At 29.5% G+C, this 43,460-nt stretch carries 41 protein-coding genes and 1 riboswitch; of the genes, 32 read left to right on the top strand and 9 right to left on the bottom strand.

Annotated elements, in window-relative coordinates; genetic code table 11:
* Positions 1-384, top strand: a 384-nt coding sequence (locus tag RSF37_RS09085; protein ID WP_332564093.1) for a methionine adenosyltransferase domain-containing protein, incomplete at its 5' end; no start/stop codon positions are given.
* A 65-nt stretch (positions 385-449) separates the two neighbouring features.
* Here RSF37_RS09085 and RSF37_RS09080 read toward each other — a convergent pair.
* The gene (locus tag RSF37_RS09080) at positions 450-1,229 is read right to left on the bottom strand and encodes a TPM domain-containing protein (RefSeq protein ID WP_332564092.1); all 780 of its coding nucleotides are present in this window, start codon (positions 1,227-1,229) and stop codon (positions 450-452) included.
* Between the two features lie 2 nt (positions 1,230-1,231).
* Positions 1,232-1,801: a LemA family protein gene (locus RSF37_RS09075; RefSeq protein ID WP_332564091.1), complete on the bottom strand. Its 570-nt coding sequence runs from the start codon at positions 1,799-1,801 to the stop codon at positions 1,232-1,234.
* Positions 1,802-1,949: 148 nt separating this feature from the next.
* On the opposite strand from RSF37_RS09075, the gene RSF37_RS09070 reads away from it, so the two are divergent.
* From RSF37_RS09070 to RSF37_RS09060, 3 genes are read left to right on the top strand one after another with little or no spacing between them, the layout of a single operon-like run.
* Positions 1,950-2,702, top strand: coding sequence for a DeoR/GlpR family DNA-binding transcription regulator (locus RSF37_RS09070; RefSeq protein ID WP_332564090.1), 753 nt, complete (start codon positions 1,950-1,952; stop codon positions 2,700-2,702).
* On the top strand, positions 2,699-3,601 hold the full coding sequence (pfkB, locus tag RSF37_RS09065; RefSeq protein ID WP_332564089.1) for a 1-phosphofructokinase: 903 nt from the start codon (positions 2,699-2,701) through the stop codon (positions 3,599-3,601). Before RSF37_RS09070 ends, pfkB begins: the two co-directional genes overlap by 4 nt.
* 21 nt (positions 3,602-3,622) lie before the next feature.
* The gene (locus RSF37_RS09060; protein ID WP_332564088.1) at positions 3,623-5,500 is read left to right on the top strand and encodes a PTS fructose transporter subunit IIABC; all 1,878 of its coding nucleotides are present in this window, start codon (positions 3,623-3,625) and stop codon (positions 5,498-5,500) included.
* 62 nt (positions 5,501-5,562) lie between these two features.
* Here the strand turns inward: RSF37_RS09060 and RSF37_RS09055 are convergent, their stop codons facing one another.
* Positions 5,563-6,180: an NUDIX hydrolase gene (locus tag RSF37_RS09055; RefSeq protein WP_332564087.1), complete on the bottom strand. Its 618-nt coding sequence runs from the start codon at positions 6,178-6,180 to the stop codon at positions 5,563-5,565.
* A 35-nt stretch (positions 6,181-6,215) separates the two neighbouring features.
* Entirely contained in the window at positions 6,216-7,352 is a 1,137-nt protein-coding gene (nagA, locus tag RSF37_RS09050) for an N-acetylglucosamine-6-phosphate deacetylase (protein WP_332564086.1), read from the bottom strand.
* 134 nt (positions 7,353-7,486) lie between these two features.
* On the opposite strand from nagA, the gene recD2 reads away from it, so the two are divergent.
* The 11 genes from recD2 to RSF37_RS08995 all read left to right on the top strand — a co-directional run bounded on the left by recD2 (position 7,487) and on the right by RSF37_RS08995 (position 23,284).
* The gene (gene recD2 / locus RSF37_RS09045) at positions 7,487-9,724 is read left to right on the top strand and encodes an SF1B family DNA helicase RecD2 (RefSeq protein WP_332564085.1); all 2,238 of its coding nucleotides are present in this window, start codon (positions 7,487-7,489) and stop codon (positions 9,722-9,724) included.
* 20 nt (positions 9,725-9,744) lie between these two features.
* Positions 9,745-10,719, top strand: coding sequence for a hypothetical protein (locus tag RSF37_RS09040; RefSeq protein ID WP_332564084.1), 975 nt, complete (start codon positions 9,745-9,747; stop codon positions 10,717-10,719).
* Positions 10,701-11,336: a ComF family protein gene (locus tag RSF37_RS09035; RefSeq protein WP_332564083.1), complete on the top strand. Its 636-nt coding sequence runs from the start codon at positions 10,701-10,703 to the stop codon at positions 11,334-11,336. Before RSF37_RS09040 ends, RSF37_RS09035 begins: the two co-directional genes overlap by 19 nt.
* A 450-nt stretch (positions 11,337-11,786) precedes the next feature.
* On the top strand, positions 11,787-12,308 hold the full coding sequence (gene hpf / locus RSF37_RS09030; RefSeq protein WP_332564082.1) for a ribosome hibernation-promoting factor, HPF/YfiA family: 522 nt from the start codon (positions 11,787-11,789) through the stop codon (positions 12,306-12,308).
* Between the two features lie 245 nt (positions 12,309-12,553).
* Positions 12,554-15,070, top strand: coding sequence for a preprotein translocase subunit SecA (gene secA, locus RSF37_RS09025; RefSeq protein ID WP_332564081.1), 2,517 nt, complete (start codon positions 12,554-12,556; stop codon positions 15,068-15,070).
* 77 nt (positions 15,071-15,147) lie between these two features.
* Positions 15,148-16,255, top strand: a protein-coding gene (prfB, locus tag RSF37_RS09020) for a peptide chain release factor 2 (protein ID WP_332564080.1) whose coding sequence is annotated in 2 segments (ribosomal slippage) — positions 15,148-15,213 and positions 15,215-16,255 — 1,107 coding nt in all. Because the reading frame shifts where the segments join, the coding sequence is not laid out codon by codon here.
* A 198-nt stretch (positions 16,256-16,453) separates the two neighbouring features.
* Positions 16,454-17,380: an ABC transporter substrate-binding protein gene (locus RSF37_RS09015; protein ID WP_332564079.1), complete on the top strand. Its 927-nt coding sequence runs from the start codon at positions 16,454-16,456 to the stop codon at positions 17,378-17,380.
* Positions 17,380-18,393, top strand: coding sequence for a FecCD family ABC transporter permease (locus RSF37_RS09010; protein WP_332564078.1), 1,014 nt, complete (start codon positions 17,380-17,382; stop codon positions 18,391-18,393). The genes RSF37_RS09015 and RSF37_RS09010 overlap by 1 nt, the downstream gene beginning before the upstream one ends.
* Positions 18,394-19,413 (top strand): FecCD family ABC transporter permease, encoded by a 1,020-nt coding sequence (locus RSF37_RS09005; protein WP_332564077.1) that lies wholly within the window; start codon positions 18,394-18,396, stop codon positions 19,411-19,413.
* Between the two features lie 21 nt (positions 19,414-19,434).
* Complete coding sequence (locus RSF37_RS09000; RefSeq protein WP_332564076.1) at positions 19,435-20,217, top strand: ABC transporter ATP-binding protein; 783 nt, start codon at positions 19,435-19,437, stop codon at positions 20,215-20,217.
* 148 nt (positions 20,218-20,365) lie between these two features.
* Positions 20,366-23,284 carry a polysaccharide lyase family 8 super-sandwich domain-containing protein gene (locus RSF37_RS08995; protein WP_332564075.1) on the top strand — a complete coding sequence of 973 codons (2,919 nt, stop codon included), beginning with the start codon at positions 20,366-20,368 and terminating at the stop codon, positions 23,282-23,284.
* Positions 23,285-23,326: 42 nt separating this feature from the next.
* Here the strand turns inward: RSF37_RS08995 and RSF37_RS08990 are convergent, their stop codons facing one another.
* The 3 genes from RSF37_RS08990 to RSF37_RS08980 form a co-directional block, all read right to left on the bottom strand.
* The gene (locus RSF37_RS08990) at positions 23,327-23,893 is read right to left on the bottom strand and encodes a hypothetical protein (RefSeq protein ID WP_332564074.1); all 567 of its coding nucleotides are present in this window, start codon (positions 23,891-23,893) and stop codon (positions 23,327-23,329) included.
* 75 nt (positions 23,894-23,968) lie between these two features.
* On the bottom strand, positions 23,969-25,324 hold the full coding sequence (locus RSF37_RS08985; protein ID WP_332564073.1) for a M28 family metallopeptidase: 1,356 nt from the start codon (positions 25,322-25,324) through the stop codon (positions 23,969-23,971).
* 69 nt (positions 25,325-25,393) lie between these two features.
* On the bottom strand, positions 25,394-25,726 hold the full coding sequence (locus RSF37_RS08980) for a hypothetical protein (RefSeq protein WP_332564072.1): 333 nt from the start codon (positions 25,724-25,726) through the stop codon (positions 25,394-25,396).
* A 166-nt stretch (positions 25,727-25,892) separates the two neighbouring features.
* Here RSF37_RS08980 and RSF37_RS08975 point away from each other — a divergent pair, with 166 nt between their 5' ends.
* The 13 genes from RSF37_RS08975 to RSF37_RS08915 all read left to right on the top strand — a co-directional run bounded on the left by RSF37_RS08975 (position 25,893) and on the right by RSF37_RS08915 (position 38,218).
* Entirely contained in the window at positions 25,893-28,055 is a 2,163-nt protein-coding gene (locus RSF37_RS08975; protein WP_332564071.1) for a Tex family protein, read from the top strand.
* A 116-nt stretch (positions 28,056-28,171) separates the two neighbouring features.
* Positions 28,172-28,726 carry a hypothetical protein gene (locus RSF37_RS08970; protein ID WP_332564070.1) on the top strand — a complete coding sequence of 185 codons (555 nt, stop codon included), beginning with the start codon at positions 28,172-28,174 and terminating at the stop codon, positions 28,724-28,726.
* 197 nt (positions 28,727-28,923) lie between these two features.
* A complete protein-coding gene (agaV, locus tag RSF37_RS08965) occupies positions 28,924-29,400 on the top strand; it encodes a PTS N-acetylgalactosamine transporter subunit IIB (protein ID WP_332564069.1) in 477 nt (158 codons plus the stop codon).
* A 61-nt stretch (positions 29,401-29,461) separates the two neighbouring features.
* Positions 29,462-30,220, top strand: a complete 759-nt coding sequence (gene agaW / locus RSF37_RS08960) for a PTS N-acetylgalactosamine transporter subunit IIC (protein WP_332564068.1) — start codon at positions 29,462-29,464, stop codon at positions 30,218-30,220.
* Entirely contained in the window at positions 30,210-31,061 is an 852-nt protein-coding gene (locus RSF37_RS08955) for a PTS system mannose/fructose/sorbose family transporter subunit IID (protein ID WP_442878714.1), read from the top strand. Before agaW (RSF37_RS08960) ends, RSF37_RS08955 begins: the two co-directional genes overlap by 11 nt.
* A 285-nt stretch (positions 31,062-31,346) precedes the next feature.
* Positions 31,347-31,823, top strand: coding sequence for a PTS N-acetylgalactosamine transporter subunit IIB (agaV, locus tag RSF37_RS08950; protein ID WP_332564067.1), 477 nt, complete (start codon positions 31,347-31,349; stop codon positions 31,821-31,823).
* A gap of 27 nt (positions 31,824-31,850) precedes the next feature.
* Positions 31,851-32,621 carry a PTS N-acetylgalactosamine transporter subunit IIC gene (agaW, locus tag RSF37_RS08945; RefSeq protein ID WP_332564066.1) on the top strand — a complete coding sequence of 257 codons (771 nt, stop codon included), beginning with the start codon at positions 31,851-31,853 and terminating at the stop codon, positions 32,619-32,621.
* Complete coding sequence (locus tag RSF37_RS08940; protein WP_332564065.1) at positions 32,611-33,447, top strand: PTS system mannose/fructose/sorbose family transporter subunit IID; 837 nt, start codon at positions 32,611-32,613, stop codon at positions 33,445-33,447. Before agaW (RSF37_RS08945) ends, RSF37_RS08940 begins: the two co-directional genes overlap by 11 nt.
* A 125-nt stretch (positions 33,448-33,572) precedes the next feature.
* The gene (locus tag RSF37_RS08935) at positions 33,573-34,301 is read left to right on the top strand and encodes a GntR family transcriptional regulator (protein ID WP_332564064.1); all 729 of its coding nucleotides are present in this window, start codon (positions 33,573-33,575) and stop codon (positions 34,299-34,301) included.
* A gap of 69 nt (positions 34,302-34,370) precedes the next feature.
* Positions 34,371-35,534 (top strand): SIS domain-containing protein, encoded by a 1,164-nt coding sequence (locus RSF37_RS08930; protein ID WP_332564063.1) that lies wholly within the window; start codon positions 34,371-34,373, stop codon positions 35,532-35,534.
* 22 nt (positions 35,535-35,556) lie between these two features.
* Positions 35,557-35,994, top strand: a complete 438-nt coding sequence (gene agaF / locus RSF37_RS08925; protein WP_332564062.1) for a PTS galactosamine/N-acetylgalactosamine transporter subunit IIA — start codon at positions 35,557-35,559, stop codon at positions 35,992-35,994.
* A 33-nt stretch (positions 35,995-36,027) separates the two neighbouring features.
* Positions 36,028-36,885 carry a tagatose bisphosphate family class II aldolase gene (locus tag RSF37_RS08920; RefSeq protein ID WP_332564061.1) on the top strand — a complete coding sequence of 286 codons (858 nt, stop codon included), beginning with the start codon at positions 36,028-36,030 and terminating at the stop codon, positions 36,883-36,885.
* Positions 36,886-36,904: 19 nt separating this feature from the next.
* On the top strand, positions 36,905-38,218 hold the full coding sequence (locus tag RSF37_RS08915) for a class II D-tagatose-bisphosphate aldolase, non-catalytic subunit (RefSeq protein ID WP_332564060.1): 1,314 nt from the start codon (positions 36,905-36,907) through the stop codon (positions 38,216-38,218).
* Positions 38,219-38,275: 57 nt separating this feature from the next.
* Here the strand turns inward: RSF37_RS08915 and RSF37_RS08910 are convergent, their stop codons facing one another.
* Positions 38,276-38,647 carry a NifB/NifX family molybdenum-iron cluster-binding protein gene (locus RSF37_RS08910; RefSeq protein WP_332564059.1) on the bottom strand — a complete coding sequence of 124 codons (372 nt, stop codon included), beginning with the start codon at positions 38,645-38,647 and terminating at the stop codon, positions 38,276-38,278.
* 2 nt (positions 38,648-38,649) lie between these two features.
* Positions 38,650-39,021 (bottom strand): ArsR/SmtB family transcription factor, encoded by a 372-nt coding sequence (locus tag RSF37_RS08905; RefSeq protein WP_332564058.1) that lies wholly within the window; start codon positions 39,019-39,021, stop codon positions 38,650-38,652.
* A gap of 212 nt (positions 39,022-39,233) precedes the next feature.
* Between RSF37_RS08905 and RSF37_RS08900 the strand changes: the two genes are divergently transcribed.
* The 4 genes from RSF37_RS08900 to RSF37_RS08885 all read left to right on the top strand — a co-directional run bounded on the left by RSF37_RS08900 (position 39,234) and on the right by RSF37_RS08885 (position 43,413).
* On the top strand, positions 39,234-39,776 hold the full coding sequence (locus RSF37_RS08900) for a sigma-70 family RNA polymerase sigma factor (protein ID WP_332564057.1): 543 nt from the start codon (positions 39,234-39,236) through the stop codon (positions 39,774-39,776).
* On the top strand, positions 39,769-40,524 hold the full coding sequence (locus tag RSF37_RS08895; RefSeq protein ID WP_332564056.1) for a PH domain-containing protein: 756 nt from the start codon (positions 39,769-39,771) through the stop codon (positions 40,522-40,524). Before RSF37_RS08900 ends, RSF37_RS08895 begins: the two co-directional genes overlap by 8 nt.
* Positions 40,525-40,578: 54 nt before the next feature.
* A riboswitch (FMN riboswitch) is annotated at positions 40,579-40,696 on the top strand.
* Between the two features lie 134 nt (positions 40,697-40,830).
* Positions 40,831-41,415 (top strand): ECF transporter S component, encoded by a 585-nt coding sequence (locus RSF37_RS08890; protein WP_332564055.1) that lies wholly within the window; start codon positions 40,831-40,833, stop codon positions 41,413-41,415.
* A gap of 135 nt (positions 41,416-41,550) precedes the next feature.
* Complete coding sequence (locus RSF37_RS08885; protein ID WP_332564054.1) at positions 41,551-43,413, top strand: LTA synthase family protein; 1,863 nt, start codon at positions 41,551-41,553, stop codon at positions 43,411-43,413.
* Positions 43,414-43,460: the final 47 nt, after the last annotated feature.

Genomic DNA, 43,460 nt, shown 5'->3' with positions numbered 1-43,460 from the left:
AGACACGGTGGTGGAGCATTCTCAGGAAAAGATCCAACAAAGGTTGATAGATCAGCAGCATACGCAGCAAGATGGGTTGCTAAAAACTTAGTTGCAGCAGGAATAGCTGATAAATTAGAAATACAATTAGCTTATGCAATCGGTGTTGCTAAGCCAGTTTCAATTCAAGTTGATACTTTCGGAACAGGAAAGAGATCAGAAGAAGAAATAGTTAATATAATACAAAAGGTATTTGATTTAAGACCAGGTGCTATAATAAGAGATTTAGATCTTAGAAGACCAATCTACAAGCAAACAGCTGCTTATGGACATTTCGGTAGAACAGATGCTGATTTACCATGGGAAAAGTTAGATAAAGTAGAAGAAATCAAGAACTTAATGTAATTAGAGAAAGGAGCCCTTTAAAAGGGCTCCTTTTAGTTTAAATGAAAATATTATTATAATTTAAGTTACCATCCGCCAGAAGATCCGCCACCACTTGATGAACCTCCACCAAAACCTCCTCCGCCACTACTTCCTCCACCAAAACCGCCGCCTCCACGGCCATTTCTTCCGAAGATTAATACGAAGGTTAAAATATTTCTAAAAACTCTTCCTCTATTAAGAAGTAGATCAGCTAAAAATAAAACAAAGAAAACTATTAATACAAATATTCCAGATGAATTATTACTTTCCTTTGATGGAAGTGTCACATTTAAAGATTTTTCTAAAGTGACGCCATATTCCTTAGCAGCATAATCAGCTAAAGCACTATAGCTTTCAGATAATCCAGTCCCGTAATTACCTTCCTTAAAATTAGGCTTAGCTAGAGAGTCCATAACTCTATTACTCAGTGCATCAGGAATTGCACCTTCAAGGCCTTTGCCAACCTCAACGCGCCACCTTTTATCATTAATAGATAAAAGAACTAACAACCCATTATTTTTATCACTCTGACCTATACCCCATTCTCTAAAAAGGTTGATTGCATAATCTTCTATAGGAGCACCGTCAGTTGAATTAATTACAACTACAACTGCTTGAACTCCCGTTTTATCTTCAAGTTCCTTTCCAATAGATATAATTTTTTTAGTGTTAGCTTCATCAATAGTACCAGTATAATCATTTAAGTATTTATAAGGTGATGGCTCTGGATACTTAGTTGAAGCAGTAACTTCGTAAGAGAAAAATGAAACAATAATTAAAAGAGAAGATAAAAGTACTTTGAAAAAGTTAAGTTTTTTTTGCATTATTACTTACTGAAATCAACTGAAGGAACTTCTTTTGAACCTTCACTTGCTTTATAGAAAGGTTTTTCGGTAAATCCGAATATGGAAGATACTATTGAAGTTGGGAATTTTCTTCTCTTAGTATTATATTTAGTTACAGCAGCATTATAATCTTGTCTAGCTACTGAAATTCTATTTTCAGTTCCTTCTAATTGAATAGATAAATCTTTAAAATTCTCACTTGATTTTAATTCAGGATATCGTTCAACTACAACTAATAATCTTGATAAAGCACCAGATAATTCACTATCAGCATTAGCTCTATCAGTTACATTTGTAGCTCCTGCTAGTTTACTTCTTGCATTAGCAACATCTGTAAATATTTGCTGTTCTTGACTTGCGTACCCTTTTACAGTGTTAACTAAGTTTGGAATTAAGTCAGACCTTCTTTGAAGTTGAGCATCTATGTTAGCTTCAGCGGTATTTACATTTTGCTCTAGTGAAACGAGGCTATTATATCCACCTATTATGGGAATAGCTATAATAGCAACTATTGCGACTATTATTAAAGATATTTTTAAATTTTTACTCATAATATCAAATCCTTTCTTTTATTCATACTTAGAGTATATGCAAAAAATTAGTAAAATATAAATTATGATCTTTTATGAATTATTTTGACTGAAAATGATTGACTTTGAATGAAAAAAGATTTATTATATATTTAAAGAGGTGATGTAAATGATATCAGAAGAAAGATTTGAAAGAATTTTGAAGCTTTTAGAAGAGAAAAATACAGTTACGGTTACTGAACTTGTAGAAAAATTAAATACATCAGAATCAACAATAAGAAGAGATTTAAACTTTTTAGATAAAGAAAATAAATTGAAAAAAGTTCATGGTGGAGCAACATCACTAGATGTAGTTTATGATACAAAAGATGATGAAGTTTTCATAAGACAAGGACTAAATGTTGATGAGAAAATTAGAATTGCAAAATATGCAGCAAGCTTAATAGAAGAGAATGATTTTGTTTATATAGATGCAGGTACAACAACAGAGCTTATGATAGATTTTATAACTGAAACAAAAGCTATATACATAACAAATGGTATAGTACATGCTAAAAAGTTAATTCAAAAAAAATGTAATGTTTATATAATAGGTGGAGAACTTAAACTTTCAACTGAAGCTATAGTTGGTATAGAGGCTATAGATAGTTTGAAGAAATACAATTTTACTAAAGGCTTTTTTGGTACAAATGGTATAGATCCAAAAAGTGGATTTACAACACCAGATATTCAAGAAGCATTAGTTAAAAGAGAAGCTTTAAATAAAAGTAATAAAGGTTATATATTAGCTGATAGATCAAAATTTAATCATATTTCAGCAGTTACATTTGGAGAAATTAATAAAGGAATAATAATTACAACAGAATTAGAAGATAGTAGATTTAGAAAATATACAGAAATTTTGGAGGAAAACAAAAGATGATATATACAATGACATTCAATCCTTCACTCGATTATATAGTAAAGGTTAACGATTTTAATTTAGGAATGGTAAATAGAACTTATGATGAAAAGATATTCCCAGGGGGAAAGGGAATAAACGTTTCAACTGTACTTAGTAATTTGGGTATAGAAAATAAAGCCTTTGGATTCGTTGCAGGATTTACAGGAGAAGAGATTGAAAGAAGGGTTAAAGAATCAGGATGTAGTGCTGATTTTATAAAACTAAGAGATGGGATTTCAAGAATAAATGTAAAACTTAAAAGTGAAGAAGAGAGCGAAATTAACGCTCAAGGTCCAAAGATATTAAAAGAAGATATAGAAAAATTATATGATAACTTAAATGAACTTAAAGATGGAGATTTACTAGTACTTGCAGGAAGTATACCAAATACACTTCCAGAAGATATGTATGAGAAGATAATACTTAAGTTACAAAATAAGAATATAAACTTTATAGTTGATGCAACTTGTGATCTTCTACTTAACGTATTAAAGTATAAACCATTTTTAATAAAGCCTAATAAGGATGAATTAGAAGAAATATTTAAAGTTCAAATAAATAACGAAGAAGAAATAATTGAGTATGGAAGAAAACTTCAAGAAAAGGGTGCGAAAAATGTACTTATTTCAATGGCTGGAGATGGAGCTATACTAATTAATGAAAATGGAGAAATATTAAAAAACAAAGCACCAAAAGGAGAAGTTAAAAACTCAGTTGGTGCTGGAGACTCAATGGTAGCAGGCTTTATTGCAGGATATATAAGAAACAAAGATTATAAAGAAGCTTTAAAGTTTGGGATTGCAACTGGAAGCGCAAGTGCTTTTTCAGAAGACTTAGCAACAAAAGATAAAATAGAAGAAATTTTTTCAAAATTATAAACTCTTAGGGAGGGAAAAATTATGCGTATAGTAGACCTTTTAAAAGAAGAAGGCATTTTATTAAATGCACAAGTTAACTCAAAGAAGGAAGCAATAGAAACATTAGTAGACCTTATGGACAAAGAAGGTTACTTAAATGATAAAGAAGAATATAAAAGGGAAGTTTTAAAAAGAGAAGAATTAAGTACTACAGGTATTGGTGATGGAATTGCTATACCTCACGGTAAAACAAAGGCAGTTAAGTGCGCAGGGCTTAGTTCCATAGTTGTAAGAGATGGAGTTGACTTTGATTCATTAGATGGCAACAAGGCTAACTTATTCTTTATGATAGCAGCACCAGAAGCGGCTAACAACTTACATCTTGAAGTACTTGCAAGATTATCAACAATACTTATGGATGAAGAATTTAGAAAGAAACTTATAAGTGCTGATGATAAGAAAGAATTTTTAAAACTTATCGATGATAAAGAAAGCGAAAAATTCGATAAAGAAGAAAAGAATGATAAAAAAGGATATAGAGTATTAGCAGTTACAGCATGTCCAACAGGTATTGCACATACTTACATGGCAGCTGAAAGCTTAGAAGAAAAAGGTAAGGAAATGGGCATTACTATAAAAGTTGAAACTAACGGTTCTGGTGGAGCAAAAAATGTTTTAACTAAAGAAGAAATAGAAAATGCAGAATGTATTATAGTAGCAGCAGATAAAAATGTTGAAATGGCTAGATTTGATGGAAAAAGAGTTATAAAAACTAAAGTAGCTAATGGAATACACAAATCAGAAGAGCTTTTAAAAGAAGCTACAGGTGGAAAAGCAGCAATATATCATGCAGAAGAAAAAGCTAGAAGCATTGATGAAAATGTTGATAATGAAGGTGTAGGACATAAGATATACAAGCACTTAATGAATGGGGTATCTCATATGTTACCATTCGTTATTGGTGGAGGAATACTTATTGCTTTAGCATTCTTATTTGATGATTACAGCATAAATCCAGCTACTTTTGGTAGTAATACACCATTTGCAGCATTCTTAAAGAGTGTTGGTGATACAGCCTTTGGATTCATGTTACCTGTACTTGCAGGATATATTGCTATGAGTATTGGTGATAGACCAGCTCTTGCAGTAGGTTTTGTTGGTGGTATGCTTGCAAACAAAGGTGGTTCAGGATTCTTAGGAGCACTTCTTGCAGGTTTCATAGCAGGATACTTAGTATTATTACTAAAGAAATTATTTGATAAGTTACCAGATAGCTTAGAAGGATTAAAACCAGTTTTATTATATCCTCTATTTGGGATATTACTAATAGGTGCGATAATTATATTTGTAATTAATCCACCAGTTGCAGCAATTAATACAGGATTAACAAACTTCTTAAACACAATGGGTGAAAGTAGTAAAGTAATTCTTGGAATAGTACTTGGAGCAATGATGGCAATAGATATGGGTGGTCCAATTAATAAAGCAGCTTACGTATTTGGTACAGCAGGACTTGCAAGTGGTCAATTCGATATAATGGCAGCAGTTATGATTGGCGGAATGGTTCCACCACTTTCAATAGCATTATGTACAACATTCTTCAAGAATAGATTTACAAAGAGAGAAAGACAATCAGGTCTTACAAATTACATTATGGGATTCTCATTCATAACAGAAGGTGCAATACCATTTGCAGCAGCAGATCCACTTAGAGTAATACCTGCATGTGCTGTAGGTTCAGCAGTAGCTGGAGGACTTTCAATGGCACTTGGATGTCAATTAAGAGCACCACATGGTGGAATATTCGTAGTACCAGTTATAGAAAATCCATTAGGATATTTAATAGCATTAGCAGCTGGTGCAGTTGTGGGTATGATATTACTTGCAATATTAAAAAAACCATTAAAAGAAAATGCATAAAATAAAATTAAGTATATAATAAAAAGGTGATGAAAATTCAATTTTCATCACCTTTTTAACGTTTAATCAAATATAGTATTTAAGTTTTGGTTTTCATTAAAATCAAAACACATTTTTACTTGTTCGTAAGAATTTCTTTCAAGAGATAAATTAGGTAAATTATCAATAGAGAACAAACTACTATCATCTGTTTCTATATTTTCTTTAAATTCACCACTTATAAAATTACAAAGAACAAATACTTTATAAACACTATAAGGACTTAAAGTAGAAGAATGCTTATTCTTGTCTAAGACAGCAATAAGTTTTACTGGCGTAATATTAACACCAGCTTCTTCAAAGCTTTCTTTTATAGCATTTTCCTTAATGGATAGGTCTATTTCAGCCCATCCACCAGGTAAAGCCCATTTATTATCTAAACTTTCTTTTACTAAAAGTATTTTATTATTAATAAATATAGCAGCTCTTACATCAACCTTAGGAGTTTGATATCCTTTTTCATTACAGAAAAGATCTTTTACCTTTGCTGTAGGAATATCAGTATACTCTTTTAATATTTCGCAAGATAAATTACGTATTTCTTCAAAACGTTCAATATCATATTTATCTTTAGAATAGGTAATGCCAGACTGTGCTATTGATTGTAATCTTTTTGCCCAGTTCAACCACTTTTCTTCCATAAGAATCACCTCTTAAAATGGGATATCAGTAAGGATTAGTTGTTGTGGATTAACTTTCCGTTTACTATAACTTTCTTAACGTTAATTCCTTCATCGAAAAGAATTAAATCAGCATCATAGCCTTCTTTAATCATACCTTTTCTATCTTGAACGTTGCAATGTCTAGCTCCATTATAAGTAGCCATCTTAACTACTTCATAAAGTGCATAAGGACTATTTTCATAAACATTTTTAACAGCTCTATCAAGAGTTAAAACTGAACCTGCTAAAGAACCTTCTTTAAGTCTTGCAGCACCATTTTCAACAAATACATCTTGACCACCAAGAGAGTATTTACCATTTGGCATACCACAAGCCATCATAGCATCAGTTACTAGAAGAACTTTATCTAATCCCTTTTGCTTATATGCAACTCTAAGTGATGGGAACGCAATGTGAATTCCATCAGATATAGTTTCAGTAGTTATTTCTGAATCGAATATAGCTCCAACAACTCCAGGTGCTCTATGAGTAAATGCTGTCATTGCATTAAATAAGTGAGTTGAATGGCAACATCCGCATGCGATACCTTCCATAGCTTCATCATAAGTAGCTTTAGTGTGACCTATTGAACATACAATTCCTTTTTCACTTAAGTACTTAATAAGTTCTTTTGCGCCACAAACTTCAGGTGCAAGAGTTATTGAAATAACTGCATCAAAAGCATCTCCTACCATTTCGTTGTAAGTATCTATTGAAGGTACTTCAACATAGTTAGGATTTTGAGCTCCAATTGCATTAGGGCTTATAAAAGGTCCTTCAAGATGAGCTCCTAAAACGTTTGCTCCATCTGTACCATTTAATTTAGCTTCTTTAATAACTTTCATTGATTGCTTTATAGCATCAACAGAAACTGTCATAGTTGTTGGAGTAAATGATGTTGTACCAAACTTTGAGATTGTTTTTGAAATTTCATTTATAGCTTCAAAAGTTCCATCCATAGTATCGTGTCCACCGGCACCGTGAATGTGTACATCTATAAATCCAGGTGATAGATACATACCATTTGCATCAATCACTTCCTTTTCATCACAAACTAAAGGATTTATTTCTTTGATTTTACCATCTTTAACTAGAACTGAACCCTTTTCAATTCTATCTAGATATATTATGTTACAGTTTTTTATTAACATATAAAATACACCTCCCAAAATTCAACCTTATTTAAATAAAGTTTCACAAAAATTATATGTTTAATCTTGTATGATATAATTATATAATATATAGTCAAGAATAAAAATAACTAAGTAAGATTTGGAGAGATAATATGGAAAGCATTATTGGCTTTGTTGAAGCAATTGTTTTTAAAAGTGATGATACAGGGTATACAGTTACGAAAATAAATGTTAATCGCGAAACTGTTACAGCTGTTGGAGTTGTCCCATTTATAAAGGATGGTCAACAAGTTAAGCTAACTGGGGAATGGATAGTTCACAAACAATTTGGGAAACAATTCAAAATAGAAGAATTCGAAGAAATTTTACCTACAAAAGTAGAAGCAATAGAGAAATATTTAGGTGCAGGTATTATATACGGAATAGGACCTGTAACAGCCAAAAAGATAGTATCCCACTTTGGTGAAGAGACTTTAAATGTGATGGAAAATAATATTGAGAGACTTATGGAAGTTGATGGTATTGGTAAGAAGAAATTTACAATAATATATAAATCATATATAGAACAAAAAGACTTAAAAGATATTATGATGTTTTTCCAATCACATGGGGTTAGTAATAATCAATGCTTAAAAATATATAAGAAATTTGGAAGCAATGCTAAAGAGATAGTATCAGATAATCCGTACATATTATGTAAAGAAATATCAGGAATTGGTTTTAAAACTGCAGATAAAATTGCAATGAGTCTTGGAGTTAAAGCGGATTCACCATTTAGAATAAAAAGTGGTATTGAATATGTTATAAATGGATTTTGTTTAGCTGGAAATACATATATGCCAAAAGAAAAATTAATAGCTGAAGCTTGTGACACTTTAGTTGTAGATAGAAAAATAATTGAAGAAAATATTTATAATTCAGTAGTTGAAGGAAGAATAGTATCAGAGAAAGTTTCTGATGAAGAAGCTATATTTACATTACCTTACTATTACTGCGAACTTGGCATAACAAATAAAATAATAACTTTGGGAATAGAAAACTTCCAAACAATAAATACAGACATACCAAATGAGATAGAGATGTTTGAAAAGAGATATGGAATCACTCTTGCAGAATCTCAAAAAGATGCAATAATAAATGCATTTGTTGAAGGTATAGAAATAATAACTGGAGGACCTGGAACAGGTAAAACAACAATAATAAAATGTATAATAGACATTTACGAAAAAAATGGAATGAAAGTTTTACTTGGTGCTCCAACTGGAAGAGCTGCAAAGAGAATGAGTGAATCAACAGGAAGAGAAGCAAAGACAATACATAGGCTATTAGAAATGGGTGTATCTGATGATGAAGATGACACTAAGTCAATATTCAATAAAGGTGAATCAGAGCCCTTAGAAGCAGATGTAATAATAATAGATGAGGCTTCAATGATAGATGTAACATTAATGCACAACTTATTAAAAGCAATAAAGCTTGGAACTAGAATAATAATAGTTGGAGATGTGGATCAATTACCATCAGTTGGACCTGGAAATGTACTAAAGGATTTAATAAATAGTGGGCTTATTAAAGTTGTTAGATTAAAAGAGATATTTAGACAAGGGGCGGAAAGTTTAATAACTGTAAATGCCCATAGAATTAATAGTGGAGAAATGCCATATCTTAATAAGAAGGGTAATGACTTTTATTTTATAAGAGAAGATGATATTGATGCAATTCTTCAAACAATAATAGATTTAATAAATAGAAGACTTCCAAAGTTTAATCAAGGATTTGATAAACTTAGAGATATTCAAGTTCTAACACCTATGAGAAAAGGGACGTTAGGAGTAGTAAATCTAAATGAAAGTATTCAAAAAGTTTTAAATCCAGAAAGTAAGTACAAGAAAGAAAAAACAATAAAAGAGATGGTATTTAGAGAAGGGGATAAAGTTATGCAAACTAAAAATAACTACTCCCTTAAATGGCATAGAATATCAGGTGAAGGTGATGAAGACGGTGTTGGCGTATTTAACGGTGATATGGGCTTTATAGAAAAGATAGATGAAGAAGAAAAGATTGTAACTGTAGTCTTTGATGATGAGAAGAGAGTGCATTATGACTATGTATATGTTGATGAATTAGAACTTGCATATGCTATAACAATTCATAAGAGCCAAGGTAGTGAATTTAAAGTAATAATAATACCTGCATTTATGGGATCACCATTTTTAATGAATAGAAATCTTTTATATACAGGAATAACAAGAGCTAAAAAGTTAGTTGTAGTAGTTGGAATGCCAAAAGCTTTAAAATATATGGTATCTAATACTCAAATTATGGAGAGGTATTCAGCACTTCAATATAGAATTAAAGACATTATAGATAACAATATTATGGATAAATAAAATAGGAGCTGATAGTATTTATGAATTCAACTGATAAGGAACTAATTTATGTGAAGAAAAGAATAAATAACTACTTAGAAGATGAAGAGCATTTGTTAACTGTTATTGGAAAGCCTTTAGACAGCAATGAAATACTATACGATACAATTAAAGAAGTAATAAAAAGAAGAGGTACTGTACTTTATATATGGGGAAATTCTAGAGTTGATAAAAATTTAATAAATTATATAAATAGAGAAAGTAAATATTATGCTTATACAAGAGAAGATACTACAGATAAGAGGCTCGTATTTATGAATTATAAATATTTATATAATATAAATAGGAATTATGACCTAATTATAATAGATGATATTTCTGCATATTCAAAGTTATCAAAAGATAACTTTGAAAGTTTATATAAAAAAGTGAGAAGATATACTGATAAAGTAATTTTATTCTCATGGATTCAATATAATAAAGGTCTTAATGTAAGTACTTTAAATATTGATAAAAAAGTATTCGTAGAGCCTAGAGTTATAACAACTAGAATTGATTTAAAAAAGGATATTCCGTATGTTCTATATGAATATATATTATGGTTTAAAAATAATAAAAAAAATGTTATAACTTATGTCCCTTATAAAGAGGATATTGAAAGTGTATACAATTATTACAACCAAAAAGTTAAATTAAGTGATGTTAAAGAAGTAAAAATATACGGAGAAAAAATACGAGATAACGTATTAAAAGTAAAAGATAAGTCAATATTTCTAATAACAAATAATATGGAAGAGGTGTTAGAAACTCCGGGTATTGATGGGATAATAATACTTTTTGCAGATAATAGTATTATTGATTATAAAAAAATATTATTTATGTGTAGTAAAGTAACAAAGAGTAAAGGGAACTTTAGAGAAGTCCTTTTAGTTTGCCATAGTGAAACCGAAGATATTGATAAGGCAAGAGAAATATCTAGGAGTTTTAATAAATTATTATGGGAAGAGAAATATTAAAAGTATTAGATTACTTAAAAGATTGTTTTTTTGAAATTATTTTTCCAGCGCCATGTAAGTGCATAGTTTGTGATGAGAATGAAGAAGAAGGATTATGTTTTACATGTAGAAAAACTATAAAAGAATGTACTGAAGAAGATTGCTACGGATATTATAAAGGAGCATTAAAGGAACTTATATTTTTGTTTAAATTTAATAAAGATTTCCTTGCAGGTGAAATATTAATTGATTTAATAAAAGATAAGCTAAAAGGAACTGAAAGTGATTATATATTAACGTATATTCCTATTGGAAAAGCTTCTTTAAAGAAAAGAGGATTTAATCAATGTGAGTATATTGCAAAAGGACTTTCTAAAATTCACGGACTTAAGTGTATCCCTACACTTAAAAAAGTAAAAGAAACTAAAGTTCAGAAAGAACTTAGTAAAAAAGAAAGAAAAGTAAACGTTAAAAATTCTTTTGGACCAATAGATAAAAACTTAATTAAAAATAATAAATTTATACTCATAGATGATGTTGTGACAACAGGTGCAACAATAGAAGAAGGGGTAAAAATTTTAAAAGAAAATGGCGCAAAAGAAATAAAACTGTTGACTATTGCCAGAAGTCGTATATAATATTAATGTAAAGTTAGGTCTGTGATTGAAAGTCGATGCCAGTCGCAGGCGAAACGATCCACATAAGCTAGGCAAAGATTCTAGTGAGCATGGTGCGGTATAGAGGTAAGTCCTACCAAGCATTGGCTTGAGAGTGTTAGTAGTGAGAGGTTAATTCCGGGTAGCAAAAGCTCCAGTAGGCGAGTGTGGGGGCAAAAATCAGGTCAGCTAACTTTACAAAAAAGGATACTAAAATTTTTTAGTATCCTTTTTTGTTATCTAAAATAAGAAAAAAGTTAAAAATTATATGCTTTTAAGAATTAACCTTTAATGGAATATAAATTTTCAGTAAATTCAGAAAATTATATTGAAACATAGTGTGAAAAGGTGTACAATGAATTTATAAAATAAATATAAAAGTTTATTTCTTCTAAGTTTTTTTACTTAGAACATACGAGAGGAGCTGGACTTATGAAGGTAACAGTTGTAACAAAAAACATTGAATTGACTCCTGCTTTAAGAGAGATTGTTGAAAAGAAGATCTCAAAACTGGACAAGTATTTCGAAGGGGATGTTAGTGCTAAAGCAACATTAACAGTACAAAAGAATAGACACAGAATTGAAGTAGCAATTCCGTTTAATGGTATACTATTGAGAGCTGAAGAAATAACAGACGATATGTATAAATCAATTGATCGTGTGGAAGAAAAACTTATGAGACAAATAAGAAAGCAAAGAACTAAGCTAACTAAAAAGCATAAAGAAGCTATTAGATTCTTAGAAATTGCAACAGATGAAGAAGACTATGAAGGTGAAGTTGTTAAAACAAAGAGATTTGCTGTTAAGCCAATGACTGTGGATGAAGCAATACTTCAAATGGAACTTATAGGTCATAACTTCTTCGTTTATAAAGATGCTGATACAAATGACGTTAGTGTTTTATATAAGAGAAAAGATGGAGACTATGGTTTATTAGAACCAGAATATAAATAAGATTAATTGTGCCTCATAGAGTTTATGATAATTATCATAAGGTCTCTATGAGGCTTTTATATGCTACTGAATAAAATATAATAAATAGGATTATTATAATAAATAGTGGAATTAATCAAATAAATTTAATAAAATTGTTATTAAGTTGAAAAAGGTTAATTAAAAATGGTATAATTTATAAATGTATACTAAGATATAAGTAATATATGCTTAACAATTTTTTTAGTATTTGAAAGGATGAAAATATGGGAATGTTTAAGGCTTTATTTGGCACATATAGTGAAAGAGAGGTTAAGAGGATAAAACCATTAGTTGATAAGATAGAAGAGTTAGATTCAACGATGGGAGCACTTAGCGATGATGAACTTAAGGCTAAGACAGTAGAATTTAGAGAGAGATATAAAAATGGTGAAACGTTAGATGATTTATTACCAGAAGCGTTTGCTGTTGTAAGAGAAGCTTCATGGAGAGTACTTAAAATGAAGCATTATAGAGAACAATTAATAGGTGGAATCGTTCTTCATCAAGGAAGAATTGCGGAAATGAAAACTGGTGAAGGTAAAACTTTAGTTGCCACATTACCAGCATACTTAAATGCAATATCTGAAGATGGAGTTCACGTAATAACAGTTAATGATTATCTAGCTTCAAGAGATAGAGAGTGGATGGGAGAAATCTACGAATTCTTAGGACTTACAACAGGGGTAGTTGTTCATGACCTAAGTAATGATCAAAGAAGAGCAGCTTACAATGCAGACATAACATACGGAACAAACAATGAGTTTGGATTCGATTATTTAAGAGATAACATGGTTATATATAAAGAAGAGAGAGTTCAAAGAAAACTTAACTTCGTAATAGTGGATGAGGTTGACTCAATTCTTATTGATGAAGCTAGAACCCCACTTATAATTTCAGGAGCTGGTGAGAAATCAACAGAGTTCTATAAAGTAGCAGATTATTTTGTTAAAACGTTAATTAAAGAAGAAGATTATACAATTGATGAAAAAGCAAATGCAGTTATGCTAACAGAAAATGGTATAGAAAAAGCAGAAAAAGCATTTAAAGTTGAAAACTATGCTGATGCTGATAATATGCAATTACAACATTATGTAACACAAGCATTAAAAGCTAATTACTTCATGAGATTAGATAAAGACTACATGGTTAAAGACGGAGAAGTTATAATTGTTGATGAATTTACAGGAAGACTTATGGAAGGTAGAAGATATTCAGATGGTCTTCACCAAGCTATTGAAGCTAAAGAAGGAGTTAAAATTGCAAGGGAATCAAAAACTTTAGCAACAATAACATTCCAAAATTACTTCAGAATGTACAATAAGTTATCAGGTATGACAGGTACAGCTTTAACAGAAGAAAATGAATTTAGAGAAATTTATGGATTAGACGTTATAGTTATACCAACTCACAGAGAAATTCAAAGATTAGATAAGCAAGACATTGTATATAAAACTGCAAAAGGTAAGTACAATGCAATTGTAGATGAAATAAAAGAAGCTCATGAGAAAGGTCAACCAGTATTAGTTGGTACAGCAAGTATTGAAAAGTCAGAAATAATTTCAGCTCTTTTAAAGAAGAGAGGAATAAAACATAAAGTCTTAAATGCTAAGTTCCATGAACAAGAAGCTGAAATAATAGCAGATGCTGGTGAAGTTAATTCAGTAACAATTGCTACAAACATGGCAGGTAGAGGTACTGATATTAAACTTGGAGAAGGTGCTATAGAAGCTGGTGGACTTAAGATTATAGGTACTGAAAGACATGAATCAAGAAGAATAGATAATCAGCTTAGAGGACGTTCAGGTAGACAAGGAGATATTGGAGAATCAACATTCTTCATATCATTAGAAGATGACTTAATGAGAATCTTCATGTCAGAGAAAACTCACGCTATGGTTGATAAGCTTGGCTTAGAAGAAGATGATGCAATAGAAAGTAAGATAATAACAAGATCAATAGAAAGTGCTCAAAAGAAAGTTGAAGGACATAACTTTGACATAAGAAAGAACCTTTTAGGATATGATGATGTTATGAATATGCAAAGAGAAATCATCTATAAGCAAAGAACTCAAGTTCTTGAAGGTGAAAACTTAAAAGCAGAAGTTGAGGGAATGGTTAAAGAAGTTATAAGTGCTGCAGTTGACACACATATAACTGGAATGGAAGATGACTACAAAACAGAATTTAAGAATTTAATTCTTTATTTAGATGACATTTGTCTTCCTGCAAATAGAATTACTATTGAAGATTTAGTTAATCTTTCAAATGATGAAATAAAACAAAAATTAATAGATTTATCATTAGAAATATACAATGGTAAAGAAGCTGAGTTTGGAGAAGAAAAACTTAGAGAAATAGAAAGAGTTGTTCTTCTAAAGAACGTTGATATGAAGTGGATGGATCATATTGATAATATGGACCACTTAAAGCAAGGTATTGGTCTTAGAGCATTTAAGCAACAAGATCCAGTTCAAGCATACCAAATGGAAGGTAGTACAATGTTTGATGAAATGATAGAATCAATAAAAGTTGATACTATTAAGTACTTATTCCACGTTCAAATGGAAAAAGCTCCAGAAAGAGAAAGAGTTGCTAAAGAAACTGTAGCAGTTCATGAAGGATCAGGAGATGCTCCAAAGAAAAAAGAACCAGCTAAGAAATCAGTAACAGTTGGAAGAAATGAAACATGTCCTTGTGGAAGTGGTAAAAAGTATAAAAACTGTTGTGGTAGAGAAGTTTAAAGATTATTATAAAAGTTAAAAGAGGGGATGTATCTTTGATACAGCCCCTTTTTAAAATTAAATAGAGGTGATTTTATATGAGAATAGAGCTTGAAAAAGCATTAGCTAAAATGCCAAGTCTAAAGGAAAAAATAAATGAAATGAGGGCTTCACTTTGACAAAGTAGCTTTGGAAAAGGGAATAGAAGAACTTGATTTAAAGATGCAAGAAAATGGATTCTGGGATGATATAAAAAAAGCAGAAGAAATAACGAAAGAAAGTAAATTCCTAAAGAATAAACTTGCAAGATTTGAAGCTTTAGAAACAAAAATAGATGATATAGAAGTTTTGAATGAAATTATGGATGAAGATGATGACGAATCAATTGATGAAATAATTGAAGGAGTTGCATTTTTAGAAAAAGCAGCAGATGATTATAGAATAGAAATACTTCTATCAGGTGAATATGATAAAAATGATGCTATTTTCACTCTTCATGTAGGTGTTGGTGGAACTGATGCTAACGACTGGACAGAGATGCTTTTAAGAATGTACACAAGATGGGCAGAAAATCATCGCTTTTCTGTGGAAACTTTAGATTTAATTCAAGGTGACGAAGCAGGTATTAAAAGTGTAACTTTAAGAATAAAAGGTGATTTTGCTTACGGATATTTAAAAGCTGAAAAGGGAATCCATAGATTAGTTAGAATATCACCATATAATGCTAATGGTAAGAGACAGACATCATTTGCATCTGCTGAAGTATTACCAGAACTAACAAAGGATCAGGATATAGATATAAGACCAGATGATCTAAGAGTTGATACTTATAGAGCTGGAGGTGCTGGAGGACAGCACGTTAATAAAACTGAATCAGCAGTTAGAATAACACACATTCCAACGGGAGTAGTTGTGCAGTGTCAAAATGAAAGAAGTCAATTCTCAAATAGAGATACAGCTATGGCAATGTTAAAATCTAAGCTTATAGAACTTAAAGAGAGAGCTCATAAGGAAAAGATAGAAGACTTAACAGGGGAACTTAAAGATATGGGCTGGGGAAGTCAAATAAGATCATATGTGTTCCATCCTTATAACATGGTAAAGGATCATAGAACAGGAGAAGAAACATCAAATGTTCAAGCTGTCATGGATGGGGATATTGATAAATTTATAAACGCATATTTATCAAGTGAAGCAAATCAATAGAATAATTAAGATTATAAAAGCTAATTCATATTTAAAATAGGGATTAGCTTTTTTTTGTTTCCGTAAATTACCACATAAAAAACCCAAATATAGTCATTGACTAATAGACTAATATGTAATAAAATCTTTAAAGTAAACAAATGATAATTAATTTCAGTTAATAAATAAAATCAAAATCAAATGACAAGGAGAAGAGAGATGAAAAAATTAAAAGGTATTTTTTTAGTTGCAGTTATGTTAGTTACAATGGGAATATTTGTTGGGTGTTCTAATGATGAAAGTAAATCAAAAGAAGAAACTAAAGTAGTAAAAACATTAAAAGGTGATGCTATTATACCAAAAGATCCTAAAAATATAGTTGATATATCAGGAAGTAGTGAAGAATTAGTTCTACTTGGGCACACACCAGTTGGAACTGCAAATGTTGATTCTTATGAAACAACTAAAGTTCCCTCATATATGGAAGAAAAGCTTGGAGATGCAAAAATAGTAGGTCATTCAATGATGGATACTATGGATATAGAAGCAATTTTAAGCACAAAGCCAGATTTAATAATAATGAGCGAAAGACAATCAAAGATATATGATCAATTAAAAGATATTGCACCAGTTGTTATGATTAAAGATTTTGGTAATGACTGGAGAGGAAGATTTAAAGAAGTAGCAGCAATATTTGGAGAAGAAAATAAAGCTGATGAATGGTTAAATAATTATGATGAAAAGGCCAAGAAGATTGGTGCTGACATAGAAAAGAAAAATGGAAACAGTACATATTTACCTGTATTAAGTACAACAGGTCAGTTTATGGTATTTAGCGATGCTGGAATAGGTTCAATTATATATGATGATATGGGACTTAAAAAGCCAGAAAATATGCCAAAACAAGATAATATAACATTACCTACAGTTACTATGGAAGGTTTAACTAAAATAGATGCAGATAAAATAGTAGTTATTGCTAGTGAAGCGGACAAGAATGATTTAGCTAAAAGCAAAGTTTGGTCAAATATTAGAGCTGTAAAAGACGGTAATGTAATAATGCTTAGCACAAGCCCATACTTTACTCAAGCATATAATCCAATTGGAAGAGATTTATTATTAGATTCTCTAAAGAATGAGTTGTAATGACTATTTCAAATAGAAAGAAAGGTTCATATTTGCTATTTACAATAGGGGGCATAGTTTTAGTAGCTGGTGTTATATTATCTATAACAATTGGAGCAAAAACTATAGATTTAAATGTTATAGCAAAAAGTATATTTACAAGTTCAAGTGATGTTGATGTTCAAATAGTGAGAGATGTTAGAATTCCAAGAGCTCTAGCAGCTCTGCTAGTTGGAGGATTTCTAGGAGTATCAGGTGCCATAATGCAAGGCGTTACTAGAAATAAAATAGCAGAGCCTTCGATAATGGGAATAACTCAAGGTGCAACTTTTGCAATAGCAATAGCACTAGTATTACAAAAAATATTTCCAAAACTTATAATAGGAAGCTTTTTACTTATGATATTTGCTTTTTTAGGAGCGAGTATAAGTGGTATATTAGTTTACTTTATAAGTTCTAGAACAGTTAAAAAAGTAGAACCAGTAAAGTTAGTTCTTGCAGGAACAGCACTTGGAACATTATTAATTTCATTAGCTGTAGGAATATCAATGTATTTCAATCTTTCACAAAAACTAAGCTTTTGGATAGCAGGTGGCCTTAGTGGAGCAAATTGGAATGGAGTTATTATGTTATTAGTGTGTGGAGTAATAGGTATTACAACAGCAATTATATTAGCTCCAAAAATAACTGTTATAAGTCTTGGTGAAGAGGTAGCAATTGGGCTTGGTGAAAATACTAACTTAATTAGAGCTATTTCATTATTATCAGTAATAATATTAACAGGTGCTTCAGTTTCAGTTGCAGGTAATATTATATTTGTAGGATTAATAGTTCCACAAATAGTTAAAGGAATAGTTGGAGCTGACTTTAAGTACATAATTCCAAACTCTTTTATACTAGGAAGTATATTAGTTGTTTATGGGGATATTTTAGCAAGAACATTAAATGCACCATATGAAATGCCAATTGGATCACTTACAGCATTACTAGGTGTTCCTATATTTATTTACTTAGTTAGAAAGGAGAACATTTAAATGAATAGTTTATATAAGAATAAAAAAGTTCTCCTTATTTCAGTTGGATTAATAGCAGTTATATTTTTAACATTTCTAATAAGTTTAAATATTGGTACTTATAAAATAGAGCCTATGGATGTTATTAAAACATTAGTAGGAAGTGGAACAAGTAGTGATGAATTAGTAATATTCAAATTAAGACTTCCACGAATAATTATTGCAATATTAGTTGGAACGGCCCTTGCAGTATCAGGAACCATACTTCAATGTGTAACTAAAAATGATTTAGCTGATTCAGGTATACTTGGAATTAATTCAGGTGCAGCATTATTCGTTGTAATGTACATTTATTTTATGAATGGAAATGTCTATGATGGAATAAGTAATTTAACTATATTCACTATGCCTATTGTAGCATTAGCTGGAGCTATAGTTGGAGCAATGCTTATATACATATTATCAATGAGTAAAGGCACAATAAAGCCATCAAGACTACTTCTTGTTGGTATTGGTATAAATGTAGCATTCACTTCATTTTTAACTATATTTCAATTAAAATTTACAACTCAAGAATTTAATAGAGTAATGGCTTGGACATCAGGAAGTCTTTGGGGGACAAGTTGGAGCTATGTTCTAGCAATACTCCCATTTATATTGACAGTTCTTTGTATTATATTTTATAAATCTAGATATTTAGATATATTAAACTTAGGGGATGAAACAGCTACAGGGCTTGGAATAGATGTAGAGAAAGAGCGGAGAAAACTTCTTATTTATTCAGTAATATTAGCAGGGGTATCCACAGCTGTTGCGGGAAGTATATCATTTTTAGGGCTAATTGCACCTCATATAGGAAGAAAATTAGTAGGACCTAAACATAAAAATTTAATACCAGTATCAGCTTTAATTGGGACTGTTATTATATTAATTTCAGATACAATATCAAGAAATCTAATTGCACCTATGGAAATACCAGTTGGAATAATTATCTCTATTATAGGAGTTCCATACTTTATCTACTTAATGCTATCAAATTAAAATATGTAAGGAGAACTGAAAATGAGCTGTATAAGAACAAAAGACTTAAATATATACTATGGAGACAATCATATAGTTAAAGATTTAGATTTAAATATACCAAAAGGCAAAATTACAACGATAATAGGAGCTAATGGATGTGGTAAATCAACTATATTGAAAACTATAGCAAGGATTTTAAAAGCAAAAAGTGGTGATATATTTATAAATGATATTTCATTAAAAGATCAAAGTTCAAAAGACCTTGCTAAATCAATGGCTGTTCTTCCGCAATCACCAGTTGCACCTGAAGGTCTTACTGTTGAGGAACTTATAGCTTATGGTAGATTCCCACATCAAAAAGGATTTGGCAGTTCAAATAATGAAGATAAAGGTATAATAAAATGGGCATTAGAAGTTACAGGTATATTAGAATTTAAAGATAGAACTATGGAAGCTTTATCAGGTGGACAAAGGCAGAGAGCTTGGATAGCTATGGCACTTGCTCAGCAAACAGATATTTTGCTTTTAGATGAACCAACAACTTACTTGGATTTAGCTCATCAATTAGAGATACTGAAACTTTTAGAGAAATTAAATAAAGAAGAGGGAAGAACTATAGTGATGGTTATTCATGAACTTAATAATGCAGCTAGGTTCGCGGATCATATGATTGGAGTTAAAAGTGGGAAGATAGTTTGCACTGGAACTCCAAAAGAAGTTATGACAAAAGATAACCTTAAAGAAATATTTAATATAGATGCAGATATTTTAATAGAACCAAAAAGTAATAAACCAGTTTGTGTTACATATGATATTGTTTGATAGAAAAGATAAGGCTAATTAAATATTAGTTTTATCTTTTTTTAAAAATATATTAAAAATAATTAAAAAAATGTTGCAAATCGGTTTACCATATATTACTATTATAATGTAGAGGTTTACAAGAAAAAATATAAAGGTAGGTATTGTTATGAGAAAAAGTAAAGAAATTACTAAATTATTAGTTGCATCTGCGTTAGTTGGGTGCTTATCTATCACAAATACTGTTAATGTATTTGCAGCTTCTAAAAATACTGATGATAACGTTAAGAAGGGGAGTATTACTAAAGTAAGCGAAAAAGAAACAATAAAAAAGATGAGAGAACTATGGAAAGATGATTTAACTGGTGGTAAAAATATTGATATCAATAATGAAGTAATATCTAAAAAGATATCTGGTTATGTTAAGAAAACCGGTTTACTCACTGAGTCAATGAATAAGAATAAAGAAAACGATTGGTTATGGGATAATTTAAAAGATTATAAAACTGTTCCTGCAAGTATAACATCAATGTTAAATAACATTTATGATATGGCAATGGCGTATAGTTTGCCAAATGATAAATATTATAAAAATGATAAGCTAAAAGAGGATATCTTATATGCATTAGATTGGGTTAATGAAAAGGCATACAACGATAAAGTAGAGCAGTATGGTAATTGGTGGGATTGGATGATTGGAATACCAGCTAGATTAAATAATATTGTAATTTTAATGTATGATGATTTATCTAAAGAACAAATAAATAATAATATGAATGCGATTCAGAAGTTCTTACCAAGCATTGAACCTGGAAGTAGAAATCACACAGGAGCGAATTTAGCAGATGTATGTATAAATAAGTTATTACAAGGAGTAATACTTGAAGACACGGATAAAATTAAAGAAGGATCAGAAGATATATCTAGTGTATTTGAATATGTTACATCTGGTGATGGTTTCTATCCTGATGGTTCATATGTTCAACATGGTATAGTTGCATATACAGGAAGTTATGGTAACGTACTTATAGATAAAGTTTCGAATTTAATGTTTTTATTAGAAGATACTCCTTGGAAAATTAAATCAGAGAATAAAAATAATATTTATAAGTGGGTATTTGAAAGTTTTGATCCTATAATTTATAAAGGTTATGTTATGGATATGGTTAGAGGTAGATCAATATCAAGATATAATGGTAACGGATATATTCAAGCTTCTGGAATAATAGAAGGAATGATTAAATTATCAATGATTGCTGATGATAATACTTCTTTAAGAATACAAAAATTAGTTAAACAGTGGGGTACTGAAGCATCTAAAGTAATTGATTATGGAAGTAAGTTTAAATCAATTAATGTTATAAATAATTATTATAAAATTATGAATGATGATAGTATAGTGCCAAGTAAACAAGGTGCCGAGCATCATGCATTAAATATGATGGACAAGACTATTCATGAGAGAGAAGACTTTGCTCTTGCAATAGCAAGAAGTTCAAATAGAATTAGTAAATATGAGTTTATGAATAAAGAAAATTTACATCCTTGGTTCCAAGGAGATGGTATGATGTATCTTTACAATAATGACTTAACGCAATTCTCAGAAGATTTCTGGCCAACAGTAGATCCTTATAGAATGCCAGGAACAACTGTCGATACAAGAAAAAGAGAAGATAAAGATATATTACCAGATTTTGAACCTTCAGCACCAGAACAAGATGAAGTTTATTATGAACTTACAAATAGCAACTGGTCTGGTGGAACAAAGATGGGTAACTACGGTGTTTCAGGAATGCAAATTGATAATAAATATGATTCATTAAAAGCTAATAAATCATGGTTTATGTTTGATGATGAAATAGTATCACTTGGTTCTGGAATAACTAATCCAGATAATTTTGAAAATGAAACTATAGTTGAAAATAGAAAATTAACTAAAGACGGACAAAATAAATTAACTATAGATGGTAAAGATTCATTTGCAAAACTAGGTGATAGCGGAAAAGTTAAAAATGCTAAGTGGGCTCACCTGCAAGGTAATGTTCAAGGTTCTGATATCGGATATTACTTCCCGGATGGAACTGATTTAAATGTTATAAGAGATGAGAGAGAAGGAAGCTGGAAAGAGATAAATGGTGGAACTAATTCACCAACAACTACTATAAAAAATAATTATTTAACTATGTATATAGACCACGGTAAGAATATAAAAAATGAAAAATATAGTTATGTTTTACTTCCAAATAAGTCAAAAGAAGAAGTAGCAAAGTATGCAAGTAACTCTAATGTAGAAATAGTTAGAAATGATGATGTTGCACAAGGAGTTAAACATAAGACATTAAATATGGAAGGCGCTAACTTCTTTAAAAATGGTGAAAATAAATCAGGAACTATAACATCATCAGGAAAATCATCTGTTATGGTTAGAAAAAATAATGATGAAACGTTAGATATAGCAATTTCAGATCCTACATTCGAAGGGGACAAGCTAACTATATATGTTGATGGAAATGGAAAGAGTGTAGTTTCAAAAGATGATAATATAACTAATGTATCATTTAAAGATGGGAAAATTAAAATAGACGTAAATGTCAAAAATGCTGGAGGAAAAACATTTAATTTAAAAGTTAAAACTACAGATGAGCCAACAGTTGAACCACCAAAGGTTGAAGATTTAAATGCAGTGCCAAAAATAAATGGTGAAAATATTGTTATGAAAAAGGGAGATACATGGAATAAAGATCTTCATAAGTTAATTGCAACGGATAAAGAAGATGGGGATTTAAATAATAAGATTAAAGTTAAAGAACAAAATGTACCTCTTGATAAAGATAATAAGGTAACTAAAACTGGAGACTATTTTGTAGTATTTGAAGTAGAAGATAAAGATGGAGCTAAAGCTTCAAAAAAGTTTACTGTTAAAGTTGAAGATGTAAAGGGAGAAAATTCAAATGAAAATATAGAAGAAAAACCAGATGGAGGTAAGCTTCCAAGCACTTCAGTTACAGCAGGAGCATTTGGAGCTGCAATTGGTGGGTTAGCACTAGTAGCATCAGGACTTGCAGCATTAAAAAAGAAAAAGAAATAATATAAATAAATAAATAAAAAAGGGGTGTAATACCCCTTTTTTTTATAATGGAAGAATCCAATTAAGATATGCAAATGTTCTTGAGTCAGCACTAGATATAAGTTTTTTATCAATATTTAGATGTGTAGAAATATTAGAAATTATATCTTCTGAAGAAAAAGTGCTTTCTAATCTATAATAATAATTAAGATTCTTCTTAGTAACTGTTACTAAAGTCCATTTCCCTAAAAAAGATAGTTTATTTATATCAGGTGCTACCTCTTGATTTTTGATTGTTATTGTCCAAATAAAAGAATCATAAATATCTTTAAAATTATTATGTTCTTTTTTAATAGCAACTATTCTTTTAAAAATGCTACTAATATAAATGGCAGAACTAATGATAAACACTAATAATAAAATAGCAATAACAGTACTTATATGTGAATAGATAGGCATAGATAACTTGTTACCAACAATAGTAAACAAATAAAATAATAATAATCCTATAAGTATTATTATTGTTTGTAAAGTTAGTGCTTTACTTCTTAAATTTACTAACTGATTTAAGTTAGAGCAATTTGAAGCAGGATTTAAACTCTCTAAATTAAAAAACTTAAATTTCTTCATAATAAACACTCCTATCATATTATATTAACTATATTATGACATAATTAGAGTAAATTTTCAAAAATACTATATATTTTATATTTTTCTTTTAGAGTTATCTATTTTTTTTATTATTGGATAACTTATAAGTAATAAAAAAACTACAAATGATAACGCATGTAAAAATGGATTAAGAATAATTTTTGTAACTGTACCATAACAGTTTTTCATAATATATTTGTCAGTAAGAAGGAAGGCATTATCTATTGCATCTTCTGAAATGAATTCAACTATGTCATTAGGAGTGTGAATTTTACTAACATCACTATGAGAAACAGTTAAAGAATCAAATCCATTATTTATAAAACTTGCATGATCACTTGAATCTTCATATTTAACATCAAAATTTAAATTATTATCATTACATAACTTTTCTAAATCATTAATAAGTTTAGAATCCTTACCTTTAGAATTAGCACCACTCATAAATGTTATAGGATAGTCTTTAGCACCAATCATATCAAAATTAATAACTTTAGCACCTTTAAGTTCTTCTTTATACTTACTTGCAAAGTCATTTGATCCAAGAAGTCCAAATTCTTCAGCATTTAAAGCAACAAATATAATATCTCTATTTGGTTTTGGAAGAGATGACATATATTTAGAAAGCTCAATTAAGAAGGAAGCTCCAGATGCATTATCAAGGGCACCATTATAAATATTACCTAAAGTATCACATCCCATATGGTCAAAATGAGCAGTAAGAATAAGAGGCTCTAACTTATCATTTCTACCTTCAAGTTTAGAAACAACATTAAATATCTCAGTCTTTTTTGTTGAATATGGAAGTGAAATAGATATTTCAGAACCAGACTTTAGTGAAGAAGCCATAGTTTCATAAACGTCTTTTGTAATTGCAACAGCAAAAGAAATAGGTGAATCATTTATAAATGAACTACGGAATATAAAATTTTCTTCTTTACTTACATAAAATAAGAAAATATTGCCTCCCTTCTTAAAAGATATTGAAGAAGGAAATATGTTTATACTATCTTTTGAAGATAAAATTTCAGATGAAGAGTTAAAATTAAGCATATCTTCTTTAAAATCTTTTCCGTACTTATAAGATTTAATTTCTTTTCCATCTTTATTTATAGAAAGACTAGGTGTATTTTCGTTTCTAAAGGGAGCAGTTACTTGAAATCCTTCCTTATAGCTTTCTCCCATTTTATCAAGTTTTAGTTCTTCAAAAGTTTTTGTTATGTAGTTAGTTGCATTATAATTTTCTTCTGTTCCGCACAGTCTACCTTGAAATTCATTAGAAGATAAATGAGCTATTGTATCTTTTACATTATTAGAATTAAAGTAATGCATTGAACATCGTAAACCTAAGAAAAAAATAAATATAATAGCGGAGATAATAGTACAAATTTTGTATAACTTTGATTTCATTTAATACCTCAAAATATATTGTTTCATTAAAGTCTATTAAAACAATTGAGGCTTTATGATTAATTTAAGTTAAGCTTTTTTGTACATCATATCCATTACTGCATAAACTACAGTAAATATTAGACAAATATAAGTTACTATATTTGTTTTATAATTTATTATAAGAAGAATTCCACCAAGTAGAGCTGTTATAAGTATTATATAATTTATAAATTTATTAAGCCCTGATTTAGATGCATTAATAACGTTAACTGATGATATTAATATTAAAGCTAATGTTAAAAATGAGAAAACATCATTTAATGTATTTGAAAATACAATTATTTTATAATGATTAAAAGTTAATAATGTTATAAGAACTACTAACAATAAAGATATTGTTTTTTGCAAATACTTATTCATATAAAAAACCTCCTTATGGAAAATATTTACAATTTAAATTATACTAGAACTTAACATAATTACAATATGTATTATTTAAATTAAGGAAAATAATTGAAAAAAGTTTATGTAAAGTAGTAAGAGGGGTATAATAGAAAATGGATTATTTTTTTTGGAGGTTAAGTATATGAATATAAATGAAAGATTATCAAAAGAACTTAATATTAAGTTAAGTGTAATTAATAATGTTATTGAATTATTAGATGGAGGGAATACAGTTCCTTTTATTGCGAGATATAGAAAAGAAATGACAGATGGTCTTTCTGATGAGGCATTAAGAGATTTAGAAGAAAGATTAACATATTTAAGAAACTTAGATGAAAGAAAAGAAACAGTTTCAAAATCAATAGAAGAACAAGGTAAATTAACAGAAGAAATTAAACTTGCCTTAAGTAAAGCAGCAACATTAACAGAGGTAGAAGATATATATAGACCTTATAAGAAAAAGAAAAGAACTAGAGCAACAATAGCTTTAGAAAAAGGATTAAAACCTCTTGCAGAAATTATTTTAGAAGGTAATTTTAAAGGGGATATTAAAGAGGAAGCTAAGAATTTTATTAATGAAGAAAAAGAAGTTAAAGATGAGATGGAAGCTATAAGTGGAGCTATGGATATAATTGCTGAAATAATATCAGATGAAGCAGATTATAGAAAATGGATAAGAGCTTTTGTATTTAGAGAAGGTATTATAGAAACTAAAGGATCAAGTGAAGAAAGAACCCCTTATGAAATGTACTATGATTATAAAGAAGAAGTTCGCAAGATACCACCTCATAGAATTTTAGCTATAAATAGAGGAGAAAAGGAAAAGATACTATCAGTAAAAGTAGTATGTCTAGAAGATAAAATTATTTCTTATTTAGAAAAGAATATTTTAAAGGATAATGAAGAGACAGATAGTATATTAAAAGATAGTATAAAGGATTCATTAAAGAGACTTATCTATCCTTCAATTGAAAGAGAGATAAGGAATGAACTTACGGATAAAGGTGAAGAAGGTGCTATTAATATATTTAAAGAAAACCTTAAAGCTCTTTTATTACAAGCACCAATAAAGGGTAAAGTTGTTATGGGATATGACCCAGGTTTTAGAACAGGATGTAAAATAGCAGTTTTAGATAGTACAGGTAAGTTTTTAGAAAATACAGCAGTATATCCAACAGCACCAAGAAATGATGTTGAAGGTACTAAGAAGAAGCTTAAAGAACTTATAAATAAGCATAATGTTGATGTAATTTCTCTTGGTAATGGAACAGCATCAAGAGAATCAGAAGAAGTTGTAAGTGAAGTTATAAAAGAAGTTAAAAGTGAAACAGGTCGTGAAGTTTCTTATGTAATAGTATCAGAAGCTGGTGCATCAGTTTACTCAGCGTCAAAACTTGCAACTAAGGAATATCCAGATTTGGATGTTACTGTAAGAGGGGCGATTTCAATTGGTAGAAGACTTCAAGATCCACTTGCAGAACTAGTTAAAATTGATCCTAAAGCAATTGGAGTTGGTCAGTATCAGCATGATGTTACTCAAAAAAGATTAGAAGAATCTTTAAATGGAGTTGTTGAAGACTCAGTAAATAAAGTTGGTGTGGATTTAAATACAGCAACACCAAGTCTTTTAACTCATATATCAGGAATTAACTCAAGTATTGCTGATAATATAGTAGCATATAGAGAAGAAGCTGGAGAATTTAAAACAAGACGTGAGCTTCTTAAAGTTAAGAGACTTGGACAAAAGGCATTTGAACAATGTGCAGGTTTCTTAAGAGTTATGGAAAGTAAGAATCCTTTAGATAATACATCAGTTCATCCAGAGTCATATGATTCTGCAAAGAAACTTATAGAAATGCTTGGGTATACAATGGATGACCTAAAGAAGAAGAACTTAGGCGACATTGAAGAGAGAGTTAAAAGTAAGGGGCTTAGTAATATATCTAAAGAGTTAGAAATTGGAGAGCTTACTTTAACTGATATAGTTAAGGAACTTCAAAAGCCAGGTAGAGATCCAAGAGAAGATATGCCAAAGCCAATATTAAAAACAGGTGTAATTGAACTTAAAGATTTAAAACCAGAAATGGTATTAATGGGAACAGTAAGAAATGTTTCAGACTTTGGTGCTTTTGTTGATATTGGAGTTCATCAAGATGGTCTTGTTCATAAAAGTCAAATGGCAAATAAATTTGTTAAGCATCCACTTGATATAGTAAAGGTTGGAGATATTATAAAAGTTAAAATTATGGAAGTTGATGAGAAGAGAAAGAGAATATCTCTTTCAATGAAGGATGTAGAACAATAATACATTTAATATATTTATTAATAAAATAAAAGTTTTTATTAAAAAAACTAATAAATTCATTGATAAATGGTAATAAAAGGAATACAATATTATAAAAAGAGGTAAAGGAGAGAATAATGAGATATTTAGCCATTATTAGTTTATTTATTTTTATTATGTTTGTAGCGAGCTTTTTAATTACCGGAAATATGAAAAAAGAAGAAGGATTTAGTAAAAAATTGAAATTTACAGGACTTATGATGTTAGTAACACTTCCTATAATTTCATTAGTTGGAGGTTGTTTATTTTTGGCATTTAAATTGGTTGAGATGCTATTACCAGTTAAAATTGCAACTTTTGATATTTTTACGATAGCCATACTTGGAGTATTCATTATATTTATTTGTGATTTACTTAGTAAACAAATTATGTCTTCGATAATTCCTCATATATTTGCTAAGAAGTATGAAGGGAAAGATCTTACTAAGGACGATATGATTAATATAATCGATGGAGCTAGAAGTAAATTTGATATAATTACATTATGTATAATGTTTGGAATAAGTATAATACTTTATATACTTATAGTTAAGATTATAGAGGTAGAATTTAGCTTAATATTTATTTTTATAATATCATTATTAAACATAATTAGTTATAAAGTGTTCTTTAGAAATAAAATTGTAGAATAAAAAATAAAAACATGCACATAATTTTGTGCATGTTTTTTTGTTTTTGAACATAATTTATAAAGATAAAAAGTTAATTATAAACTTAATAGAATTCAAAAAAACATTAAAAATAATATTGACAATAAATTGGAAAACATTTACACTGTAATTAAGTGGTAAGTACCACAAAAAAAGGGAATAAATTTGGGGGTGTTTAAATGCCAAACATATTATTAACAAGAATAGATAATCGTCTAATTCATGGACAAGTTGGTGTAACTTGGGTAAATCACTTAGGCGCTAATTTAATCTTAGTTGCAAATGATGAAGTGGCTGGAGATCCAGTACAACAAAATTTAATGGAAATGGTATTGCCAGATGCAATACAAACAAGGTTTTTCACAATAGAAAAAACAATAAAAGTAATTCACAAAGCAGCAGATAGACAGAAGATATTTTTAGTATGCAAAACTCCACAAGATGCTCTAAGACTTATTGAGGGGGGTGTTCCAGTAAAAAATTTAAATATTGGAAACATGCACTTTAGTGAAGGTAAAGAACAGATTTCTTCAACTGTATCATTAGATAATGATGATAAGAAAACAATAAGGAAAATTATTGACCTTGGAATAAAGGTTGAAATAAGAAGAGTTCCAGATGAAAGAGTTGAAGTAGACATAGAAAAATACGTTTAATTTAGTTGTCAATTTTTTTATTATAAATTTATAAAATTATATTAGAAGGGGGAAAAACTAAATGGTAGAAGCATTATTAATTGCTATTTGGGCTGGTGTAGCTGGTATTGACATGTTCAATGGATTGACACATATACACAGACCGATAGTTACAGGACCAATCGTAGGACTTATTTTAGGAGATTTACAAACAGGACTTATTGTAGGAGCTTCATTAGAAGTTGTATTCATGGGGATGGTACCACTAGCTGGAGCGCAACCACCTAACGTTGTTATTGGAGGAATTATTGGTACAAGTATTGCTATATTAGGTAAACTTGATCCACAAGCAGCTATTGGAATAGCAGTTCCATTTGCAGTAGCAGCTCAAGCTGGAATAACATTACTATTTACAGCATTCTCACCAGTCATGCATAAGGCGGATAAATTCGCTGAGGATGCAAACACTAACGGAATTAATAAAATTAATTACGCAGGTATGGGTGTATTATTCGTTTCATATTTCATATGTGGATTCTTACCAATTTACTTTGGAGCAGACAAGGCAGCTGAGATAGTTAATATGATTCCAGAGAATATAATTGGAGGCTTAACAGTAGCCGGTGGAATAATGCCAGCTATTGGATTTGCAATGTTACTTAAAATCATGCTTAAAAAGGAATATGTTGCTTTCTTAATTGGAGGTTTCTTATTAGTTACTTATTTCCAAATTCCAATATTAGCATTAGCTTTAGTTGGACTATGTATAGCACTTTATGATTATTTCTCAAAGAGTAATCAAACAGTTGTGGTAAAGGAGGAATTTGAAGATGGCATCTAATTTAGGATACAAAGAAACAGCAATCGATACAGAAGTTGGATATAAAAATGCTGAAACAAAAAGAGTAATTACTAAAAAAGACCTTAACACAATGGTTTGGAAATCACTATTCCTACAAGCGTCATTTAACTATGAAAGAATGCAAGCTTGTGGTTGGTTATATGGATTATTACCAGGACTTAAGAAAATTCATACTAATAAAAAAGACCTTTCTGATTCAATGAAAGATCACTTAGAATTCTTTAACACACATCCATTCCTAGTAACATTTATTATGGGACTAGTTATAGCAATGGAAGAAAGTAAAGAAGATAGAAATACAATTAGAGCAATAAAAGTTGCAACAATGGGACCACTTGGTGGAATTGGAGATGCACTATTTTGGCTAACAGCATTACCTATATGTGTTGGTATAGGAGCTTCTCTTGCAAGTGAAGGAAATATAGCAGGGCCAATAGTATTCTTAGTACTATTTAATGCGCTACATTTCTTCTTAAGATTCTTCTTAATGAATTATGGTTATAACACTGGTGTTAAAGCTATATCTAATTTAAAAGAACAAACTAAGAAAATTTCACATGCAGCTTCAATAGTTGGATTAACAGTTGTTGGTGGACTTATAGCTTCAATGGTTAACTTAAAAACTACTTTAGTTATAACAGCAGGACAAGCTGAAGTTAAACTTCAAGAAGGTGTTTTAGATGCAGTAATGCCAAACCTTTTACCATTACTTTATACATTCTTAATGTACAAGTTACTTAAAAAAGGTAAATCACCTGTCATGTTAATATTAGTAACAGTTGTAATTGGTATAGCTGGAAGATATTTAGGATTGTTATAAAATAATAATAGAAATTTAAACATACTGGTAGGAATATAGTTACCAGTATGTTTATTTTTTTATTTTGAAATATTATGAAAAATATCAAATAAAATATATGGATATTGTTATAGTTATTTAAAATATACTGAATATTTAAATAAATTAATAAAAAAATAGTTGTTTTAATTATTTTAATTAAATTTAATAACAATAAATAAAGTTGACAAAATTCGAGTAAATGTTTACACTTTAACTAAAGTGGTAGTTACCACTAGGAACAACATATTAGAGGAGGAGATTTTAATGGCAAATATTTTATTAACAAGAATCGATAATCGTTTAATACATGGACAAGTTGGAGTAACTTGGGTGAATCATCTAGGTGCAAATTTAATTTTAGTTGCAAATGATGAAGTAGCATCCAATCCAGTTCAACAAAACTTAATGGAAATGGTAGTTCCTGATATGATCCAAACAAGATTTTTTACTATAGAAAAGACAATTAAAATAATTCATAAAGCAGCAGACAGACAAAAAATATTTTTAGTATGTAAAACACCTCAAGATGTATTAAAACTTATTGAAGGTGGTGTTCCAATTAAAGATTTAAATATAGGAAATATGCACTTTAGTGAAGGTAAAGTACAAATATCATCAACAGTTTCTGTGGATGAAGATGATAAAAAGACATTAAGAAAAATAATTGATGACGGAGTAAATGTGGAAATAAGGAGAGTGCCTACCGAAAAGATAGAAGTTGATATAAAAGAATATGTATAAGTAATTATTACAAAGGAGGAAAAATAAATGTTTATAAAAGCTTTATTAATTGCACTTTGGGCAGGGATAGCCGGAGTTGATATGTTTGATGGATTAACTCACATACATAGACCAATAGTAACTGGACCGATAGTTGGACTTATTTTAGGCGATTTACAAACTGGACTTATGGTTGGTGCATCATTAGAACTTGTATGGATGGGTATGGTACCACTTGCAGGAGCACAACCACCTAACGTTGTTATTGGTGGAATAATTGGGACAAGCATTGCTATATTAGGTAAACTTGATCCTCAAGCTGCCATAGGTGTTGCAGTTCCTTTTGCAGTAGCAGCACAAGCTGGTATAACATTATTATTCACAGCATTTTCACCTGTAATGCATACAGCTGATAGATATGCTGAAGAGACAAATACTAAAGGTATAAATAGAATTAATTATTTAGGAATATTAGTATTATTCATTTCATATTTTATATGTGGTTTCTTACCAATTTACTTTGGTGCGGATAAAGCAGCTCAGTTAGTATCAATGATACCAGAATCAATAATCGGAGGGTTATCAGTGGCAGGTGGAATAATGCCAGCTATAGGATTCGCAATGTTGCTTAAAATAATGCTTAAAAAAGAATATATTGCTTTTTTGATAGGTGGATTCTTACTAGTTACTTATGGAAAAGTTCCAATAATAGCTCTTGCATTAATAGGATTATGTGTAGCACTTTATGACTATAATGTAAACGGTAACAAGAATAGTGAGAAGATAGTTGATGAGGAGGAATATGAAGATGGAATCTAATGTAAATCCAAATACAATAACTGAGTACAAAGACCCAACAATAGAAAAAGTTATAACAAAAAAAGACAGAAATATAATGGTTTGGAGATCACTACTTTTACAAGCATCCTTCAACTATGAAAGAATGCAAGCTTGTGGATGGTTATATAGTATACTACCAGGGCTTAAAAAGATCCATAAAAATAAAAAAGACCTTTCAGACTCAATGAAAGATCACTTAGAGTTTTTCAATACACACCCATTCTTAGTAACATTTATAATGGGATTAACTTTAGCATTAGAAGAAAATAAAGAAGATAGAAATACAATTAGAGCGATAAAAGTTGCAACTATGGGACCTCTTGGTGGAATCGGAGATGCACTATTTTGGTTAACAGCATTACCTATATGCGTTGGTATTGGGGCATCCCTTGCAAGTCAAGGAAACCTTGCAGGACCAATAATATTCTTATTACTATTTAACGCATTACAAATGTTCTTAAGATTCTTCTTAATGAATTATGGTTACAACACAGGAGTAAAAGCTATTGCTAATTTGAAAGAGCAAACAAAGAAAATATCTCGTGCTGCATCAATAGTTGGACTAACAGTTGTTGGTGGACTTATAGCTTCAATGGTTAACTTAAAGACTACTTTAGTTATAACAGCTGGACAAGCAACAGTTAAACTTCAAGAAGGTGTTTTAGATGCTATAATGCCAAATATATTACCAGTTGCATATACTTTTCTTATGTACAAGTTACTTAAAAAAGGAGTTTCACCAGTTAAATTAATTGTAGTTACAATAATTTTTGGTATTGCTGGTAGAATGATAGGTATACTTTAAAATAACTTAATAGAGGCTTTACTATAAAAAGTAAGGCCTTTAAAAATAAAAGAAATTGGTAGTTACCAATTATAAAAACATATGATATAATGTAATTGATTAAACATATAAGGTGGTAATGATTAATGGGACTTATAGATAAGAATTCTAGAATACCGTTGTATTTACAACTGATGGATATTTTAACCGAAAAGATTGAGAATGGGTTAGAAGAAAATGATCAATTACTTTCAGAGAGAGAAATTTGTGATATTTATGACGTAAGTAGAACAACCGTAAGACAAGCTTTAGATGAGCTTGAAAGAGAGGGTGTTATATATAAAGTTCATGGAAAAGGAACTTTTGTTGCACCAAAGAAAGTAAATCAAGATCTAGCTTCTTTTTACTCATTTACAGAAGAGATGAAGAAGATTGGTCGGGAACCATCATCTGAGATTATAGGCTTTGAAGTAGTTGAAGCATCAGAAAAAATAGGAAGTAAGTTTGGACTTAAAGAAGGCGATTTACTTTATAAAATAACAAGGATTAGAAAAGCTGATAATCTACCAATGATGTATGAAACAACATATTTGCCTTTTGAGAGATTTAAGGAATTAACAAAAGACAAATTAGAAGGAAATGCAATGTATGATGTTTTAACGCAGCAATATGACGTTAAGCTAACATTTGCAGAAGAATATTTTGAACCAATACTTACAAATAAGCTTGAGAGTTTATATTTAGAAGTACATGAAGGAGCACCAAGTTTAAAAATAGAAAGATATACTTTTGAGAATAAAAGTCTTATTGAATATACTGTAGGTGTTGCTAGAGGAGATAAATTTAAATATAGAGTTCAACTTAAAAATAATTAAAATAAAAAAATAAAAAAATTTTTAAAACAACTGGTAATGACAACATTAACAGTTTGGGAGGTAGGAATAATGATGTTTGGAATGTCAAAAGAGAGAATTGAAGAACTTAAAGCTGTAAATACAGCGATGGAAATAAGACAGCAACCTAAGTTATGGAGAGAAACTTATAAAATAATAGAAGAAAACAAAGAGAATATAAAACAATTTTTAGATAAAAATTTAAAAAGTGATACAAGAATAATATTAACAGGGGCAGGTACTTCAGACTATGTTGGAGATTCAATATACCTATATCTTGCCAAAACTCTTAAAGTTAGAGTTGAAGCTATAGCAACAACAGATTTAGTATCAAATCCAAGTGAATTTATAGAAGAAGATACTAATACTATTTTAGTTTCTTATGCAAGATCAGGAAATAGTCCAGAAAGTGTTGGAGCTTATGATATATTCCAAGACAATGTAAAAAACATATCACAACTGGTCATTACATGTAATAAAAATGGTGAACTTGCTAAAAAAGCTGTAGAAAATGATAATACACTTTGCATTTTAATGCCAGAAGAATCAAATGATAAAAGTTTTGCTATGACAAGTTCATTTAGTTGTATGTTACTTGCAACATTGTTAGCTTTTGATTTAGAAAACTTAGAAGCTAATAAGAGTATTGTAGAAAGTATAGCTGATAAGGGTGATTTCATACTAGATAATAAGTGGGAAGACGTTAAAGAGTTAGTTGATTTAAACTGTGAGAGAGTAGTTTACTTAGGCTCAGGAATACTTAAAGGATTATGCCAAGAAATGGCACTTAAAAATTTAGAACTTACAAGTGGAAAAGTTATCACAGTTAGTGAATCAGTACTTGGATTTAGACATGGTCCTAAATCAATTATAAATGATAATACATTAGTTATATTCATGAATTCAACTGATGAATATACAAATCTATATGATATGGATTTAATAAGAGAAATTAATGGTGATACTGGAAATCATAAATTAGCAGTAATAAGTTATAAGAAAAATGAAGAGTTAAATTCTCTTTGTGATAAATATTTAGAAATAGATGGTGTACAAGTCCCAGAGGTTTATACAATATTTAATTACATGTTATTTGGACAAATGTTTGGATTATTTAGTTCATTACATCTTGGGATTTCACCTGATAATCCAAGACCTGATGGAACAGTAAACAGAGTAGTTCAAGGTGTTATAATACATCCTTATAATAAATAATAAATAGGGGGAAGAGAAGAGTATGGTTGGAGTAATAATAACTGGTCATGGAAGTTTTGCAACAGGAATGTTAAGTTCTCTTAAGCTTATAGCAGGAGATGTGGAGAATTTAAGTGGAGTTAACTTTACTGAAGATGACAGTACAGAAACTTTAGAAGAAAAGTTAAAAAGTTCAATAAATGAAATGAAATGCGATGAAATAATAATATTAAGTGACTTAGCTGGAGGATCACCATTTAAGGTATCAGCAATGCTTAGTAGCACAATTAATGATAAGAAAATAAAAGTAATATCTGGAACAAATTTAGGAATGCTTTTAGAGGTTTCATTATGTAGAGATGGAATGGATGCTGAGGAATTACTTCAGTTTGCTAAAACTTCTGGAGCAAATTCTATAAAAGCTTTTGAATTACAAATTGAAAAAGAAATTGAAGAAACAGATGAATTCGATGGAATTTAAAAAGATTAATAATATGAAAAGAGGGTATATATAATGGGAAGAATTTTATCAACTAGAGAAATGCTAAAGAAAGCACAGCAAGAAGGATATGCAGTACCTGCATTTAACATTCATAATTTGGAGACATTACAAGTTGTTATTGAAACAGCAGCAGAACTTAGATCACCAGTAATTCTTGCAGGAACTCCATCAACAATAGCTTATGCTGGAGGAGAATACATTGTATCTATGGCTGAAGTTGCAGCAAAAAAATATGATATCCCAATAGCTATACATTTAGATCATTTTGAAGATGCAAATGAAATTAAACATTACGTTGATATAGGTTTTAGATCAACAATGATAGATGCATCACACGAAGATTACGAAAACAATATAAGAATAGTAAAAGATATTGTTGAGTATGCGCATAAGTTTGATGCAACAGTAGAAGCAGAACTTGGTAGACTTGGTGGACAAGAGGATGAGTTAGTAGTGGATGAAAAAGATGCTATGTATACAAATCCAGATCAAGCAAAAGACTTTGTTTTAAAAACAGGAATAGATTCATTAGCAGTTGCAATTGGAACTGCACATGGTCTTTATAAAGGAGAAGCTAAGTTAGATTTTGAACGATTAAAAGAAATAAGAGATAAAGTAGATGTTCCGTTAGTATTACATGGAGCTTCAGATGTACCAGACGAGCTTGTTAAAAAGGCAATCTCACTTGGGATATGTAAAGTTAATGTTGCAACAGATTTGAAAATACCTTTTTCAGATGCTGTTAAGAAATATTTTATAGATAATCCAGAGGCAAATGACCCAAGAAAGTATATGACACCTGGGAAAGCTGCAATGAAGGCAGTAGTTACTCACAAAATAATGGTTTGTGGAAGTAATAATAAAGCTTAATATAAGAGGTGGTATAAAAATGGGACATCCTATTAGTAATATAGTAAAAAGATATAAAAATGGGGAAGAGGTTGGAATATTCTCAGTTTGCTGTTCTAACCAATATGTAATAGAAGCTGCAATGGAAAGATTAAAAGATACATCAATGCATCTTTTAATAGAATCAACTGCTAATCAAGTAGATCAATTTGGTGGTTATACAGGTATGAAACCAAAAGATTATATAAATTATATTTATGATTTAGCAGAAAAAAATGAGTTTCCAAAAGAAAGAATAATATTAGGTGGAGATCACTTAGGACCACTTACATGGACTGACTTAGATGAAGAGAATGCTATGGAAAATTCAAAGAATTTAATAAGAGAATATGTTCTTGCTGGATTTACTAAAATTCATATAGATACAAGTATGATGATTAAAGGAGATTTAGAGAGAGGTGACTTTGGAGATGAAGTTATAGCTAAAAGAGCTGCTATACTTTGTAAGGTTGCTGAAGATGCATATAAAGAGTTATTAAAAGAAGATAAAAATGCTATTCATCCTGTTTATGTAATAGGAAGTGAAGTTCCAATACCAGGAGGAGCACAAGCTGAAGAGGAAGAAGAAGATACAATTCAAGTAACTAAAGTGGAAAACTTTAAGAATACTGTGGAAACATTTGAAAAAGCATTCGTACAGTTAGGTCTTGAAGATGCTTTAAACTATGTTACAGGAATAGTTGTACAACCAGGTGTTGAGTTTGGTAGTGATATTGTATTTGAATATAATAGAGATGCTGCAAAAGAATTAAGTGAAGCAATTAAAAGTTATGATAATCTTGTATTTGAAGCACATTCAACAGATTATCAAACTAAAGATTCATTGAAGAAAATGGTTCAAGATGGATATATAATTTTAAAAGTTGGTCCAGCTTTAACATTTGGATTTAGAGAAGGTGCCTTTTCATTAAATGAGATGGAAAATGAGCTATTAAAATATAGACCAGACTTAGAAACATCAAGATTTATGGATATATTAGAATTTAATATGGTGAAAAATCCAAAGGACTGGATAAAGCACTACTCAGGAAGTAATGAGAAAATTAAATTTGATAGAATATACAGCCTTTCTGATAGATGCAGATATTACATGCCAAAGGATGATGTTAATTTTGCTTTAGAGAGAATGCTAGATAACTTAAATGAAGTTGATATTCCAATAACTTTAGTAAGTCAATTTATGCATAATCAATATAAGAAAGTAAGAGAAGGAAAGCTTAAGCTAGAAGCAAGAGAGCTTCTTAAAGATAGAATAGGAGAATATATAGACGATTATATATTTGCAGTTAATTAAAATTAAAAAAATAAAAAGTGGATTCTTATGAATCCACTTTTTTTTAGGTGTATTTAATTAATGAGTACCACAACTATGTGAAGTACATGAATTACTAGAATCGAATTCTGGCAATTCATTTTTATTTAAAAGATCTATGTTTTCTTTTATAGATTTATTTTCAGCTTTGAATACTTTAATTCCCATTGAATTAAGTTTGTTTATAGCACCAAGTCCAATTCCAAGGACAAGAACTACATCGACGCTAACTGATCCGATAGCTTTGATTGGTTGACATTTTCCATGTTCATGGTTTAAATCCCCATTATTAACAGCAGTTATTTCTGAAGTTTCAGTATCAAATACTAAAAATATAGGAGCTGAACCAAAATGGTTATAAGGAATAGTTTCTAGTCCGTTATTTTCTTTTGCAGGTATACATATTTTCATAATTAATTTCCCCTTTCGCAATTAGCGTGATTACATTTCTTTTGACATTTATTTTTGCCTTCGCAAGTAAATGTATCTAAACCAAAAGCATTTAACATTTCTGAAGTAGGTTCTTTAATGTTACTTGTGAAGTTTATTAATTCATCTAAAACATCATAGTTAATAGAATAGTGAACAAAATAACCTTGTTTAAAACCAATAATAACATTAGCATCTTTTAAAATTTTAATATGCTGAGAAACAGCTGCTTCGGATATGCCAAGATGCTTTGATACACCTTTTGCACAAACATTTTTTCTGGAGATTAAAAAAAGAATTTTTAATCTGCTTTCATCTCCAAGTGCTTTAAATAATTTAACAATATCGCTATGCATAAGTACCTCTTTATTTAATTAAGTAATTACTTAATTAAATTATAATACTTTCTAGCAATAAAATCAAATATATTTATAAAATAGAGGATTATAATAAATAAAAGTTAATTTAATATATATTGAATTTTATGTAAGAAAATTGAAAGAGAATACGAAATTATATATATATAAATATTAAAACATTAAATTTATGGGGGAGAAGGGGTATTTATATGGATGATAGCGCTATCGTAAAACTAATAAAGAGTAAAGATCAAGATGGTTTGGAAGCACTTATTGAGAAATATGGAAAACTTATTTATGGGGTAATAGATAAAAATATAATATTAAATAATAAAAATGAATGTGTAAAAGAATGTTTTAATGATATATTGATGAGTCTTTGGATTAATATAGGAGCTTATGATAATGAGAGAGGGGATTTAATCAATTTTTTAATAGCTGTTTCTAAATATAAAACAATTGATTATATAAGAAGAAACAAGAAAAAATTTGATATTAGTGACATAGAAGAATGTGTAATATCACAGGAAGATGATAAAGATATAATATTTAATGATAATGAAGGGTTTTACGAACTTATTAAAGGATTAGATATCGATACTCAGAGAATTTTTTCAAGAAGATATATTTTTGGAGAAGAGATAGATAAAATTTCAAAAGAGATGAAACTAAGTACATCAAATATTTATACTAAGCTTTCGAGAGGAAGACAAAAAATTAAGAAAAGGTTAGAGGGTGAAAATATTGGATGATTATAGAGCATTTACAAAATTAAATGGATACAGTTTTTCTAAAAAAGAGCAGGATGAATATTTAACGTATAATGGTGTAACAGTTGAAGAATTAAAATGTATATCTGCAAATTTAAATACAAAAATATCTCATGGGTGTTTTGAAGAGAATAAGAAAAAAATAATTTCAATGCTTAGTAAAGATGAAAGAATAGAAGCTTATATTAAAGGTGCAGATATTGAAATGTTAGAGGCTATAGCTGCTATATCAATGATGTCTATGGGAGCAGTTTTAAAAAGTGATGATTATGGATTTAATTATTCGATATTTGTAACAAATAAGAGAATATTTATAAGTGGAACAAACTATTATAACTTTGAACTAAATACTAAAGTATATAATTTAGATGAAATAGAAGAGGTGAAATTTAATAGAGAAAAATTAAAAAGGAATAATTATACTTTAAAAGAAGCTATTCAAAATAGAGGATTTAGATGGTTAACTAAAGGAGTTTTAACTATTACAGTATTAAACGCTATTTATTCTATTTATGAATATATGGTTAGTGATTATGAAATAATGGGGTCTTTAATATTACCAAAAGTAATATGTCTACTTTCTTTCCTTATTTGTTTATTAATTATAAGAAAATTAACTGAACCAAAACTCAGAGTAAAGATGAGAATGAAAGATGGAAAAATATTAGACTTTATTATTGTTAATAGAGATGGTTTATCATTAATAAAAAAGGTGTTAAGTAAGTTATAAAAAATTGACAATTATATAAGCAAATGATAAAATTAAATAGAAAATAAAATATTAATATATCTTCAGGGCGGGGCGTGATTCCCCACCGGCGGTAAAGCCCGCGAGCTAAGTTTTAGCATGATTCGGTTAGATTCCGAAGCCGACAGTATAGTCTGGATGAAAGAAGGTAAAGTATAGATTAATCTAATTTAGAATTTTTACGTCCCTGATATAAGTATAATTGTATCAGGGATTTTTTGTATTTTGAATTTAGTTAATGTATGCTTACCCACCAAAGGAAGATAATTTGGGGGAGGAATTATTAAAATGACATCAAATTTAAACAAAATGGTTAAAATCTCATTACTTGCAGGAATAGCTGTAGTACTAATGTTTATGGAGCTACCATTTCCAGCGTTTCCATGGCTTAAGATTGACTTAAGTGATGTACCAGCTCTTATGGGAGGATTTGCTTTTGGACCTTTAGCAGGAGTGCTAATAGAGTTTTTAAAAGTAATGTTAAACATGTTATTACTTGGAACTCAAACAGGTGGAGTTGGAGAACTTGCTAACTTTATAATAGGAGCTTCATTAATATTCCCAGCAACATTTATTTATTGGAGAAAGAAATCAAAAAAATCTGCTATAGTAGGAATGGTTGTAGGAATAATTGCAATGAGTGTAATTGGAGTATTTGCAAATGTATATATACTATTACCACTTTACGGAATGCAAATGTCACCAGCAGAACTTATGAGATACGTAACTGTTGGATTAGTACCTTTTAATGCAATAAAGGGAATAATAGCATCTGGTTTAACATATATACTATACAAAAAAGTATCAGTTGCAATATTTAAAGTTGAACCGAATTTTGAAGAATCAAAAAGAAATAAAGTGAAATTTAATTAATATATAAGATGGGCTGTGCACTAAATAATTAGTGCACAGCTATTTTTTTATAAAAAATATTATAATTGTCCTATATTAATACAAAAAAATGCAAATAGATAGTAGATTATAATAATACGTTTTTAAGGGGGACTTATGCAAATAATAAGTTATTTGATTCCAGGAGTTCTATTAGCTCTTGCGAATTATTTTTTGTTTGAAAAAAATAAAGGAATTGTATCTATAATAAAAGGATTATTAATATACATAATATTATTTAATGTTGTATTAATAAGTATATTAAAATTTGTACTTAATAAAGTAAATATTTTAAAACCAACTACTTATACAGGTATGTTTGCAGTTAAATATATTATTTTTGCAGTATTATGCGGAGCAATATATTTATTTATAAAAGGAGTTGTTAGATCAAAAATTACTTTTGAAATATCAACAGATAAAACTAATTGGAAAACTACATTAGTTAAAGTATTATCAGTAATATTCCTTGGAGTTGGAGCATTCTTTGTATTCTTTGCTAAATGGTTTATAGATTACTTTGGTAATATTACTCCAGAACAATTTTTATTTAATCTGAATTCACCGATTAAAGGAACAAGTTCTGATATGTATAGAGAAATTATTACAACACCTGTATTTTCAGGCGTTGCATGTATATTAATATTTTTAATTATTTTAAATTTCAGTTATGATATATTTGTGAATATTAAAAATGTTAAAAAGAGAATTTTAAATCAAAAGTATTTAAGATTAGCAACATTTATATTCTCATGTATTTGTCTTATTGTCGGAGTATCATATGGGGTTAAAAAATTAAGCTTGGATAAAGTGTATAAAGCATACGTTTCTGATTCAACTTATATAAAAGAAAACTATGTTGATCCACGTACAACTAAGATGTCTTTCCCAAAAGAGAAGAGAAATTTAATACATATTTATTTAGAATCTGTAGAGAATTCATATCTTTCTAAAGAGTTAGGTGGTTATATGGATGAAAATCTTATGCCAGAACTATCTAATTTATCAAAAGAAGGAGTTCATTTCTCAGAAACTGAAAAGTTTGGAGGACCGCATCAAACTTACGGATCAAGTTGGTCAGTTGCATCAATGATAAATATGGGGATGGGACTTCCATTAAAAATACCTATGGGAGGAAACTCTTACGGAAAGTCAGGTAGTTTCTTACCAGGTGCTGTTAGTATAGGAGATATTTTAAAAGCACAAGGATATGAGCAAACAATTATGTTTGGAGCAGATGCCGACTTTGGTGGATTAACAACTTATTTCACTACACATGGAGACTTTAATATTTTCGATTATAAAGCAGCAAAAGAGAAAAAATTAATCCCAGAAGACTATAATGTATGGTGGGGATTTGAAGATGATAAATTATATAATTATGCTAAAAATGAGATAACACGTTTATCAAAGACTGGTAAACCATTTAACTTTACTATGGAGACTGCTGATACGCATTTCCCAGATGGTTACTTATCTAAGAATGCAAGTAAGAAGCATGATTCACAGTATGCAAATGTTATATCTTATTCAACAAAAGAAGCAGTTAATTTTATTAAGTGGATTCAAAAACAACCCTTTTATAAAAATACTACTATTGTAGTAACTGGTGATCACTTAAGTATGGATAAAAAGTTCTTCAAAGATTTTGATCCTTCATATAATAGATCAGTATTTAATTTAATACTTAACCCAGATACTACTGTTAATAAGAGTAGAGAAATAAACAGACAATTCTCACCAGTTGATATGTTCCCAACTATTTTATCTAGTATGGGTGTTCAAATTGAAGGTGATAGATTAGGTCTTGGAACAAATTTATTCTCAGACAAACAAACATTAATTGAAAAAGATGGATTACAAACAGTAAATGAAGGATTTGAAGCTAAGAGTAACTTCTTCAATGATTCATTTGTATCTGAAAAGATGAACAGTAATTTCAATAATGATTTAGTTACTGAAAGAAAAAATGATAGATAGTTAAAAATTATATATAAATATAATTATACAAAAGGACTTTATCACAG

Source organism: Clostridium sp., from assembly GCF_036643715.1.
In the GTDB taxonomy this organism is placed as follows: domain Bacteria; phylum Bacillota; class Clostridia; order Clostridiales; family Clostridiaceae; genus Clostridium.
The sequence above is the reverse complement of the archived record's forward strand: the minus strand, read 5'-3'. Positions and strand labels throughout refer to the sequence as shown.

Bases quoted from the DNA above. Each gene is read 5' to 3' on its own strand.
- RSF37_RS09080 (WP_332564092.1), bottom strand. From the start codon at position 1,229: ATGCAAAAAAAACTTAACTTTTTCAAAGTACTTTTATCTTCTCTTTTA.
- RSF37_RS09075 (WP_332564091.1), bottom strand. From the start codon at position 1,801: ATGAGTAAAAATTTAAAAATATCTTTAATAATAGTCGCAATAGTTGCT.
- RSF37_RS09070 (WP_332564090.1), top strand. From the start codon at position 1,950: ATGATATCAGAAGAAAGATTTGAAAGAATTTTGAAGCTTTTAGAAGAG.
- pfkB (WP_332564089.1), top strand. From the start codon at position 2,699: ATGATATATACAATGACATTCAATCCTTCACTCGATTATATAGTAAAG.
- RSF37_RS09060 (WP_332564088.1), top strand. From the start codon at position 3,623: ATGCGTATAGTAGACCTTTTAAAAGAAGAAGGCATTTTATTAAATGCA.
- RSF37_RS09055 (WP_332564087.1), bottom strand. From the start codon at position 6,180: ATGGAAGAAAAGTGGTTGAACTGGGCAAAAAGATTACAATCAATAGCA.
- nagA (WP_332564086.1), bottom strand. From the start codon at position 7,352: ATGTTAATAAAAAACTGTAACATAATATATCTAGATAGAATTGAAAAG.
- recD2 (WP_332564085.1), top strand. From the start codon at position 7,487: ATGGAAAGCATTATTGGCTTTGTTGAAGCAATTGTTTTTAAAAGTGAT.
- RSF37_RS09040 (WP_332564084.1), top strand. From the start codon at position 9,745: ATGAATTCAACTGATAAGGAACTAATTTATGTGAAGAAAAGAATAAAT.
- RSF37_RS09035 (WP_332564083.1), top strand. From the start codon at position 10,701: ATGGGAAGAGAAATATTAAAAGTATTAGATTACTTAAAAGATTGTTTT.
- hpf (WP_332564082.1), top strand. From the start codon at position 11,787: ATGAAGGTAACAGTTGTAACAAAAAACATTGAATTGACTCCTGCTTTA.
- secA (WP_332564081.1), top strand. From the start codon at position 12,554: ATGGGAATGTTTAAGGCTTTATTTGGCACATATAGTGAAAGAGAGGTT.
- RSF37_RS09015 (WP_332564079.1), top strand. From the start codon at position 16,454: ATGAAAAAATTAAAAGGTATTTTTTTAGTTGCAGTTATGTTAGTTACA.
- RSF37_RS09010 (WP_332564078.1), top strand. From the start codon at position 17,380: ATGACTATTTCAAATAGAAAGAAAGGTTCATATTTGCTATTTACAATA.
- RSF37_RS09005 (WP_332564077.1), top strand. From the start codon at position 18,394: ATGAATAGTTTATATAAGAATAAAAAAGTTCTCCTTATTTCAGTTGGA.
- RSF37_RS09000 (WP_332564076.1), top strand. From the start codon at position 19,435: ATGAGCTGTATAAGAACAAAAGACTTAAATATATACTATGGAGACAAT.
- RSF37_RS08995 (WP_332564075.1), top strand. From the start codon at position 20,366: ATGAGAAAAAGTAAAGAAATTACTAAATTATTAGTTGCATCTGCGTTA.
- RSF37_RS08990 (WP_332564074.1), bottom strand. From the start codon at position 23,893: ATGAAGAAATTTAAGTTTTTTAATTTAGAGAGTTTAAATCCTGCTTCA.
- RSF37_RS08985 (WP_332564073.1), bottom strand. From the start codon at position 25,324: ATGAAATCAAAGTTATACAAAATTTGTACTATTATCTCCGCTATTATA.
- RSF37_RS08980 (WP_332564072.1), bottom strand. From the start codon at position 25,726: ATGAATAAGTATTTGCAAAAAACAATATCTTTATTGTTAGTAGTTCTT.
- RSF37_RS08975 (WP_332564071.1), top strand. From the start codon at position 25,893: ATGAATATAAATGAAAGATTATCAAAAGAACTTAATATTAAGTTAAGT.
- RSF37_RS08970 (WP_332564070.1), top strand. From the start codon at position 28,172: ATGAGATATTTAGCCATTATTAGTTTATTTATTTTTATTATGTTTGTA.
- agaV (WP_332564069.1), top strand. From the start codon at position 28,924: ATGCCAAACATATTATTAACAAGAATAGATAATCGTCTAATTCATGGA.
- agaW (WP_332564068.1), top strand. From the start codon at position 29,462: ATGGTAGAAGCATTATTAATTGCTATTTGGGCTGGTGTAGCTGGTATT.
- RSF37_RS08955 (WP_442878714.1), top strand. From the start codon at position 30,210: ATGGCATCTAATTTAGGATACAAAGAAACAGCAATCGATACAGAAGTT.
- agaV (WP_332564067.1), top strand. From the start codon at position 31,347: ATGGCAAATATTTTATTAACAAGAATCGATAATCGTTTAATACATGGA.
- agaW (WP_332564066.1), top strand. From the start codon at position 31,851: ATGTTTATAAAAGCTTTATTAATTGCACTTTGGGCAGGGATAGCCGGA.
- RSF37_RS08940 (WP_332564065.1), top strand. From the start codon at position 32,611: ATGGAATCTAATGTAAATCCAAATACAATAACTGAGTACAAAGACCCA.
- RSF37_RS08935 (WP_332564064.1), top strand. From the start codon at position 33,573: ATGGGACTTATAGATAAGAATTCTAGAATACCGTTGTATTTACAACTG.
- RSF37_RS08930 (WP_332564063.1), top strand. From the start codon at position 34,371: ATGATGTTTGGAATGTCAAAAGAGAGAATTGAAGAACTTAAAGCTGTA.
- agaF (WP_332564062.1), top strand. From the start codon at position 35,557: ATGGTTGGAGTAATAATAACTGGTCATGGAAGTTTTGCAACAGGAATG.
- RSF37_RS08920 (WP_332564061.1), top strand. From the start codon at position 36,028: ATGGGAAGAATTTTATCAACTAGAGAAATGCTAAAGAAAGCACAGCAA.
- RSF37_RS08915 (WP_332564060.1), top strand. From the start codon at position 36,905: ATGGGACATCCTATTAGTAATATAGTAAAAAGATATAAAAATGGGGAA.
- RSF37_RS08910 (WP_332564059.1), bottom strand. From the start codon at position 38,647: ATGAAAATATGTATACCTGCAAAAGAAAATAACGGACTAGAAACTATT.
- RSF37_RS08905 (WP_332564058.1), bottom strand. From the start codon at position 39,021: ATGCATAGCGATATTGTTAAATTATTTAAAGCACTTGGAGATGAAAGC.
- RSF37_RS08900 (WP_332564057.1), top strand. From the start codon at position 39,234: ATGGATGATAGCGCTATCGTAAAACTAATAAAGAGTAAAGATCAAGAT.
- RSF37_RS08890 (WP_332564055.1), top strand. From the start codon at position 40,831: ATGACATCAAATTTAAACAAAATGGTTAAAATCTCATTACTTGCAGGA.
- RSF37_RS08885 (WP_332564054.1), top strand. From the start codon at position 41,551: ATGCAAATAATAAGTTATTTGATTCCAGGAGTTCTATTAGCTCTTGCG.